The sequence below is a fragment of the Microbacterium mangrovi genome (assembly GCF_000802305.1).
GTDB classification, from domain to species: domain Bacteria; phylum Actinomycetota; class Actinomycetes; order Actinomycetales; family Microbacteriaceae; genus Microbacterium; species Microbacterium mangrovi.
This window is the reverse complement of the sequence record NZ_JTDK01000002.1, coordinates 113,781-171,451: the sequence shown is the minus strand read 5'-3', so window position 1 is coordinate 171,451 and position 57,671 is coordinate 113,781. Positions and strand designations below refer to the sequence as shown.

Annotated in this window: 53 protein-coding genes, 1 pseudogene and 1 riboswitch (2 of these 55 cut by a window edge); of the genes and pseudogenes, 32 read left to right on the top strand and 22 right to left on the bottom strand. The window is 69.3% G+C overall.

Annotated features, from left to right (window positions below; genetic code table 11):
• From fusA to LK09_RS02525, 3 genes are all read left to right on the top strand, one after another.
• On the top strand, positions 1–831 hold the final stretch of the coding sequence (gene fusA / locus LK09_RS02535; RefSeq protein WP_039395419.1) for an elongation factor G. It extends 1,284 nt beyond the left edge of the window; only the last 831 of its 2,115 coding nucleotides appear in the window; the start codon falls outside the window, past its left edge; its stop codon occupies positions 829–831.
• 165 nt (positions 832–996) lie between these two features.
• A complete protein-coding gene (gene tuf, locus LK09_RS02530) occupies positions 997–2,190 on the top strand; it encodes an elongation factor Tu (RefSeq protein WP_039395416.1) in 1,194 nt (397 codons plus the stop codon).
• Between the two features lie 112 nt (positions 2,191–2,302).
• Positions 2,303–3,103 carry an HNH endonuclease family protein gene (locus LK09_RS02525; protein ID WP_407939138.1) on the top strand — a complete coding sequence of 267 codons (801 nt, stop codon included), beginning with the start codon at positions 2,303–2,305 and terminating at the stop codon, positions 3,101–3,103.
• Positions 3,104–3,113: 10 nt separating this feature from the next.
• On the opposite strand, the gene LK09_RS02520 is transcribed toward LK09_RS02525, so the two are convergent.
• Positions 3,114–3,800 (bottom strand): esterase/lipase family protein, encoded by a 687-nt coding sequence (locus tag LK09_RS02520; RefSeq protein WP_231562932.1) that lies wholly within the window; start codon positions 3,798–3,800, stop codon positions 3,114–3,116.
• Positions 3,801–3,920: 120 nt separating this feature from the next.
• Here LK09_RS02520 and LK09_RS02515 point away from each other — a divergent pair, with 120 nt between their 5' ends.
• The 13 genes from LK09_RS02515 to LK09_RS02465 all read left to right on the top strand — a co-directional run bounded on the left by LK09_RS02515 (position 3,921) and on the right by LK09_RS02465 (position 15,184).
• Positions 3,921–5,561, top strand: coding sequence for an amidohydrolase (locus tag LK09_RS02515; protein WP_039395413.1), 1,641 nt, complete (start codon positions 3,921–3,923; stop codon positions 5,559–5,561).
• 103 nt (positions 5,562–5,664) lie between these two features.
• Positions 5,665–6,699 (top strand): LacI family DNA-binding transcriptional regulator, encoded by a 1,035-nt coding sequence (locus tag LK09_RS02510; protein ID WP_039395410.1) that lies wholly within the window; start codon positions 5,665–5,667, stop codon positions 6,697–6,699.
• Positions 6,700–6,752: 53 nt separating this feature from the next.
• Positions 6,753–8,126: an APC family permease gene (locus LK09_RS02505; protein WP_052226327.1), complete on the top strand. Its 1,374-nt coding sequence runs from the start codon at positions 6,753–6,755 to the stop codon at positions 8,124–8,126.
• A 119-nt stretch (positions 8,127–8,245) separates the two neighbouring features.
• Positions 8,246–9,382, top strand: coding sequence for a hypothetical protein (locus LK09_RS20510; RefSeq protein WP_156138623.1), 1,137 nt, complete (start codon positions 8,246–8,248; stop codon positions 9,380–9,382).
• 1 nt (position 9,383) lies between these two features.
• Positions 9,384–9,554 (top strand): hypothetical protein, encoded by a 171-nt coding sequence (locus tag LK09_RS21360; protein ID WP_197060951.1) that lies wholly within the window; start codon positions 9,384–9,386, stop codon positions 9,552–9,554.
• A gap of 461 nt (positions 9,555–10,015) precedes the next feature.
• Entirely contained in the window at positions 10,016–10,318 is a 303-nt protein-coding gene (locus LK09_RS02495) for a YrhB domain-containing protein (protein ID WP_231562938.1), read from the top strand.
• 115 nt (positions 10,319–10,433) lie between these two features.
• The gene (locus LK09_RS02490) at positions 10,434–11,027 is read left to right on the top strand and encodes a hypothetical protein (protein ID WP_156138621.1); all 594 of its coding nucleotides are present in this window, start codon (positions 10,434–10,436) and stop codon (positions 11,025–11,027) included.
• A gap of 42 nt (positions 11,028–11,069) precedes the next feature.
• On the top strand, positions 11,070–11,657 hold the full coding sequence (locus tag LK09_RS02485) for a hypothetical protein (protein ID WP_039395401.1): 588 nt from the start codon (positions 11,070–11,072) through the stop codon (positions 11,655–11,657).
• A 46-nt stretch (positions 11,658–11,703) separates the two neighbouring features.
• A complete protein-coding gene (locus tag LK09_RS02480) occupies positions 11,704–12,153 on the top strand; it encodes a DUF2269 family protein (protein WP_039395398.1) in 450 nt (149 codons plus the stop codon).
• A 185-nt stretch (positions 12,154–12,338) separates the two neighbouring features.
• The gene (locus LK09_RS21355; protein WP_156138620.1) at positions 12,339–12,938 is read left to right on the top strand and encodes a hypothetical protein; all 600 of its coding nucleotides are present in this window, start codon (positions 12,339–12,341) and stop codon (positions 12,936–12,938) included.
• A 133-nt stretch (positions 12,939–13,071) separates the two neighbouring features.
• Positions 13,072–13,431, top strand: coding sequence for a hypothetical protein (locus LK09_RS02475; protein WP_039395395.1), 360 nt, complete (start codon positions 13,072–13,074; stop codon positions 13,429–13,431).
• Positions 13,432–13,475: 44 nt separating this feature from the next.
• A complete protein-coding gene (locus tag LK09_RS02470) occupies positions 13,476–14,150 on the top strand; it encodes a response regulator transcription factor (protein ID WP_039395391.1) in 675 nt (224 codons plus the stop codon).
• Complete coding sequence (locus LK09_RS02465; protein ID WP_052226325.1) at positions 14,147–15,184, top strand: sensor histidine kinase; 1,038 nt, start codon at positions 14,147–14,149, stop codon at positions 15,182–15,184. Before LK09_RS02470 ends, LK09_RS02465 begins: the two co-directional genes overlap by 4 nt.
• Here LK09_RS02465 and ribH read toward each other — a convergent pair whose 3' ends face one another.
• The 5 genes from ribH to LK09_RS02440 all read right to left on the bottom strand — a co-directional run bounded on the left by ribH (position 15,185) and on the right by LK09_RS02440 (position 19,790).
• Complete coding sequence (ribH, locus tag LK09_RS02460; protein ID WP_039395388.1) at positions 15,185–15,661, bottom strand: 6,7-dimethyl-8-ribityllumazine synthase; 477 nt, start codon at positions 15,659–15,661, stop codon at positions 15,185–15,187.
• On the bottom strand, positions 15,658–16,917 hold the full coding sequence (locus tag LK09_RS02455; RefSeq protein ID WP_039395385.1) for a bifunctional 3,4-dihydroxy-2-butanone-4-phosphate synthase/GTP cyclohydrolase II: 1,260 nt from the start codon (positions 16,915–16,917) through the stop codon (positions 15,658–15,660). The genes ribH and LK09_RS02455 overlap by 4 nt, the downstream gene beginning before the upstream one ends.
• Positions 16,914–17,564, bottom strand: a complete 651-nt coding sequence (locus LK09_RS02450; protein WP_039395382.1) for a riboflavin synthase — start codon at positions 17,562–17,564, stop codon at positions 16,914–16,916. Before LK09_RS02450 ends, LK09_RS02455 begins: the two co-directional genes overlap by 4 nt.
• Positions 17,564–18,634: a bifunctional diaminohydroxyphosphoribosylaminopyrimidine deaminase/5-amino-6-(5-phosphoribosylamino)uracil reductase RibD gene (gene ribD / locus LK09_RS02445; protein ID WP_039395375.1), complete on the bottom strand. Its 1,071-nt coding sequence runs from the start codon at positions 18,632–18,634 to the stop codon at positions 17,564–17,566. Before ribD ends, LK09_RS02450 begins: the two co-directional genes overlap by 1 nt.
• 85 nt (positions 18,635–18,719) lie before the next feature.
• A riboswitch (FMN riboswitch) is annotated at positions 18,720–18,858 on the bottom strand.
• Between the two features lie 68 nt (positions 18,859–18,926).
• Positions 18,927–19,790 (bottom strand): Fpg/Nei family DNA glycosylase, encoded by an 864-nt coding sequence (locus LK09_RS02440; protein WP_039395372.1) that lies wholly within the window; start codon positions 19,788–19,790, stop codon positions 18,927–18,929.
• A gap of 226 nt (positions 19,791–20,016) precedes the next feature.
• Between LK09_RS02440 and LK09_RS02435 the strand changes: the two genes are divergently transcribed.
• A complete protein-coding gene (locus LK09_RS02435; protein WP_052226324.1) occupies positions 20,017–20,877 on the top strand; it encodes a type IV toxin-antitoxin system AbiEi family antitoxin domain-containing protein in 861 nt (286 codons plus the stop codon).
• Positions 20,878–20,999: 122 nt separating this feature from the next.
• Here the strand turns inward: LK09_RS02435 and LK09_RS02430 are convergent, their stop codons facing one another.
• Entirely contained in the window at positions 21,000–21,962 is a 963-nt protein-coding gene (locus LK09_RS02430) for a helix-turn-helix transcriptional regulator (protein WP_197060950.1), read from the bottom strand.
• 162 nt (positions 21,963–22,124) lie between these two features.
• On the opposite strand from LK09_RS02430, the gene LK09_RS20505 reads away from it, so the two are divergent.
• Entirely contained in the window at positions 22,125–26,252 is a 4,128-nt protein-coding gene (locus LK09_RS20505) for a hypothetical protein (protein WP_052226322.1), read from the top strand.
• A 92-nt stretch (positions 26,253–26,344) separates the two neighbouring features.
• Here LK09_RS20505 and trpS read toward each other — a convergent pair whose 3' ends face one another.
• The 9 genes from trpS to sdhC all read right to left on the bottom strand — a co-directional run bounded on the left by trpS (position 26,345) and on the right by sdhC (position 36,078).
• Entirely contained in the window at positions 26,345–27,355 is a 1,011-nt protein-coding gene (trpS, locus tag LK09_RS02420) for a tryptophan--tRNA ligase (protein ID WP_082008003.1), read from the bottom strand.
• 43 nt (positions 27,356–27,398) lie between these two features.
• Positions 27,399–28,238, bottom strand: a complete 840-nt coding sequence (locus tag LK09_RS02415; RefSeq protein ID WP_082008002.1) for an exodeoxyribonuclease III — start codon at positions 28,236–28,238, stop codon at positions 27,399–27,401.
• A gap of 71 nt (positions 28,239–28,309) precedes the next feature.
• Positions 28,310–29,791: an HNH endonuclease signature motif containing protein gene (locus LK09_RS20500; RefSeq protein WP_052226321.1), complete on the bottom strand. Its 1,482-nt coding sequence runs from the start codon at positions 29,789–29,791 to the stop codon at positions 28,310–28,312.
• Positions 29,792–30,064: 273 nt separating this feature from the next.
• Positions 30,065–31,333 (bottom strand): YihY/virulence factor BrkB family protein, encoded by a 1,269-nt coding sequence (locus LK09_RS02405; RefSeq protein WP_052226320.1) that lies wholly within the window; start codon positions 31,331–31,333, stop codon positions 30,065–30,067.
• Between the two features lie 9 nt (positions 31,334–31,342).
• Complete coding sequence (locus LK09_RS02400) at positions 31,343–32,515, bottom strand: MFS transporter (protein WP_039395362.1); 1,173 nt, start codon at positions 32,513–32,515, stop codon at positions 31,343–31,345.
• 36 nt (positions 32,516–32,551) lie between these two features.
• Positions 32,552–33,334: a succinate dehydrogenase iron-sulfur subunit gene (locus tag LK09_RS02395; RefSeq protein WP_039395358.1), complete on the bottom strand. Its 783-nt coding sequence runs from the start codon at positions 33,332–33,334 to the stop codon at positions 32,552–32,554.
• Positions 33,334–35,157, bottom strand: coding sequence for a succinate dehydrogenase flavoprotein subunit (gene sdhA / locus LK09_RS02390; protein ID WP_039395355.1), 1,824 nt, complete (start codon positions 35,155–35,157; stop codon positions 33,334–33,336). The genes LK09_RS02395 and sdhA overlap by 1 nt, the downstream gene beginning before the upstream one ends.
• 20 nt (positions 35,158–35,177) lie before the next feature.
• Complete coding sequence (locus LK09_RS02385) at positions 35,178–35,630, bottom strand: succinate dehydrogenase hydrophobic membrane anchor subunit (protein WP_039395353.1); 453 nt, start codon at positions 35,628–35,630, stop codon at positions 35,178–35,180.
• Between the two features lie 13 nt (positions 35,631–35,643).
• On the bottom strand, positions 35,644–36,078 hold the full coding sequence (sdhC, locus tag LK09_RS02380) for a succinate dehydrogenase, cytochrome b556 subunit (protein WP_082008001.1): 435 nt from the start codon (positions 36,076–36,078) through the stop codon (positions 35,644–35,646).
• A gap of 231 nt (positions 36,079–36,309) precedes the next feature.
• Here sdhC and LK09_RS02375 point away from each other — a divergent pair, with 231 nt between their 5' ends.
• The 13 genes and pseudogenes from LK09_RS02375 to LK09_RS02320 all read left to right on the top strand — a co-directional run bounded on the left by LK09_RS02375 (position 36,310) and on the right by LK09_RS02320 (position 51,305).
• A complete protein-coding gene (locus tag LK09_RS02375) occupies positions 36,310–37,425 on the top strand; it encodes a mannose-1-phosphate guanylyltransferase (RefSeq protein ID WP_039395347.1) in 1,116 nt (371 codons plus the stop codon).
• Between the two features lie 143 nt (positions 37,426–37,568).
• Positions 37,569–38,687, top strand: a complete 1,119-nt coding sequence (locus tag LK09_RS02370; RefSeq protein ID WP_039395344.1) for a BMP family lipoprotein — start codon at positions 37,569–37,571, stop codon at positions 38,685–38,687.
• A 100-nt stretch (positions 38,688–38,787) separates the two neighbouring features.
• Positions 38,788–40,305: an ABC transporter ATP-binding protein gene (locus LK09_RS02365; RefSeq protein WP_039395340.1), complete on the top strand. Its 1,518-nt coding sequence runs from the start codon at positions 38,788–38,790 to the stop codon at positions 40,303–40,305.
• Positions 40,302–41,675: an ABC transporter permease gene (locus LK09_RS02360; protein WP_082008000.1), complete on the top strand. Its 1,374-nt coding sequence runs from the start codon at positions 40,302–40,304 to the stop codon at positions 41,673–41,675. The genes LK09_RS02365 and LK09_RS02360 overlap by 4 nt, the downstream gene beginning before the upstream one ends.
• Positions 41,672–42,964, top strand: coding sequence for an ABC transporter permease (locus tag LK09_RS02355; RefSeq protein ID WP_039395338.1), 1,293 nt, complete (start codon positions 41,672–41,674; stop codon positions 42,962–42,964). The genes LK09_RS02360 and LK09_RS02355 overlap by 4 nt, the downstream gene beginning before the upstream one ends.
• A gap of 1 nt (position 42,965) precedes the next feature.
• The gene (locus LK09_RS02350) at positions 42,966–43,364 is read left to right on the top strand and encodes a cytidine deaminase (protein ID WP_039395334.1); all 399 of its coding nucleotides are present in this window, start codon (positions 42,966–42,968) and stop codon (positions 43,362–43,364) included.
• Positions 43,361–44,665 carry a thymidine phosphorylase gene (locus tag LK09_RS02345; protein WP_039395331.1) on the top strand — a complete coding sequence of 435 codons (1,305 nt, stop codon included), beginning with the start codon at positions 43,361–43,363 and terminating at the stop codon, positions 44,663–44,665. Before LK09_RS02350 ends, LK09_RS02345 begins: the two co-directional genes overlap by 4 nt.
• A 57-nt stretch (positions 44,666–44,722) precedes the next feature.
• Positions 44,723–45,838, top strand: a complete 1,116-nt coding sequence (locus LK09_RS02340; protein ID WP_039395328.1) for an adenosine deaminase — start codon at positions 44,723–44,725, stop codon at positions 45,836–45,838.
• A 149-nt stretch (positions 45,839–45,987) separates the two neighbouring features.
• Complete coding sequence (locus LK09_RS02335; protein ID WP_039395325.1) at positions 45,988–47,646, top strand: ABC transporter substrate-binding protein; 1,659 nt, start codon at positions 45,988–45,990, stop codon at positions 47,644–47,646.
• Positions 47,643–49,376 (top strand): dipeptide ABC transporter ATP-binding protein, encoded by a 1,734-nt coding sequence (locus LK09_RS02330; protein WP_082007999.1) that lies wholly within the window; start codon positions 47,643–47,645, stop codon positions 49,374–49,376. The genes LK09_RS02335 and LK09_RS02330 overlap by 4 nt, the downstream gene beginning before the upstream one ends.
• A pseudogene (locus LK09_RS02325) lies at positions 49,373–50,074 on the top strand (ABC transporter permease); the annotation flags it as partial. The gene LK09_RS02330 and the pseudogene LK09_RS02325, both read left to right, overlap by 4 nt.
• Positions 50,075–50,133: 59 nt before the next feature.
• On the top strand, positions 50,134–50,310 hold the full coding sequence (locus LK09_RS21885; RefSeq protein ID WP_231562931.1) for a hypothetical protein: 177 nt from the start codon (positions 50,134–50,136) through the stop codon (positions 50,308–50,310).
• Positions 50,307–51,305 carry an ABC transporter permease gene (locus LK09_RS02320; RefSeq protein WP_039395322.1) on the top strand — a complete coding sequence of 333 codons (999 nt, stop codon included), beginning with the start codon at positions 50,307–50,309 and terminating at the stop codon, positions 51,303–51,305. The genes LK09_RS21885 and LK09_RS02320 overlap by 4 nt, the downstream gene beginning before the upstream one ends.
• Positions 51,306–51,374: 69 nt before the next feature.
• Here LK09_RS02320 and LK09_RS02315 read toward each other — a convergent pair whose 3' ends face one another.
• Genes LK09_RS02315 through LK09_RS02290 form a run of 6 tightly spaced genes read right to left on the bottom strand, consistent with a single transcriptional unit; the run spans position 51,375 to position 57,009 of the window.
• On the bottom strand, positions 51,375–52,520 hold the full coding sequence (locus LK09_RS02315; protein ID WP_039395319.1) for a mannitol-1-phosphate 5-dehydrogenase: 1,146 nt from the start codon (positions 52,518–52,520) through the stop codon (positions 51,375–51,377).
• 7 nt (positions 52,521–52,527) lie between these two features.
• Positions 52,528–52,968, bottom strand: a complete 441-nt coding sequence (locus tag LK09_RS02310) for a PTS sugar transporter subunit IIA (RefSeq protein ID WP_039395316.1) — start codon at positions 52,966–52,968, stop codon at positions 52,528–52,530.
• A 31-nt stretch (positions 52,969–52,999) separates the two neighbouring features.
• Positions 53,000–54,673, bottom strand: a complete 1,674-nt coding sequence (locus LK09_RS02305) for a PTS mannitol transporter subunit IICB (RefSeq protein WP_039395313.1) — start codon at positions 54,671–54,673, stop codon at positions 53,000–53,002.
• Positions 54,670–56,373 (bottom strand): phosphoenolpyruvate--protein phosphotransferase, encoded by a 1,704-nt coding sequence (ptsP, locus tag LK09_RS02300; RefSeq protein WP_082007998.1) that lies wholly within the window; start codon positions 56,371–56,373, stop codon positions 54,670–54,672. Before ptsP ends, LK09_RS02305 begins: the two co-directional genes overlap by 4 nt.
• Positions 56,374–56,383: 10 nt before the next feature.
• Positions 56,384–56,656, bottom strand: a complete 273-nt coding sequence (locus LK09_RS02295; protein WP_039395310.1) for an HPr family phosphocarrier protein — start codon at positions 56,654–56,656, stop codon at positions 56,384–56,386.
• Positions 56,653–57,009, bottom strand: a complete 357-nt coding sequence (locus LK09_RS02290; RefSeq protein WP_039395308.1) for a PTS sugar transporter subunit IIB — start codon at positions 57,007–57,009, stop codon at positions 56,653–56,655. Before LK09_RS02290 ends, LK09_RS02295 begins: the two co-directional genes overlap by 4 nt.
• Before the next feature lie 177 nt (positions 57,010–57,186).
• Between LK09_RS02290 and LK09_RS02285 the strand changes: the two genes are divergently transcribed.
• Positions 57,187–57,671, top strand: partial view of a BglG family transcription antiterminator gene (locus LK09_RS02285; RefSeq protein WP_052226319.1) — the 5' portion only. The gene runs 1,432 nt beyond the window's last position; the window shows 485 of its 1,917 coding nt (coding positions 1–485); its start codon is at positions 57,187–57,189; its stop codon lies off the right edge, out of view.

Below are 57,671 nucleotides of genomic sequence, written 5' to 3'. Positions count from 1 at the left end.
GAGAAGCTGGGTCTCGCGATCCAGAAGCTGGCCGAAGAGGACCCGACGTTCCGCGTGGAGCAGAACGCCGAGACCGGCCAGACGGTCATCAAGGGCATGGGCGAGCTGCACCTCGACATCCTCGTGGACCGCATGAAGCGCGAGTTCAAGGTCGAGGCCAACGTCGGCAAGCCGCAGGTGGCGTACCGCGAGACGATCCGCAAGACCGTCGAGCGTCACGACTACACGCACAAGAAGCAGACCGGTGGCTCGGGTCAGTTCGCGAAGATCCAGTTCGCGCTGGAGCCCCTCGAGGTCACGGCCGAGAAGATCTACGAGTTCGAGAACAAGGTCACCGGTGGCCGCATCCCGCGCGAGTACATCAGCCCGACCGACCAGGGCTTCCAGGACGCCATGAACGTCGGCGTGCTCGCGGGCTACCCGATGGTGGGCGTCAAGGCGATCCTGCTCGACGGCGCGTCGCACGACGTCGACTCGTCCGAGATGGCGTTCAAGATCGCGGGCTCCATGGGCTTCAAGGAGGCTGTCCGCAAGGCCAGCCCGGTCATCCTCGAGCCGCTCATGGCGGTCGAGGTCCGTACTCCCGAGGAGTACATGGGCGACGTCATCGGCGACCTGAACAGCCGCCGTGGCCAGATCCAGTCGATGGAGGATGCCGCCGGCGTCAAGGTCGTGCGTGCCCTCGTGCCGCTGTCCGAGATGTTCGGCTACATCGGCGACCTGCGCTCGAAGACCTCGGGCCGTGCGGTCTACTCGATGGAGTTCGACTCCTACGCCGAGGTCCCCAAGGCCGTGGCCGACGAGATCGTCCAGAAGACCAAGGGCGAGTAACACCGCCCTGCTGCTCCGGATGCCGCCCACGCGGCGGCATCCGGGGCGTCCACAACTTCACAGAATCACAACTGCTCAGTCACCTAGACTGATTTCAAACCCCGTAGTGTGACGGGCGCGAACCAGCGTCCGAAACTGCTGCATGACCGTCCTGAGGAGGACCCAGTGGCTAAGGCCAAGTTCGAGCGCACCAAGCCGCACGTGAACATCGGAACGATCGGTCACGTCGACCACGGCAAGACGACGCTCACCGCGGCGATCTCGAAGGTGCTCGCCGACAAGTACCCGTCGGATGTCAACGTCGTGCGCGACTTCTCGTCGATCGACTCGGCTCCTGAGGAGCGCCAGCGCGGCATCACGATCAACATCTCGCACGTCGAGTACGAGACCCCGAAGCGTCACTACGCACACGTGGACGCCCCGGGTCACGCCGACTACATCAAGAACATGATCACCGGTGCGGCTCAGATGGACGGCGCGATCCTCGTGGTCGCCGCCACCGACGGCCCGATGGCTCAGACCCGCGAGCACGTGCTGCTCGCCAAGCAGGTCGGCGTGCCCTACCTGCTCGTCGCGCTGAACAAGTCCGACATGGTCGACGACGAGGAGATCCTGGAGCTCGTCGAGCTCGAGGTCCGCGAGCTGCTCTCGTCGCAGGGCTTCCCCGGCGACGACGCTCCGGTCGTCCGCGTCTCGGGCCTGAAGGCTCTCGAGGGCGACGCCGAGTGGGCTGAGAAGATCGTCGAGCTCATGGACGCCGTCGACGAGTCGATCCCCGACCCGGTGCGTGACCGTGACAAGCCGTTCCTGATGCCGATCGAGGACGTCTTCACGATCACCGGTCGTGGCACCGTCGTCACGGGCCGCGCCGAGCGTGGCACCCTGGCCATCAACTCCGAGGTCGAGATCGTCGGCATCCGCCCGACGCAGAAGACCACGGTCACGGGTATCGAGATGTTCCACAAGCAGCTCGACGAGGCCTGGGCCGGCGAGAACTGTGGTCTGCTTCTCCGTGGCCTCAAGCGCGACGAGGTCGAGCGCGGCCAGGTCGTCGTGAAGCCGGGTTCGGTCACGCCGCACACCAACTTCGAGGGCACCGCGTACATCCTGTCCAAGGACGAGGGTGGCCGCCACAACCCCTTCTACACGAACTACCGCCCGCAGTTCTACTTCCGTACCACGGACGTGACCGGCGTCATCTCGCTGCCCGAGGGCACCGAGATGGTCATGCCCGGTGACACCACCGACATGTCGGTCGAGCTCATCCAGCCGATCGCCATGGAAGAGGGCCTCGGGTTCGCGATCCGTGAGGGTGGCCGCACCGTCGGCGCCGGCACGGTCACGAAGATCGTCAAGTAAGTCATCTGACTTCCCGAGAGGGGGTCGGGCCTTCGGGCCCGGCCCCCTTTCTCGTTGTCCGCGGCCCCGCCCGTAGACTGGCTCGGTTCAGGAAGACGCCGAGAGGATCAGGGTGCGCAAGGGCAACGGAAGATGGATCTGGGGCGGGGTCGTCCTCGCGCTGTGCGTCGTGATCGGGCTCACCGCACACGGGGCGACGCGCCCGATCGGCGATCCGCCTGCGTCGGATGCCGCATCCACCGCGAGCCCGACCGTCTCCACCGCAGGCCGGACTCCGTCTGCTCCGAGCACGAACCCGCGAGCCACGTCCGCGGTGCCGTCTCAGACCACCGCGCCAAAAGCCGCACCCGCGACCGGCACGGCGCTCGCGCTGCTGCAGACCATCCCGGTCAAGGGCCGCGCCCCGAAGACCGGGTACTCTCGAACCCAGTTCGGTCAGGCGTGGGCGGACGTCGACCACAACGGCTGCGACACCCGCAACGACATCCTCCGCCGCGATCTGCGGCACATCACGCTCTCCGGGTCGTGCAAGGTGCTCTCCGGCATCCTGAACGACCCGTACACCACGACCGTCATCCACTTCACGCGGGGTGTGAACACGTCCACCGCGGTGCAGATCGATCACGTCGTGGCGCTCAGCAACGCGTGGCAGACCGGCGCGCAGCAGCTGTCGGCATCCCGGCGCGAACAGCTCGCCAACGATCCGCGGAACCTCCTCGCGGTCGACGGTCCCACCAACCAGGCGAAGGGCGACGGGGATGCCGCCACCTGGCTGCCGCCGAACAAGGCGTTCCGCTGCCGGTACGTCGCCACCCAGATCTCCGTGAAGGCGGCCTACCACCTGTGGGTCACCGCCGCCGAGAAGTCCGCGATGACCCGGGTCCTGTCGACCTGCCCGCGCCAGCCCGCGTAGTCGGCGGGACTCAGCCGCCGGGGCGGGGCCGGTCCGCGGCATCCACGACGATCTCGTGGACGTCGGGACGCGCGAGCAGCCGGAAGTGCCCGCCGTCGGGCAGCACGATGTTGGTGGCGCCGGGCAGGTCGGCGATCGCCGGGATGTGCGGATCGAACACGCCCGTGATCGTCGTGATGCGCTCGTTCGCGTGCAGCTGCTCCTGCAGCGCCAGCGTGACCGGGTCGCTGGGCGAGAAGGCGCGCAGCGACGCGAGCGCCATGAAGCGGGCGTATTCCGACCCGGCGAACGGGGTGCAGATGGCGACCATCCGCGTGACGCGCTCATCCGGATCGCACTCGGTCATCACGTACTTGCCGATCAGGCCGCCCTTGCTGTGCGCGACGATGACGACGTCGCGCAGGTCGTGTGCGGCCAGGTGCGCGGCCACCACCTGCGCGGTCGCGGGCACCGGGCGGCTGTTGCGGCCGAGCGCCGGCAGGACGTGCACGGGATGCCCGGCCGCGTGCGCGGCGTCGATCACCGGACGCATGAATCCCCACGGCTCCCACACGCCGGGGATCACCACGACCGGTCGTCCGTCGCCGGGCAGCAGGTCGGCGGGACGCCCCGGACGCAGCGTCCCCTTCACCTGCCAGACGACGGCGTAGACGTAGTCCGCGGCCCACCACTTCAGCATCTGACCGAGCCGTGCCACACCACGGAGACTACCGGCATCCGGGGCGCCACGAGTCCGTCGCTTGGCGTCTCCGGTATACCGCCCGATAGCATGAGTGCCGCACGTGCACGGCGCGTACCGCGAACCCGAGGAGACCCGATGACCCAGACCCTCCTGTCCGACGGCGTGATCTGGCGCGGACCAGGCGTCCCCGTCGCCCGATCGATCCTGATCGACGACGACCGGATCGCCGCGCTCGACGACGCGGCCGACGCCGCCGCCGATGACGAGACCCGGCGCATCGACCTGCAGGGCGCCTTCGTGATGGCGTCGTGGGGCGACGGACACGCGCATCCGCTGTTCGGCGGCCTCGAAGCCGAGGGCCCGAACGTGCGGGCGTGCACGTCGGTCGACGAGATCGTCGCCGAGGTGGGCCGGTATGCCGCGGAGAACCCGACCGATCCGGACGATCCGGACTCGGAGTGGATCTTCGGGGCGTCGTACGACGGAAGCCTCGCCGAGGCCGGCCTGTTCGACGCCCGCTGGCTGGACCGCGCCGTCGCCGACCGCCCGGTCGTGCTGCGGGCCTGGGACTACCACACGGTGTGGGTGAACTCGGAGGCGCTCCGCCGGGCCGGCATCACCCGCGACACCCCGGACCCCGAGCTCGGCGAGATCCCGCACCGCGACGACGGCGAGCCGCTCGGAACCCTGCGCGAGTGGGGTGCGGTCGACCTGGTGCTCAACGTGGCGCCCATCCGGCCCGACGAGGTACGGATGCGGGCGCTGCAGACCGCGGGCCGCTACTACCTGGAGCGCGGCGTCACCTGGGTGCAGGATGCCTGGGTCGAACCGCGCGACGTGGACACGTACCTGGAGGCCGCCGACCGCGGCATCCTGCCGATCCGCTTCAACCTCGCGCACTACGCGGACCCGCGCGCGTTCGACGCCCAGCTGCCGAAGATGATCAAGGCCCGGCAGCGCGTCGAGGAGGCCGCGGACCCGCTCCTCACCGCCCACACGGTGAAGTTCTTCGCCGACGGCGTGGTCGAGAACGAGACCGGCGCGCTTCTGGAGCCGTACTGCTCGGGGCTGCACGACCACGGCATGCACGTGTGGGGTGACGGCGACGCGCTCGCGAACGCGGTCAAGGCGGTGGATGCCGCGGGCTTCCAGATCCACATCCACGCGATCGGGGATGCCGCCGTCCGCCAGGCGCTCGATGCGATCCAGGGCGCGGTGGAGGCGAACGGCCCGCGTGACCGGCGTCCGGTGATCGCGCACGCGCAGCTGATCGCCGAGGAGGACCTCGGCCGGTTCGCGGAGCTCGGCGTCATCGCGTGCATGCAGCCGCTGTGGGCGCAGCAGGACGCGCTCATGACGGTGCTGACGGTGCCGCGGCTGGGGGAGGAGCGCGCCGACCGGCAGTACCAGCTGCACTCCCTGGAGGAGAGCGGCGCGACCCTGTCGTTCGGATCGGACTGGCCGGTGTCGTCGGGCGACCCGCGCGACGGCATCGCGATCGCGGTGTCCCGCCAGACCGCCGAGGGCGAGCCGGCCGACGGCTGGACCCCGCACGAGCGGGTGTCGATCGAGGACGCCCTGCACAGCTACTCGGCGCAGGTCGCCCGGCAGGCGTTCGCCGACCAGACGGACGCGCCGTGGGGTGTCGTCGAGCCGGGTGCGAGCGCCGACCTGGTGATCCTCGAAAGCGACCCGCGGGATGCCGCGGCATCCGACCTCCCCGGCATCCGGGTCGTCGCGACCTTCCTGCGCGGGACCGCCCGCTACGAGTCCTGACCCGGCCGGTAATCTTGCGGAATCGATCCCGCACCGCTACAGTGAAGCGTGCGGGATCGATTCCGCACCCGAAACGATGGTCCCGCCGCAAAGGAGCGCGAACATGGGCACGTCCCGCGACCGGCAACCGGGCCGAGTGACGCTCATGCACGTCGCCCGTGCCGCGGGAGTCTCGCGGACCGCCGCCTCTTCGGCGCTGACCCAGACCGGACGCGTGTCCGCCGAGACGGCCGAGCGGGTGCGCCGCGTCGCACGCGAACTCAACTACCGCCCGAACGTGACCGCACAGAACCTCCGTCGTGCTCGGAGCGGAGCGATCGGGCTCGTGCTGCCCGACGACGTGACCGGCCTCAGCTACTACATGGACTTCACCTTCGGGATCGTCGACGTGGCGAACGAGAGCGGCCTGTCGCTCGTCATGCTTCCGCATGACGCGAGCACGAGGGCGGTGTCCTACAACGTCGACGGATTCATCGTCATCGACGCACAGGACGGGGACGAGCACCTCCGGCAGCTGTTCTCCCTCGGCCTCCCGATCGTCAGCGGCGAGAGGGTGGACGCCGGTCTCGGCATCCCGACCGGGATCGTCGAATCCGACCACGTCGGAGCGATGGTCGAGCTGCTCGACCACCTGAAGACGAACGGATCGAGGCATCCCGCCTTCCTCGGACCCGGTGACGACACCGCGTGGGGGCGAGCGCTGCGCGCGGGCTACGACACGTGGTGCCGTGCGAACGGGGTCCGTCCCCGCCTTTCGGACGTTCCGTTCAGTCCCGCTGCCGCGGAAGCCGCGACCGCATGTCGCCGCGTTCTCCAGCAGAACCCCGACACGGACGCCCTCGTGTGCGGCTCCGATCACACCGCCGCCGTGGCGGTGGACGTCGCGACGACACTGGGGAGGACGATCGGGGTGGATCTGCTCCTCGCCTCGTGCGTGGACAGTGCCGTGGTCCAGCTCTCCACACCCCCCATCACCGCACTCGACCTCGATCCCCGCGAATTCGGGGCTCACTGCGCGCGGCTCTTCGTCCGACTGCTCGCCGAGGAGGAGCCGCCTGCCTCGACCGTCATCGAGACGAGTCCTACGCGGCTCCGCATCCGAGCATCGACCGCGGGCGCACCCCCAACCGGAAAGTAGAACCCATGTCCAACCCCCAGGCTCCGGCCGACAAACCCCGAAGGAGGCCCACGATGTCCGATGGCGAACATCTCGTGAACCCCACCCAGCTGACCGCGCAAGTGACCGAAGGCCGGTTCAAGCGCGTGCTCGGCACCCCGTCCCTGGTGCTGTTCGGCCTCGTCTACATGGTGCCGCTCACCGTGTTCACGACGTACGGCATCGTCACCGAGCTCACCGGCGGCCGCCTGGTCGACGCGTACCTGATCACCCTGGTGGTGATGCTGTTCACCGCGCGGTCGTACGCGCGGATGTCGGGGGCGATGCCGTACTCCGGCTCCGCCTACGTGTACACGCAGCAGAGCTTCGGCGGGGCCATCGGGTTCCTCGTGGGCTGGGCGCTGCTGCTGGACTACCTGTTCCTGCCGATGATCAACTACCTGGTGCTCGGGCTGTACATGAACGCGTACTTCCCGGCGATCCCGAACTGGGTGTGGATCGTCGTGTCGATCGCGATCGTCACCGTGCTCAACATCGTCGGCATCATCGAGGTGGCGCGCGCGAACTTCGTGATCATCGCCGTGCAGACGGTCTTCATCGTCCTGTTCCTCGTCTTCTCGATCGCGACGCTGTCGGGTCACCATGTCGACCTTCTCGCCCCGCTCACCGGCGACGGCAGCGCGAATTCCGGCGACACCCCGAAGCTGTTCCAGGGCGCGGCGATCCTCGCGCTGTCGTTCCTCGGGTTCGATGCGGTCTCGACGCTGTCGGAGGAGGCGAAGGACTCCCAGCGCACGGTGCCGCGCGCGATCATGATCGTCACGCTCGGCGCGGGCCTGATCTTCATCATCCTGTCGTACTTCGCGCAGCTGATCTTCCCCTCGAACCACTTCAAGAGCGCCGACACGGCCAGCACCCAGGTGATCGCCGTCGCCGGCGAGTGGCTCGCGGTGCTGTTCATCGCCGGCTATGTCGCGGGCGCCCTGGGTTCGGCGCTCACTTCGCAGGCATCCGTCGCGCGCATCCTGTTCGCGATGGGTCGTGACGGCGTGCTGCCGCGGCCGGTCTTCGGACACCTCAACAAGCGGTTCGGCACGCCGGTCGTGGCGATCTGCATCGTGTCGGCGGTGTCGCTCATCGCGATCTGGATCGACCTCACGACGCTGTCGAACATGATCAGCTTCGGCGCCCTCATCGCGTTCTCGTTCGTGAACCTGTCCGTGTTCGTGCACTTCTACATCCGTGACAAGCAGCGCAGCGGCTGGGCCTGGCTGAACAACCTCGTGCTGCCGCTCGTCGGCTTCGCGCTGACGGTGTGGCTGTGGACGAGCCTCGCTCCGGTGACCTTCCTCATCGGCGGGTCGTGGCTCGTGGTCGGATTGATCATCCTGTTGATCGTGACCCGGTTCTTCCGGCGCCCGACTCCGATGCTCGACCTGACGGAGTGACATCCCCGACGCCCCGGCCGGTGTGATCCGGCCGGGGCGTCGCTGTGCCTGCGGGTAGGGTCGAAAGGGTTCGCGTGTGCAACCGGCCGCAGGGGGTGACGGTGTCGGGGAATCCTTTGGTGGCCTCTGCGGTGGATACTGCGACTCCGTTGTCGGGCACGGGTTTGTTGGATGATGGTGCGCAGCTGGTTCATGCGATCGAGTCGGGGGATTGGCTGGCGGGTGGTTTGTCGGCGTTCGCGGTCGGGGTGGACACGGTCGCGGCGGTGTCGGACCCGCTCGGCTCGCTGATCGCGTCGGGCCTTGGCTGGTTGATCGATCATCTGGAACCGATCAAGGGCTGGTTCGATGACCTGACCGGCAACGCGGGTGAGGTGGAGGCGTTCGCGGCCACGTGGACGAACATCCAGACCCAGTTGCAGGCGTCGGGTGCGGAGTTGACCCGCCGCGTGACGGACCTGGACAGTCTGGCGGGTGAGGCGATCGATGCGTATCGCCGTTTCCAGGCGGATGCCGCCGCGCACCTGGCGGGTGCGGCATCCTGGGCGGGGGCGATGGCGACCGGTCTGCGGGTGGCGTCGCAGGTGGTGCAGTTGGTGCACGACCTGGTCCGGGACGTCCTGTCGCAGCTGGTGGGGTCGGCGATCTCCTGGGCCGCAGAGGCGGTCTTCTCGCTCGGGTTGGCGACCCCGTGGATCATCGAGCAGGTGTCGACCCGGGTGGCGTCGTGGGTGGCGAAGATCGGCACCAAGCTCACCGAACTCCTCACGGCGTGCAAGAAACTCGCCGGTCTGCTGGGGAAACTGCACGGGCTGATCTCGAAGGCGGGGGCGCTGTTCGAGAACGCGCTGCGCAAGACGGCACCGGCAGTGCGCCGCACCGTCGCCGGTGATCAGGGGAAGCTGGATCTTGCTGCGTTGATGGGTGGGCGAGGTACTGGTGCCGAAGCACCAGAGGCCGCAGAAGCGGCGAACACGGTCGCTACTGAGCTGCTACGCAACATCCCCGGGATCGCGGTGACCGGCGATGTGGTCAGCATCAACGGCGTCGAGAAGATGACGGTGGTCGAGTGGGCGCAGATTCGTACCGCGAGCGTGCACAATGTAGACGCACCTGAAGTTACACTCGGCAAGTGGGAAGGGCCTACCAGCCCTAAGAGCTATACCAATCAAGCCAAGTCTGTTGGACGCGAGTATTTCGATCTCGGGAATGAATGGGATACGCATCAGCGTGCGATACGCGCTGGGGGGAGATGATATGTTCAACCTCTTCAATATTCCATTCCTTGATGATGCGATCCGCGAGGGAAAGACCTTTCATTTCACCCATGATCCTGAGGGGGATATTGGAGCTTTGGGTGATGAACTCAAGTATCTGCGCGACCAAGGCTATATTTATGATCCCGCAACAAGAACTGCATGGAAGTAACTATGAATGAGCTCGTCAATGCTAAAGATCTCGCTCGACTCGTGCGAGACGAGATCGGGGTCCGCGGCCAAGTGCACTCAGCTGACAGTGCCTCGGGAGAAGTGTCGTTTTCCATGTACGAGGCTTTCGGGTTCCGGTGCGGACTGGATGCGCGATATGGCACATTTAGTCTCGTGTTTCCCGTAGAAGGCGGAGTGGTAGTCCGTTCCTTTCTCGGGCAGAGTATTTCGAAGAATGCCGACGCCGACTCCATCAGGCGCGGTTTGCGTCTCGTCGATGCGTATTGTCGACTCCGTCTTCCCGACAAGTACTTAGAGGTCTATGACACGGCTCATACCGCATGATTCTTGTCAATTCAGGACGAGTGCTGCATGATGAAGAATTGATGCGCAGTCGGGGATGTTCGCGCTTCTCGAGCACGTGCAGATAATGGGCTTGCTGGTGACGAAGGGGGCGTGACGATGATCGACGCAGACGCAGCAAAGCGCATCGTGGCGGAAATGCTTGAGGAAGCTGAGACCAGGGGCGGTCCAGCATGTGTCGTCGTGGGCGAGCCGATCGACTTCGACCGTTGGTGGGTTCAGGGATACCAGAGTCGCGCGTTCGTCGAGGATGGGGACTTCCTTTCAGCACTCGCCGGGAACGGGCCCATTGCTGTGCCGAAGGACGGATCTCCCCCATTCGCGCTATCTGCGGCCGAGCCTGCGGACGTACACATCGCCCGCCTCCTCGCAGAGGTCGAACAGAGCAGTCCTGAGAGTTAGGCGGGTTCGAGGGCCTCAGTCGGAATCCTCGGCCAGCGCGGGATGGTGTTCGACGTCGTGTCAAAGGAATACACCGCCACGGGTGGGTGGCATCTGGTGCTGCGGGAGGTGACCGGTGAGTGAGTGGCTGATGATCCCGGCTGAGGTCGCCGACGACTTCTTCCATGTGGCAGCGGACTCCCTGGTGCGCCGGCGCGGGAATGTGAGCTTCGTCAAGTACGTCGGCGCGACGACCGACGAAGATGCGCGTCAGATCTGGCTCGACGCCGTGGATCGATTCCTGAGCGCCTTCCCGGCTGGTGCGTTCACGGGCTTCGATATCTCGTCAGGTGGGCCTGTGCTGCAGTTCGCAGGGGGTTTGGACGTACGGATCGAGGTCTGGCGACTGCATGAGGTGGAGCCTGCGGACGGCGCGTGGGAAGTGATCATGAACCCCCACTATGTGTCGGTCATCATCGAGGCGATCGGGTGCGCGATGTGGGGAGAAGAGTGGGTTGCCACAGTTCGCCGTGCGTCGCAGGGAGCGTCCGTCCCGGTCGTCTACGCCGTCGAGGAGGACCGATGGATCGCCCAATCGCGGCCTCAGCCGGGATTCTGGCCGTCGTTCGCCCATGAATCGCGAGCACGGCGCGCCGCCGTCGCGCTCGCGATCGGCGCTGCGGGCATGAGCGAGCTGTTCGACGATTGGCGGTCCCGCGCCAGTGCATGACCGACGACCCACGCGCACACGAGAGGCACTGCAAAGGATCCGATGACCCCTCTTGAACAATATCGGCGCGCGGCCGAACGCGCGCTCGCTCTCATCGAGGCGCTCTCCGATCAGCCAAGCACGGACGGCGAGAATGCATCCGCTGTCGCGAAACGGACGCTCAAGGACCTCATTGCCCAGTCCGTCGTGAGGGCGGAGCGAGGCGATGCGGCCGATGGTGCTGCAGCGGCGGCGAGCCTGTCGCGCACCCTCGTCGACGGCAACGGTCCCCGAGACCCCGCGCATCCGCTGTTCGCTGCTTTTGCGGAGTTGGATTCGGCACGCGCCGCTCTTCGCGATACCAGGGGGTCATCCACGGACAGCGATCTCAGCGCGGCCCTCGTCCGCTGCGTCTGGCGAGAGCGGGCGGCGATCCCGGGACGGCATCCGGAGAACATCTCGGATCCGGATCTGGCCGAACGCGTTCGAGTCGTCATCGCCGACCTCGACGCCATCCGTCCGGGCGACGATGCCGAGGATCTCTTCGCCTGGTCCGATCGAGAAGCACGAGCCGTCGCGGCGAAGCACGCGATCCTCGACGAAGAGGCGATCGTGGCTCTGCGGGCCCTGCTGAGTTGGCAGTGGCGCTGAGGCGTGGGACGCCACCGGGACCTTCAGTATCGCGTAAGCTGATCGCATGGACACAGTGATCACCATCCTGCACGTCGGCACCGCCGTCTTCATCGTCGGGCCGATGGCGATCATCCCGATGACGGGCCTGCGCGCACTCCGCAGCGGCAACGCGGCCCAGGTCAAGACGCTCGCGAAGTCGACCATGATCTTCTCGTGGCTGTCTCTGCTGACCTTCATCTTCGGCTTCGGCGCCATGTCGATGGCCGACCCCAAGTACGGCCTGTCGATCACCACCCCGTGGATCCTGTGGTCGATCATCGCGTACGCGGTCGCCTTCGTGCTGAACGCATTCGTCGTGGTGCCCCAGATGAACAAGGCCGCCGACGCGATCGAGGCCGCGGGTCCGGATGCCGCGGGCACCAAGCCGGCCGGCTACGGCGCCATCGCCGCGAGCAACGGCATCGCCTCGCTGCTGCTGGTCGTCGTCGTGATCCTCATGATCTGGAAGCCCTGACAGCGGCTTCCCTCCACCGCGAAACGTGGGACGTGGACGCCCCGGCTGGTGATCCGGCCGGGGCGTCGCCGTGTCTCCGGGTAGGGTCGGAAGGGTTCGCGTGATGTGAGGGGCCGGCCGGAGGGTGACAAGACCTACGATGACGTCGAGCAGGTCTGGCGGATCGTACTCCACGAGGTGACGCGATGACCGGTCAAGCCCCACTCAATGGCCGTGCCGCGGATGACTTCTTCGACGCGGCCGTACAATCGCTTACTCGCCGGATGGGGAACGTGAGTTTCGCCAAGTTCCTCGGGGAAGCGAGTCTTGGTGACGCGAAGAGCAGCTGGCTCACAGGTGTGAATTCCTTCGTATCCGCACTTCCCGACGGTGTATTCCTCGGTTTCGATACGGCTTCCGGCGATCCGATTCTCCAGTTCGCCGGAGGTATGGTCGTTCGGATCCATCTGTGGCGCGTGACTGCGGATCTGCCGGTGGAAGATGCCTGGCAAGCCAACATGACGGTTACGCACCTTCCGATCGTGGTCGAGGCGGTGGGCTACAGACTATGGGGCGAGCCGTGGGCCGAAGCCGTGCGGGGAAGGGCGACAGACCTCTCGGCGTCGAGCGGATACGCCTGGTCGGAGCGGAGCGGACGATGGTTCATTCAGGTTGCCCCGAACCATGGACCAGGTGCATCTTTCGTCTGCGAGTCCCATGCTCAGCGTGCCGCATCGGCATACGCAATCGGGATCGACGAAGTCGTGCATCTGTTCGAGACTTGGCGAGCCCGAGAACAGGCATGACAACCGAGGCACGGCTGAAGCCGCGGCAGGGTTTCTCCGTGCTCTCCAGAAGCTTCCGCCGTTCACCGGCATGGTGTTCCACGGACTTCCCGGACTCCCCGAGCTGAACCGTTCACGTTGGACCAACGGCGTCATGGCGACAAGCCTCGATCCGCGGATCGGAACGGAGAACTTCTCCACGCCTGTCATCGCCGCAATACTCAGCCGAACCGGACGGGACATCAGCGCGTTCTCAGCCCATCCGACGGAGCTCGAGGTCGTCATTCCGCCCGAGGTCATCCTGCACACTCTTGCCGTCGACGTTGCTCCGGACGGTGTAACGCCGCTCATCGTCATCGAGCAACTCGCCGAACTCGACCCGGACGTTTCGCTCCCGCCGACACTCGAGGGGCTTGTGGCTCTCGTCAAGGAGCGGATCGCGATGTCGATGGCGCAGCCGCCCGTCGACATCACTACTCCGGGGAAATTCATCGAACCGCTCTACTTCCTCTGATCTCCCCAGAGGATCCGGATGACGAGCCCGGGCATACTGTGCGTATGCCCGGGCTCTCCGACTCTCTGCCGCGACTCCTCTACGTCGAGGACGACGCGACGATCGCCGCGATCGCGGTCGAGGTGCTCGGGGAGGACTACGACGTCACGCACGCCTCGACCGGCGAACAGGGTCTGGAGCTGGCGCTCGGGCACCGGTTCGACGTCTTGGTGATCGACCGGCGCCTGCCCGGGATGTCGGGCATCGATCTCGTGCGGGCGGTGCGGACGGCATCCATCGAGACCCCGGTGCTGATGCTCACCGCACTCGGCTCGGTCGACGACCGCGTGCAGGGGCTCGACGGGGGAGCCGACGACTACCTCGTGAAGCCGTTCGACTTCGCCGAGCTGCAGGCCCGGCTGCGGGCGCTGCGGCGCGGGTCGCGCGGGGTGTCGTCCCGCCGTGAGCTCGGCGACTGGGTCTTCGCCCCCGAGACGCAGGCGGTGTTCTCGCCGTACGGCGATCGGGTGGCGCTCACCGGTGCCGAGACCGAGTTGCTCGAGCTTCTCAGCTCCAGCCCCGACCACGTGTTCACGCGCGACGAGATCCTCCGCGCCGTCTTTCCGGGGAGCACCGTCACGACGGTCGAGACCTACGTGCACTACATCCGGCGCAAGACCACCCCGGAGATCATCGAGACGGTCCGGGCGCGCGGGTATCGCTGCGGGCGGCCGCGATGACCGCACGCGATCCGGGGAGCCTGACAGCCGGCGACCGCCGCCGGGTGCAGCGCTCGGCGGTGCGGGTCGGGCTGTGGGTGGGGCTGGCCTCCGCCGCGGTCGTCGGCCTCATCGTCGCGATCATCGTCGCCGTCAGCGTCGCGGGGTCGCGTCCGGATCCGGATCACGACCACGACGGCTTCGCCGGACCCTCCGGCCCCGGCGGCCCGCCCGATGCCCGGGTCATCGACCTCGGCACCACGATCGTCCTCGCCGTGACCCTGGGCGCGCTCGGGGTCGTCGCGCTCGGGGTGCTCGCCTGGTGGATGTCGCGCCGGGCCACCCGGCCACTCACCGAGGCGCTGCAGGCACAGCGCGCGTTCGTCGCCGACGCCAGCCACGAGCTGCGCACGCCCCTGACCGCGCTCGTCAGCCGCATCCAGCTCGCCCAGCACCGTGCCGCGCGGGGCGGCGACGTCTCCGGCGCCCTGGCCGATCTGCGCCGGGACGCCGAGGTGATGAACGCGGTGCTCACCGACCTCCTGGTCGCGGCCGAGGCCGCCGGTCCGCAGCCGGGCGACGAGAAGGCTCAGGCATCCGTCGCCGCCGTCGCGCGGGATGCCGTGGCGGTCATCCAGCCGCGGGCGGATGCCGCCCGGGTGCCGGTCACGATCGACGTCGCCGACGGGACGCTGGCCGGGGTGGATGCCACCGCGCTGACGCGCGCGCTCATCGCCCTGCTCGACAACGCGGTGCGGCACAGTGCGCCCGGCGCGGCGGTCGTCGTCACCGGCCGTACCGTCGGCGCGCACGTCGAGGTGCGGGTGCACGACCGGGGGAGCGGCATCCCCGGAGACCCGGACCGCCTCTTCGAGCGCTTCGCCCGCGGCGAGACCGGATCCGACGCACCCGCCGGATTCGGTCTGGGCCTCGCCCTGGTGCGCGACATCGTCGCCCGGTTCGGCGGACAGGTGACCGTGGAGAGCACCTCCACCGGGGCATCCGACCACGGCACGACGTTCCTGCTGACGCTCCCGGCGGCAGCTCGCTCGTGACTAGCCGCGCAGCTGTGCGACGACGAGCGCGGTGCGCAGAGCGGCATCCGCCGCCTCCGCGCCCTTGTCTTCGTCGGAGTCGGGAAGACCCGCGCGGTTCAGGCCCTGCTGCTCGTTGTCGAGGGTCAGCAGGCCGAAGCCGACGGGCTTGCCGGCATCCAGCGAAACGCGCGTGAGGCCGTCGGTCGCCGCCGCCGACACGTACTCGAAGTGCGGGGTGCCGCCGCGGATGATCACGCCGAGGGCGACGACGGCATCCGCGCCGCCCGCGAACGCGGCCTGCGCGGCGACGGCCAGCTCGAACGATCCGGGCACGCGCACCAGCGACCAGTCGGCGCCGGCGGCATCCAGCACCCGGGCGGATCCGGCGACGAGCCCGTCCATGATCACCTCGTGCCAGGACGCCGCGACCACCACCACCCGCAGGCCGCGGCCGTCGATGTCGGTCGCCGGGGTCGGCGCACCCTTTCCGCTCACTTGGCGTCTCCTTCCGTGCCGAGGCGCAGCGCGCCGTCGGCGATCACGTGTCCCATCCGGTCGCGCTTGGTCGCCAGGTAGCCCTGGTTGATCGGACCGACGCCGACGATCAGCGGCACCTGCTCGACGACGTCTACGCCGAACGTGCGCAGCTGCTTCACCTTGTCGGTGTTGTTGGTGAGCAGGCGGACGCGGCTCACGCCGAGGTCGGTCAGGATGCCGGCCGCGGCCGCGTAGTCGCGGGCGTCCGCCGGAAGCCCGAGCGCCAGGTTGGCGTCGACCGTGTCCAGGCCCTGCTCCTGTAGGCTGTACGCGCGCAGCTTGTTGATGAGCCCGATGCCGCGGCCTTCGTGTCCGCGCATGTAGATGACGATGCCGCCCTCCTTCTCGATCTCGTCGAGCGCGGCATCCAGCTGGGGTCCGCACTCGCACTTGAGCGAGCCGAACGCTTCGCCGGTGAGGCACTCCGAGTGCACGCGCACGAGGGCCTCGGGGCCGAGCTCGCCCTTGACGACCGCGATGTGGTCGGTGCCGGTCGCGCGGTCCTTGTAGGCGAGGAACTTGAACTCGCCGTGGTCGGTGGGAACCGTCGCCTCGGCGCGCAGGCTCACCGTGCGGCGGTTGTGGTGGGCGTCCTCCGCGATCGGATCGACCTCGTCGAGGTACGCGATGAGCTGCTCGATGGTGATGACGGGCAGGTTCTCCTGCTCGCCGAGCTCGATGAGGCCGGGCATCCGCATCATGCTGCCGTCGTCGGCGACGACCTCGCCGATGGCGCCCACCGGCGACAGGCCGGCGAGCTTCATGAGCTCCACGGCCGCTTCGGTGTGGCCGGCGCGTTCGCGGACGCCGCCGTCGACGGCGCGCAGCGGCAGCACGTGCCCCGGCCGGATGACGGATGCCGGCGTCGCGTCGGGATCGGCGAGCACGTTGAGGGTGCGGGCGCGGTCGCCGGCGCTGATGCCGGTGGTGACGCCGGAGGAGGCATCCACGCTGACCGTGTACGCGGTGTGCTTGGAGTCCTGGTTGTTGGCCACCATCGGCGGCAGGTCGAGGCGGTCCGCCCAGTCGGCCGGCATCGGCGCGCACAGGAACCCGCTGGAGCGGCGGATGGTCCAGGCGAGCCACTCGGGGGTGGCGAGCTCGGCGGACAGGATGACGTCGCCCTCGTTCTCGCGGTTCTCATCGTCGGCGACGATGACCGGCTTGCCCGCGCGCAGGGCATCCAGCGCCTCGGGGATCGTGGACAGGCTCATCGGGAGCCCCCTTCTGTCGGAAGCGCCCGGAAGGCGAGCAGACGCTCGACGTGCCGGGCGAGGATGTCGGTTTCGAGATTGACGCGGTCGCCCACGCGGAGGGCGCCGAGGGTCGTTGCGGCGAGGGTCTCGGGGATGAGGGACACCTCGAACCAGTGCTGAAAGTCGGTCCCTGAGCCTGCCGAAGGGGCGGGGGATGTCGCGCTCACCGTCAGCGAGGTGCCGTCGAGCGTGATGGACCCCTTGTCGACGACGAGCGGGGCGAGGTCGGCCGGCATCGCGATGCGCAGCACCTGCCACTCGGCTCCGGGGCGGACCTCGAGCACCTCGCCGGTGCCGTCGACGTGCCCCTGCACGATGTGGCCGCCCAGGCGCCCGTGCGCCGCCATGGCCCGTTCCAGGTTGACCCTGCGTCCGGGGGCGATGCCTTCGAGGGTGGTCATGTCGAGGCTCTGCTTCATGACGTCGGCGGTGAACCAGTCGTCCCCCTGGTCGACGACCGTCAGGCACACGCCCGAGACGGCGATCGAGTCGCCGTGACCGGCATCCGACACGGCCTTCGGCGCATGCACCGTCAGCCGGATGCCATCGCCCGAGGGCTCGGTGGCCGTGATCTCGCCGACCTCTTCGACGATTCCCGTGAACATCAGTGGTTCTCCTCTGTCTTCTCGGTCGCTGCCTGTGCCTCCGCGACGATCAGCAGGTCGTCGCCGAGCCGCTCGACCGACGTCGTCCGCAGCGGCCGCACGTCGCTCATCGTCCGGACGCCGATGTCGCCGACGACGTTGTAGTCGTGCCCGTCGGCGCCGCGCCCGATGAGCTTCGGCGCGATGTACACGAGCACTTCGTCGGCGAGGCCTTCGCGCAGGAACGCGGTCGCCAGCGTCGGCCCGCCCTCGACGAACACGCGCTGGATGCCGCGCTCGCGCAGATCCTCGAGCACGGCGGGCAGGCCGCCGCCGAGTTGCAGCAGCGGATGCGGATGCCGCCGCACCTGCGCGTCGGCGGGCACGTCGCGGGTGCCGACGACCACGGGGACCGGCTGGTCCGGGAGCAGTTCGCCGTCGGCATCCCGGGCGGTCAGGGCCGGGTCGTCGGCGAGCACGGTGCCGGTGCCCACGAGGATCGCGTCGGCCTGCGCGCGGCGGCGTCCGACGTCGGCCCGCGCCTCGGCTCCGGTGATCCACTTGCTGGTGCCGTCGGCCGCGGCAGCGCGCCCGTCGAGCGACTGCGCCCACTTCACGGTGACGTACGGCCGGTGGAGTCGCTGCACGGCGACCCAGTCGCGGAGCAGGGATGCCGCGGCATCCTGCTCGGCACCGCCGATCTCGGCGGGGCCGTCGACGTCGACGCCGGCGGTGCGCAGCCGTTCGGCTCCGCCCGCGGCCCGGGGATTCGGGTCGGAGAGCGCGTACACGACCCGGGCGACGCCGGCGTCGATGAGCGCCTGGGAGCAGGGGCCGGTGCGGCCGGTGTGGTTGCACGGCTCGAGGGTGACGACCGCGGTCGCACCGCGCGCCTGGCCCGGCTGCAGCTGCGAGAGCGCGTCGACCTCGGCGTGCGGGGTGCCGGCGCCGCGGTGCCAGCCTTCGGCGATGACGTCTCCGGCGGGGGAGAGGATGACCGCGCCGACCTGCGGGTTGACGCCGCGCGGGCCGCGCCGGGCGGCATCCAGCGCGCGCCGCAATGCTGCACGCTCGGTCTCGCTCACCGTCATCCGGACTCCTCGTTGGGGCTCCGGGGCGTGGGAAAGCCGCGATCATCGGCCCGGATGCCCGCCAGGGGCGCCCGGATTCGTTTCGCGCGTGCTGCCTTCCATCCGGACTCGCGACTCGCGTCGCATCACCGTCGGTCCCGGAGTTCCACCGGGTCGGCCCGCACGGATGCGGGTTCGCGGACTGTCACCGCCGGTTCGGATTCTCACCGACCCCGGAGCACGTTGATGCTCTCGAGTGTACTCAACGCGCCTGTGGGCGAATCATTCCCGTGTCCCCAGGAGACGCGGGATGTCACTTCAGCAGCCGCGACAGCCGCCGGTCGGCGAGGATCTTCCCTCCGGTCTGGCAGGTCGGGCAATACTCCAAGGAGTTGTCGGCGAAGAACACCGAGCGCACCGTGTCGCCGCACACCGGGCAGGTCTCGCCGCGGCGGCCGTGCACCTGCATTCCGCGGCGCTTGGCATCCTTCAGCTCGGCGGGCGGCTTGCCGGACGCGGCGGCGACCGCCTCGCTGAGCGTGGTCTGCATCGCGTCGTAGAGGGTGGTGACATCCTCGTCGCTCAGCGTCGCGGCCAGCGCGTAGGGGGACATCTTCGCGGCGTGCAGGATCTCGTCCGAGTAGGCGTTCCCGACTCCGGCGATGATCGACTGGTCGCGCAGCACGCCCTTGATCTGGGTGCGGCGGCCGGCGAGCAGATCGGCGAGGGTCTCGCGGGTGAAGGCCGGATCGAGCGGGTCCGGGCCGAGCCGGGCGATGCCGGGCACGTCCGCGGGGTCGCGCGCTGCGTACACGGCCAGGGACTTCTTGGTGCCGGCCTCGGTGAGGTCGAATCCGGCGCCGTCGGACAGAGCCACCCGCAGCGCGATCGGCGTGCGGCCGGGCTTGATGATGGTGGTGGGCAGCTGGTCGTACCAGCGCAGCCAGCCGGCCTTGGCGAGGTGGAAGATCAGGTGGATGCCGGCATCCGTCGCGAGGTCCACGAACTTGCCGTGGCGCGAGGCGCCGGTCACGGTCGCGCCGACGAGCCCGTCGATCGGCGGATCGTACGTCTTCAGCGCGGCGATGTTCGCGACCGAGACGCGGGAGAACTGCAGCCCCGGCAGCCGCTCGCCCAGGAAGTCGACGAGCCCCTGCACCTCCGGCATCTCGGGCATGCGCCCATCCTGCCACGGCGTCGGGCAACGCGGGCCGACCCGGCCGCAACGTACCGAACGCAGGATCACTTGTCTTCGCACCCGAAGCCGGCCGCGGAAAGCCGCGGCGCGCAGGGCGGCCATGGGTCGTTCATCCTGCATTCGGTACCAGCGGCGGGCTCGAGTTATCCACAGGCTCGCTTTCCGGGTGGCGCGGCGGATGCCGGAGGGCGCAGATTGAGTGGCGATGTCCGCCTTCCCCGTCTACACCACCGCCGACCTTCATCGGCAGGGGATGACCCGGCGGAAGATCGCGGACGCGGTTGCCGCCGGAACACTCATTCGCGCACGCCGGGGGCACTTCGTCCTGCCCGGCACCCCGGAGGACATCATCCAGGCGACGCGGGTGGGCGGGCGATTGACGTGCCTGTCCCTCCTGCAGCAGCGGGAGATCTTCGTCCACACCAATGCCGCACTCCATGTGCAGGTGCCGTCGACCGGAAGCCGGCTGCGTGCGCCGAGCGACGCCCGCCGCCCCCTCGCAGCCCGCCGCGATCGGGACACGGTGGTGCACTGGGCCGAGCCGAGTTCGGACGTTCACGGAGACACCTGCGTCCCGATCGTGGATGCGCTCGCACACAGCGTCCGCTGCCAGTCACCCCGCCGCGCGATCGCAACGCTCGACAGCGCGCTGAACGGCGGCCACCTCATGGACGAACAGCTCACTGAGGTCTTCGCGCTGCTTCCGCGCCGCTTCCAGGCCTTGCGAGGCTGGGTGGATGGACGGGCGCAGTCAGGCACCGAGAGTCTCGTTCGGCTCATCGCCCGCAGCCTCGGTTGTCGGGTCGACCTCCAGGTCGCCTTTCCCGGAGTGGGGTTCGTCGACCTCGTCATCGACGACTGGCTGGTGATCGAGTGCGACAGCCGCGCATTCCACGGCGACTGGGCAGCGCACGCGAACGACCGGCGGCGGGATGCCGCCCTGGCAGCGCTCGGGTTCCACACCTTGCGGCTGGCGGCCACGACCATCCTCAACGATCCCGAGGTGGTGGTGCGGGCGATTCGGGGACTTCGCACAGCTCGCGACGCCCCGCGGCGGCTGGTCTGAGGTACCGAATGCAGGACGAACGCCCCGGAACCGGCTTCTCTCCCGCCCGCTCACGCAGGAGAGGCGGAGTCCGCCGCGGATTGGTCCTGCGTTCGGCCCGCTCGGGCGCCGCGGACCGGTCCCTAGATCCAGCCGCGGGCGGCGGCCTTGGCGCCGGCCTGGAACCGGCTGGTCGCGCCGAGCCGGGAGAGCAGGTCTGCGACCCGGCGACGGACGGTGCGCTCGGACAGTCCGAGCTGCCGGGCGATCGTCTCGTCCTTGAGGCCTGCGTTCAGCAGCGACAGCAGCTCGCGGTCGACGGCCTCCATGTCGGGCACCGCCGAGGCCAGAGCGAACACGGGAGTGGCGCGCTCCCACGTCGCTTCGAACAGTTCGATGAGCGCGTCGCACAGCCGCGACTGCCACACCACCACGGCGGTGGTGCGCACGCTCTCCGCCCGCGCTGTGAGCGGGATCACGGCGGCACGGCGGTCGACGAGCACCATCTTCAGGGGGACGTGCGGCACCACGCGCGCCTGCTCGCCGCGCTCGACGAGGTCACGGATGTCGTCGGCCTTGCCGTCGATCGACAGCGCCTCGGCGGCATACACCGCCCGCACCGCGACGCCCCGGGCCAGCAGGTCGTACTCGTCGGTGTTCGCCGACGGGGTGCCGCCCACGTACGGGGGCTCGTCGAAGGCGAGCACCTCCTCTTCGGCGGATCGCAGCAGCGTCGAGACCCGTTCGGTGATGGCTCCCGGTCCGTCGAGCACCTCGACGAGGCGCTGCGGCTCGGTGCGCAGCATCCGCTCCTGGTATTCGGCGGCGTAGCTCGGCAGTGCCGCGGAGGTGCGCGCCAACTCCGCCTGTCGCATTCGCACCAGGGCCGGAATCGCGATGCGCGGGTCGATCGCCGTGTATCTGGCCGGGGTCGCATCGTCGGCGTTCGCGAGCCCGATCTCGACCAGCGCGTCGGCCGCGCGCCGTGAGATGCCGGGCGGCGTCTCCATGTGCGTCGCGATCTCACGCGCGGTCAGACTCGGCACGCGCAACAGCAGCCGGTAGGCGCGTTCCTCTGCCTCGCCGAGGCCCACTCCATCGAGCACCCTGGTTCTCCTCACCATAGAAGTGTCCCTCGATCATAGCGGCCGAAACAGGCCAATGACCGGTAGTTGTCCGTTTTAGGCATGAATCAGCTGGGAGGATGACTAGGCCGTCGGCGCAACCGTTGCAGACGGCATCCGCACACCCCAGGTGAAGGAAGCCCTATGAAACCCCGCACAACTCGCCTCCGGGCGACGTGTCTCGCGGCCTCGGCCGCCGCCGTGGTCGCGCTGGTGGCCGCGCCCGCCGCGCAGGCCGCGCCCGCCGACGGCAAGCCCCACGGGCCGAAATTCTCGGCCACGCAGCTGAACAAGGCCAGCAAGACGGTCACGCCCCGCATCGACGGAACGCCGGGCCAGGTCGCCGATGCTCAGGGCGACTCGGCGCCCTCGGTCTCGCTCCAGGGCGTCGGCGCCGCTCCGAAATCCTCCCCGTCGGCCAATGACGAGAACGTCAAGGGCTTCGTGTCCAAGGGCAGCATCGAGACCATGCAGGGGGCCACCGAGACGATGGCGCTCGCCGGCACCGGCGACTGGATCGCGATGACCTCCGCCGGCAACGTCGCCCGCTACGACAAGAACGGCGACGCGGTCTGGAGCATCGGCGCACACGATCTCGACGCGGCGTGGCAGGCGACCTACGACCTGCCGTACACCGGCAACGATTTCACCCCGGCCCTGTACGAGGGATTCAACCCGTACCAGATGAGCTCCACGGGGACCCACCCGTACGCCCAGCTCGACGTGAACCACGATGGCACGCCGGATGTCGCGGTCGCCTACAACCTCGGAAGCTCGACCGACATCCCGTTCCACGTCCCCGACTCCGACCTGTCGACCGGAACCTTCATCAACGTGCTCGACGGCAAGACCGGCCGGATGCTGTGGCACACCCTGGTCCCGGGTACCGTGGGCTCCCTGCTGGCACAGGACGGCCAGCTGATCGCCGCCGAGACGACGGGGCCCAATTGGGACCTCGACCCGGTGACGCACCAGGGGAACAGTCGCAGCTCCCTCCTGTCGTACACGTTCAGCGGCTCCGGCGGCGCGGTCACCGGCAGGCAGAAGTGGGTGTACGACACGCACGTCCCGGACGCGGACTGGAGCGACCTCACCTCCATGGGCGCCGGCAGGCTCACCGTCGGCTGGTCGGACACTCCCATGGGACTCGGCGACCCGCGGCCCGCCGCCGGGCACGTGCTGGTCGTCGACACGTCCACCGGCAAGGCGGACCTCGACGTGAAGACCCCGGGCTATCCCCGCATCGTCCAGCCGGATGCCGCGGGCACGGGCGTGCTCGTCGCCGAGCAGAACGACCCGTTGTCGGCGGTGTACTGGCAGCTCACCGACATCGATGCGAAGACCGGCTCCCGCAGCGTCATCGCGACGCGCGACAGTGCCATCCCGACGTCGCTTCAGGTGAACCGCGACGCCAGGAATGGCCGGCCCGCCTACATCGCGTCCGAACTCGGCATCAACGCCGACCTCACCGACGGCGCGTCGAGGGTGTTCGGGCTGGATGCCGCCGGCGGCCAGGAATGGTCGTACGCGACGGCATCCGCGACCGGTGCAGACGAGACGAGCGTTCTCGACGTCGCACTCGATCCGCGCGGTCAGGGCCAGGTGCTCGTCACCACTGCGGACGGTGTGGCACCGTCGAAGACCCGGCCGGAAGGCCCGTACCAGACGCAGTTCCTCGCGCTGGGGGCGACCGACGGCCGGGTGAAGTGGCAGCGGAACGGTGCGGTCGCGAGCGACACGATCACGCCCTACGACGGGGGATACCTGACGGTCGGCTACAGCCTCACGGCCTTCCAGACCAACATCCAGGGCAAGACCACGGCTCAGCAGCCGCTGCTCAGTGACCAGTACGCCACCGACGCCGTCGACGTCAACGGCGACGGCACGCTCGACATCGTCAGCGGCGGCATGAGCCACGGGGTGTTCGCGATCGACGGCAAGGCGCTCGCCGCCGGCAGGACCGTCGTGCTGTGGAAGGCCCCGGTCGACTCGTCGGTGCACGACGTCACGGTCGCTCCGGTCCTGGATGCCACGGGCGTGAAGCACACCCGGGTCGTCGCCGCCACGTCGAACGGCTTCGCCGTGATCGACCCGGCGACGGGCAAGGTCGTGTCCGACGTGGACACCGGTGCCTTCCAGTACAAGGTCGTCGTGTCGAACGGGCGCATCCTCGCGTCGTCGAAGACCGCGTTCGGCTCGTACGACGAGACCGGTCGCACCGCGTGGACGTACCGCCCGGCCGGTGCCGGTTCGGCGCAGGTGGCCTACTCGACCCCCGCGGTGGATGCCAACGGCCACGTGTTCCTCGAGACCGGTGGTGTCCGCTCAGCCCTCAGGACCGGCGCATCCAGCCCGGTGCCCACGGCGGTGGGCCTGGACGCTGCGACCGGAAAGCACCTGTGGAGCGTGGACATCACGACGCAGACGTCCGCCGACCAGGCAGCCTGGATCGAGCAGCAGTCCGGCGTGTACGCGTCGAGCGACATCCCCGGCGCCGGCGGCGACGGCGTGGCGTTCGGCTTCGGCGGTGACAAGCCGGGATCGTCCCACACCGTGATGATCGTCCGGGGCTCGACGGGTGACGTCCTGAAGACCATGGACTCCGACGGCGCGCAGACCTTCTCCGGCTACGCGTCGTCTCCGGATCAGGGTCTCTTCTGGCTGCACTGGTTCGAGATCAGCAAGATCCAGGGGGCGTCGGCGACTCAGCAGGACCAGCAGACGATGGCGACCAATTCGCAGGGCGTGTTCGGCTTCGCCCAGGACGGCACCGAGATGTTCTTCGGCACCGACAGCGGTGTGCTCTCGTACGCGCTCCCATTGACGAGCCCGGCCGACGACGCCTACGCGTACTCCGCAGGGTCCGCATTCGCGTATGACGCGGGCCACATCACCCCGGCTCCGCTCTACCCGGGCAAGACGACGACCCTCGTCGCCGTCCAGAAGGACTACGCCGCGTACAACCAGAACGAGCTGACCAGCGGCGGCTTCGACGTCGACTCGCGCGCCACCGACCCGTTCCCGCACGGCATCACGGTGCTGCAGGCAACGGGTGCGAAGCCCGCGACGGGGGCGGATGCCGCAGCGCCGGCGCCGGCGGCGTCCGCCGTCGCGAAGGCCATGACTCCGACCGCACTGAAGCAGAACTTCATGCCGATCGGCGTCGCCAGTGCCCCGCACGTGATCCAGTCGAAGAGCGTCGCCACTCGGGCGGGCTTCGGCCCTCCGGCCGGCCCGCGCGGCTACACCCCGCAGCAGATCCAGAAGCGCCTGGGACTCACCGGGGACGGCACCGGGCAGACCGTCGCGATCTCGATCGCGTACGACTACCCGAACGCCGCGAGCGACGTCGACGCGTTCTCGACCCAGTTCGGCCTGCCGCTCACCTGCGGTTCGACCGGGGCGGATGCCGCGGACTGCTTCGACTTCCGGACCGTCTACGCGGAGGGCACCAAGCCCGCGCAGAACGACGGGTGGAACGAGGAGGCCGCCCTCGACATCGAGACGATCCACTCGATCGTCCCGAAGGCGAAGGTGGTCCTCGTCGAGGCGAAGGATGCCTCCGCCGCCGGGCTGTACCAGGCCGTCGACGTCGCGGCGAGCCTGCACCCGGATGCCGTCAACAACAGCTGGGGCATGGGCGAGTTCTCGGAGGAGTCGTTCTACGACCAGCACTGCAAGCTGAGCGACACGCTGTGCACGCAGTCGACGGGCGATGACGGATGGCCCTCGGGGTACTCGAGCACCAACCCGTACGCGCTCGCCGTGGGCGGCACCCGGATGACGCTGGCGGCCGACGGCAGCACGTCGAGCGAGGTCGCGTGGGCGAACGGAGGCGGCGGCTTCAGCTTCTTCGAGAAGCAGCCCGCCTATCAGCACGGCGTCGTGACCTCGGACCACCGGGCCACCCCGGATGTCAGCTTCAACGCCGACCCGGCCACCGGCGTGGCCGTGTACGTCACCGTGGCGGACGGCACGCACTACTGGATGCAGGTCGGCGGCACGAGCCTCTCGTCACCGTCGTGGGCCGCCATCGTCACCGCGGCCGACCAGCTGCGCGAGGCGAACGGCAAGGCGAAGCTCGCGTCCGACGCCGCCGACGGCGACACGATGCACAAGGCGATCTACTCGCTGGGTTCGGCGCTGAGCGACATCACCGCCGGAACGAACGGTCTCTGCGAGCAGGAGTGCACCGCCGGTCCCGGCTTCGACACCGTGACCGGTCTCGGTTCGCCCCTCGCGGGGATCGACCAGGCGCTCGCCGCCAAGTAGCCGGGCAGATGACGAACCGCCCGTCCCCCAGGAGGGGCGGGCGGTTCGTCATGGGCAGGCGTGGGTCGGGATGCCGTGGCATCCTGCCCCGGTCAGAGGTGCACGCGACGCAGCAGCCCGATCTTGTCGTACACGTCGGCCAGGGTGCGGTCGGCGACCTCGTCGGCGCGGGCGGCGTTCGCGGCCAGCACGCGGTCGAGTTCCGCCGGGTCGGCGAGCAGGTCGAGGGCGCGCTGGCGCACCGGCCCGAACTCCTCCACGACGACCTCGGCGAGGCCCTTCTTGAAGTCTCCGTAGCCGCGACCGGCGTACTCGTCCTCGATCGCGGGGATCTGCGTGCCGGTGAGGGCTGCGTAGATCACGAGCAGGTTCGAGACGCCGGGCTTGTTCTCGCGGTCGAATCGCACCGAGCCGTCGGAGTCGGTCACGGCGCGCATGATCTTCTTCGCGGACTTCGCGGGGTCGTCGAGCAGCCACAGCACGCCGGCATCCGACTCCGCCGACTTCGACATCTTCGCCGTCGGGTTCTGCAGGTCGTAGATGCGCGCGGTCTCCTTCTGGATGACCGGGGTCGGCACCGTGAACGCCGTGCCGTAGCGCGCGTTGAAGCGCTCGGCCAGATCGCGGGTGAGTTCGACGTGCTGCTTCTGGTCGTCGCCGACCGGCACGATGTCGGCCTGGTACAGCAGGATGTCGGCGGCCATCAGCACCGGGTAGGTGAACAGGCCCACGTTGGTGTTGTCGGCGCCGTAGCGCTGCGACTTGTCCTTGAACTGGGTCATGCGGCCGGCCTCACCGAAGCCGGTGATGGTCGACAGCACCCAGGCGAGCTCGGCGTGGGCGCGCACGTGCGACTGCACGTACAGCGTCGAACGCGACGGCTCGATGCCGGCGGCGATGTACTGCGCGGCGGTGCGTCGGGTCTTCTCGCGCAGCTCTGCCGGGTCGTTCGGCTGGGTGAGTGCGTGCAGGTCGACGACCGAGAAGAAGGCGTCGTAGGCGTCCTGGAGGTTGCGCCACTGCATGAGCGCCCCGATGTAGTTGCCGATCTGCAGCGAGTCGGCGGAGGGCTGCATTCCAGAGTAGAGGCGCGGTTTCGTCACCCGCCCAGTCTACGGGCGCCGCGTCGCCCGCCCCGGCGCGGGGTCAGAGGTCGTAGTCGACGATGACGGGGGCGTGGTCGCTCCAGCGGGTGTCCCACGCGGATGCCCGGAACACGCTGTAGCTCTGTGCCTTCGCGGCCAGCTCGGGGGTGGCGAGCTGGTAGTCGATGCGCCACCCGGTGTCGTTGTCGAACGCGCGCCCGCGCATCGACCACCACGTGTACGGACCGTCGACCTCGCCGGCGAAGCGGCGGCCCAGGTCGACCCAGCCCATGCCGGTGCCGGTGGTGCCGTCGACGCACTCGACGGTCTCGCCGTCCGGGCCCAGCCAGCAGTCGAAGTAGGCCCGCTCGCGCGGGAGGAACCCGGCCTTGCCGCGGTTGCCCTTCCAGTTGCGGATGTCGAGCTCGCGGTGGCCCACGTTGAGATCGCCCATGATGACCGACAGCGGCGAGGCGGCACGGAGGATCGGCATCCGCGCGGTCATCGCGTCGAGGAAGCCCCACTTGAGGTCTTGACGGGGCGTCTCCGCCTCGCCGGTGTGCACGTACGCGCTCACCACCGTGACCGTGGACCCGCCGATGGTGAAGTCGGCTTCGATCCACCGGCCCGCGGCATCCGTCTCATCGCCCGGCAGCGTCGTGCGGACGGCATCCGGGGCGACGCGGGCCGCCACGGCCACCCCGGCACGGCCCTTGAGCAGCGCCTCCGAGTTCACCAGCTCCCACCCCGGCAGGCTGGTCGCGAGCTCGGTCGCGGTGGCCCGGACCTCTTGCAGGCACAGGATGTCGACGTTCGCGGCATCCAGCCACTCGGTCATTCCCTTGCGGACGGCGGCGCGGATGCCGTTGACGTTCACGGAGACGATACGGGTGGCAGGCACGCCCGACAGCTTAACCGCGACCTCCGACAGTGAGACCGGCGGTGTGCCGGGTCAGGGGCCGACGGGAGGCGTCAGAAGGGTACCGGGCCGTCTGGCGCCAGGGTCGTGTGACCGATCGGTGCCTCGGAATCACGCCCGGGCCGGCCAGGTGGTCGGTCGGGTGGCCGGTCGGGGGTGAATCGGACGGCGGCCGGGGGGCGGGTGCGGTAGCCGCGGCGTGTGGGTGAGGTGAAGTGGAGGATGCCGCCGGGGAGTTGCTGCACGGTCCAGTCGGTGTGGTGTTTGACGGTGTGGTGGCGTTCGCAGAGGCAGGCGAGGTTGCACAGGGCGGTGGGTCCGCCGTCAGCGTGTGCGGTGGTGTGGTCGATGTCGCATTTTCGGGCGGGGCGGCGGCAGCCGGGGAATCGGCAGGTCTCATCCCTGGCTTGGAGGAGACGTCGCATGGCGGTGCAGGGTCGGCGTTTGTCGACGGTGACCGGGGTTCCGGTGGCCGGGTCGGTGAAGATCCGGTACCAGTCGTCGGATCCGCCGGCGAGGTGTCGGGCGGTGTCGTCATCCACGAGTCCGGCGCCGGGGATCTGCGCACCCCCGGTGGTGGTGCCGGCCAGGGTGGAGGCGGGGATGGTCAGGTGCACGGTGGCTTGGATGGCGCCGAGTGCATCGCGGTGTTCGGTGGTGGTGCCGTGTGCGTCGGGGACGTTGGTGAGCATCAGGTCCAGGGCGACATCGGCCATGATCTGCGCCCGGGTGCGCTCATCCGGAACGAAGGGAGTCGCGGCGTCGGCGTCGTCGCCGGCTTCCGAGTTGACTGCATCGACCTCGGTTGCACCCGCGGCTACTGCAGCTTCGGTCGCCTCGGCCGCGGCGGCGGTGTCTTTCTGGTTTTGGGTGTGGAGTTCGGTGGCGATGTCGGTGAGCCGGTTGTAGGTGCCTTCGATGTGGGCGGTGGGACCGGTGATGATCAACTGCCCCACCCCGGGCTCCACGCTGCGTTTGCGTACTGAGCGGCGTTGCACGGCTTCTTTGATCCGGGCCTGGGTGCCGTCCGGGTCGAGCCGGTCCACCAGCACCCCGAGAGCGTCCTTCAACTGGGCGGGGGTGAGCTCTGCGGCCAGATCGATCGCGTACCGCTCATACTCGGCGCGGATGTCGGGGTCGTCGATGACGCCGCCGACATCCGCGATCGTGGTCGCATGCTGCGGGGACACGTTGCCGTCGCTGACCTCGTACATGGTCTCGGTGAACCGGGTCATCAGCACGTGTGCCTGGTTCACCCGGGACGCCACCTGGTACTCGGACAGGCGCAGCGCTGCGGCGATCTCGGCGTAGATCTCCCGCATCGCCAACTGCGAGGCGGACACCACCGCGCCGGTGTCGGCCTGCTGGGCGCGCTCGTGTTCCCGCCGTCGTACCAGGGCGGCGACCCCGGCGAAGAAGTGCATCTCCACTGCGAACGCGGACGCGGCGCGGGCCCGCGCCGCCCCCAGATCGTCGACCAGCATGTCCAGGTCAGACAGCACCGGGGAGAGCCCACCGTGTGACGTGTCGGCCATGATGCCCCCTCCGATCCGTTGGAATGTTCGAACTGATACCTCCACACTATCGAACACGCGTTCGTATTGCAAGCGGGTTGCAGCACATCTTGGATGACACGTTCGGGGCGAGCGTTTCGTCTCGCTTCGCTCGCTCAGGAACCGCGAAGCGAGACGAAGGGCGCTCAACGACCGGACGGATCGCGGCGACCTGAACGCCGGACGGCATCCCCGCGGCGTGTCGTCCCGCCATCCGGACGACCCACCGCCATCCGTCCCGCGACAGCCACCGCCTCAGCCGCGGGGGGATGCCTCGCCCTTGGCACCGGCCGTGGTCGAGACCCCGACGGAGGACGCCGCGGTCTCGACCTTCAGCAGTTCGTCCTCGGCGGCACGCACCTCGCGCGTCGCGCGCATCCGCCGGAACCACGGGGTGTTCTTCTCCACTTCCTGGGCCGTGCGGAGGCGCTCGCGGGCGGCCGACAGCAGCGCCTCATGCTCGGCGCGCAGCCGCTGCTGCTCGGTGAGGGCCTGGAGCGGGAGGTCCTTGTCCTCCGCGGCGATCGCGATCCAGGCGGCCGCCACGAGCACCACGATGCTCGTCAGGCGGAACCACAGCAGCAGTGCGATGAAGATCGTGAACGACGCGAGCAGCACGTTCGACGGCGTGTACTTGGCGAGCAGGCCCACCGACAGCTGCAGCACGGTGAGGCCGGCCGCACCGATCATCGATCCAGGCCAGATGCGGCGCCACTTGAGCGAGACGCCGGCGAGGAACCGGAACAGCGCCGCGAGTGCCGCGGTGTTCAGTGCGAACGAGATCGCGACGGCGACGACGGCGAGGATGTCGGCGAACCCGTCCGCCGTGGTGCTTCGACCGAGGAGCTCCCAGATGAAGTTGAGCGCCCACGTGGCGAGGTTGTTGATCACGCCGCCGGCGATCATCGCGAGGCCGAAGGCGAGCGCGGCCAGCAGGTCGCGGGCCTTCAGCAGCAGGTAGGCGCGCTTGTCGATCGGCAGGCCGAGGATCTCGCGCACGGAGCGCCGAATGTACGTCACCCAGCCGATGGCGGTCCAGATCAGGGTGCCGATGGCGATGATGCCCGCGACGGTGAGGGCGCCGGTGTTGTTCTCGACGATTTGGTGGACGGTCGTGGGGCTGACGAGCGCGTCGTTCTGGTCGCTGATGACGCCGGGCAGGTACTGGTTGATGAGCGCGATCAGCCAGTCGATCGCGTTCGCGTCGGCCCCGAGCCACAGCCCGACGACGGCGAACACGACGTAGATCGCGGCGAAGAACGCGAACAGCGCCTGGTAGCTGATTCCCGCCGCCAGCAGGAAGCCGTTCGGAGCGAGGAACCGCCGCCACACCCGCACCGGGAAGAGTGCGAGAGTCTTCTGCGTGATCTCGGTGGCGCGGGCGATGGGCTTCGCGAAGCGCTCACGGAGCTCCTCCTGCCGCTCCTCGAACTCGCGGTGCAGGCGCTCCTCTTCGTGCTTGGCGGCATCGGCGACCGCCTGGCGGCTCGACGCGTCCTGCGCGTTCCCGGATCCGGCGCTCACCGTCTCAGATTAGTCGCGTGCGGCGACGCGTCCACGTGCGAACCAGGGGAGGAGAAGGAGGGATGCCGCCAGCACCGCCGCCGGAAGCAGGAACCCGAGTCCGAGGCCCGGCCCGCCTGCCAGAAGACCGAGGATGACCGCACCCACGATGACGCCGGCGTAGTTGAAGATGTTGACCCGTGCGATGATCTGGTCGCTGTGCGGGGGGTCGAGTTCGCCGGCCGCGCTGAACGTGATCGGCACCATGACGCCGACCGCGACGCCGGCGAGGGCGAAGCCGACGACCGCGGCGGCCGCCGAGGGCAGCACGGCCACGAGCACGCACCCGACCACCGAGACGACCGTCGCGATCAGCACCAGCCGCACCCGGCCCAGGGTCGGAACCAGCCTGTCGGTGGCGAGACGGGTGAGCAGGATGCATGCCTGGTAGGCGGCGTAGCCGAGCGGCGCGACCCAGGCGATGGCGGCGAGGTTGTCGTGCAGATACACGGTGCTCCACGTGCTCACCGACGAGTCGACGACGAAGACGGCGAGGATGACGAGTCCGAACGCCCAGATGCCGGCGCGGGGGAGCCGGCGCCGCTCCGCCTTGTCGCTGAACTCCACGTCGACGGGCACGTCGCGCGCGAACAGCCGCAGGCCCACGAGTGCCACGATCAGGGCGATGACGGCCGCCGTGGCGATCGCGACGCCGGCGCCCACCGCGGAGGCGGCGACGCCCGACACCAGCAGGGCCCCGGCGATGGCCGCCGCGGTGTACCCGGCGAAGAACCCGCCCATCAAGGACCGGCCGTACCGGCGCTGCACGGCGACGCCCTGCATCGAGGACGCGGCATCCACGCAGCCGAGCCCGATTCCGTAGACGGCGAGGGATGCCACGAACACCGCGAACGGGGTCTGGACGGCCACCACCGGAAGAGCGGCCGCCTCCACGATGAGCCCGACGGCGAGGGCGACGCGGCTTCCCCAGCGCACCGCGACGAGGTCCGCCAGCACCGATCCGAGCGCCGCGGCGATGGAGACCCCGAGCAGGATCAGGGAGATGACGGTGTCATCGACATCCTGCCGGGCCTTCAGAGCGGGCAGCGACGTGACCAGCACGGCGTAGCCGAGGGCCTGGGCGGCGTAGGAAGCAGTCACCGCCACGCGCGCGGCGCGTGGCGGTGCAGCGGTGATCGTCATTGATCGGTGCTCCGAAGGGGAAGGGATGTGATGGAATCAGGCGCGTCCGCGCAGGACCGCCTGCTTGACCTCGGCGATCGCCTTGGTGACCTCGATGCCGCGCGGGCAGGCCTCGGTGCAGTTGAAGGTGGTGCGGCAGCGCCACACGCCTTCCTTGTCGTTGAGGATGTCCAGTCGCACGTCGCCCGCGTCGTCGCGCGAGTCGAAGATGAACCGGTGCGCGTTCACGATCGCCGCCGGCCCGAAGTACTGGCCGTCGGTCCAGAACACGGGGCACGACGAGGTGCACGCGGCGCACAGGATGCACTTGGTGGTGTCGTCGAAGATCGCGCGGTCCTTGATCGACTGGATGCGCTCCTTGCCGGGCTCCGGCTTCGAGTTCGCGATCAGGAACGGCTGCACCTCGCGGTAGGACGCGAAGAACGGGTCCATGTCGACGATGAGGTCCTTCTCCAGCGGCAGGCCCTTGATGGCTTCCACGTAGATGGGCTTCGAGATGTCGAGGTCCTTGATCAGCGTCTTGCAGGCCAGTCGGTTGCGGCCGTTGATCCGCATGGCGTCCGACCCGCAGATGCCGTGCGCGCAGGAGCGGCGGAAGGCCAGCGAGCCGTCCACCTCCCACTTGATCTTGTGCAGGGCATCCAGCACACGGTCGGTCGAGTACACCTCGACGTCGTAGTCGACCCAGTGCGGCTCGGAGTCCGTCTCGGGGTTGAAGCGGCGGACGTTGAAAGTCACCAGGAACGACTGGATGCCGGTGTCGCCGGCCGCCTCGTCGATCTCGTGCACGGCGTCGGGGTCCACGATCGCAGCCGACATCAGTACTTCCTCTCCAACGGCGGGTACCGCAGCTCGCCCTGTTCGTTCTTCGTGAACACGACGGGCTTCCAGTCCAGGTTGATGTGGTCGTCCGCATCCGACGAGTGCGGGTCGCCGGTGAGGTACGCCATGGTGTGCTTCATGTAGTTCTCGTCGTCGCGCGTCGGGTAGTCGTCGCGCATGTGGCCGCCGCGGCTCTCCTTGCGGTTGCGGGCGGCGTAGACGACGACCTCGGCGAGGTCGAGGAGGAATCCGAGCTCGACGGCCTCGAGCAGGTCGGTGTTGTACCGCTTGCCCTTGTCGTCGACGTGGATGTTCTTGTACCGGGCGCGCAGCTCCTCGATGGTGCCGAGCACCTCGCCGAGCGACTCGTCGGTGCGGAACACCTGGGCCTTGCGGTCCATCTCGTCCTGCAGCGTCTTGCGCAGCACGGCGATGCGCTCGGTGCCGGGGTTGTTGCGCACGCTCTCGATCATGTCGCGCACGGCGCCGGCCGGGTCTTCGGGCAGCGGCACGAAGTCGGCGGTCTGGACGTACTCGACCGCGTTGCGTCCGGCGCGCTTGCCGAACACGTTGATGTCCAGCAGCGAGTTGGTGCCCAGACGGTTGGAGCCGTGCACCGACACGCAGGCGCACTCGCCCGCGGCGTACAGGCCCGGCACGACGGTCGTGTTGTCCGCGAGCACCTCGGCCTTGATGTTGGTCGGGATGCCGCCCATCGCGTAGTGCGCGGTCGGCATGACCGGCACCGGCTCCACGACCGGGTCGACGCCCAGGTAGGTGCGGGCGAACTCGGTGATGTCGGGGAGCTTGGTCTCGAGGACCTCGGCGCCCAGGTGGGTGCAGTCCAGCAGCACATAGTCGCGGTGCGGGCCGGCGCCGCGGCCCTCCGCGACCTCCTGCACCATGCAGCGGCTGACGATGTCACGCGGGGCGAGGTCCTTGATCGTCGGGGCGTAGCGCTCCATGAAGCGCTCACCCGACGCGTTGCGCAGGATGGCTCCCTCACCGCGGGCGCCCTCGGTGAGGAGGATGCCGAGGCCGGCGAGGCCGGTCGGGTGGAACTGGAAGAACTCCATGTCCTCCAGCGGGAGGCCCTTGCGCCAGATCACGCCGACGCCGTCACCGGTGAGGGTGTGCGCGTTCGAGGTGGTCTTGAAGATCTTGCCGAAGCCGCCGGTCGCGAAGATCACGGCCTTGGACTGGAACACGTGCAGGTCGCCGGTGGCGAGCTCGTACGCGACGACGCCCGCGATCTGCTTGTCCTTGCCCTCGCCGACGGTGATCAGGTCGAGCACGTAGAACTCGTTGAAGAAGTTGATGCCGAGCTTGACGCAGTTCTGGAACAGCGTCTGCAGGATCATGTGGCCGGTGCGGTCGGCGGCGTAGCAGGCCCGGCGGACCGGGGTTTTGCCGTGGTCGGCGGTGTGCCCGCCGAAGCGCCGCTGGTCGATCTTGCCGTCGGGCGTGCGGTTGAACGGCAGGCCCATGTTCTCGAGGTCGATGACCGCGTCGATGGCCTCTTTCGCGAGGATCTCCGCGGCATCCTGATCGACGAGGTAGTCGCCGCCCTTGACGGTGTCGAAGGTGTGCCACTCCCACGAGTCCTCTTCGACGTTGGCCAGCGCCGCCGCCATGCCGCCCTGCGCCGCACCGGTGTGCGAGCGGGTCGGGTACAGCTTGGTGATGACCGCCGTCTTCGCGCCCGGGCCCGCCTCGATGGCGGCCCGCATGCCGGCGCCGCCGGCGCCCACGATCACGATGTCGAACTGGTGGTAGTGCACGCCGTCCTTGATGACGACGTCTTCCGTGTCGGTGCTCACGAGACTCCTAGGACGTGTGCTTACGAAGCAGGGCAGAAGCTGGGCAGCAGGTCTTTCGCAGCGCCTGCCGGGCACGGGTCGAACGTGAAGACGACCAGGGTGCCGAGGATGATGAGGATGCCGGCCGCGACCCACACGAGGGCGGTCAGGGTCTTGCGCACCGAGGCGCGCGTGACGTAGTCGGCGATGATCGTGCGCATGCCGTTGGCGCCGTGGATGAAGGCCAGCCACAGCATCAGGACGTCCCACCACTGCCAGAACGGCGTGGCGTACTTGCCGGCGACGAAGGCGAAGTCGATCTGACGCACGCCCTGGCCGAGCACGAGGTTCACGAGCAGGTGCCCGAAGATGAGCACCACGAGCAGCACGCCGGAGATGCGCATGTACATCCAGCCCCACTTCTCGAGGTTGGAGCCCTTCTTGCGCGGCGCGTTCGCGGGGGTGCGGGGGGCGGCGATGGTCTCAGCAGTCATGTCCGTGCCCCTCTCAGTGCGTTCCGGTGATCTCGGCGGCGATGACCATCAGCTGGCGCGGCACGAAGCCGACCATCAGGATGGCCCAGATGGTCCAGACCGCCCAGGTGAGCTGACGCTGGTAGCGCGTGCCCTTCGACCAGAAGTCGACGACGATGATGCGCAGGCCGTTGAACGCGTGGTACGCGATCGCCGCGACCAGCACGATCTCGCCGAGTCCCATGATCGGGTTCTTGTATGTGCCGATGACGGCGTTGTACGCCGCCGGCGAGACCCGCACCAGTGCCGTGTCGAGCACGTGCACCAGCAGGAAGAAGAAGATGGCGACACCGGTGATGCGGTGGAAGACCCAGGACCACATGCCGGTGTGTCCGCGGTACAGGGTGCCGCGGGGGGTCCGGGAGGTCGTCTGAGAGATTTGCGGTGTGAGGCGTGTGGAAGCCGACACGACCGTCCTCCTTACGAATGCGCGCGGCCACGGAACGGGCCGCAAGGATGGGGGAAGAATCCCTGGCGTCGCACGGGCGCCGTTCACATCCTATTCCCAGCGCTCGGGGTGTGCCGGACAGGGCACCCTTACCTTCGGACGTCCGAGCATCGCCCGGGCGGATGCCCGCGCACCGGCTCTCGCGGCGTCGGCACAGCGTCTGCAAAGCCGGGACTGGCTACCCTCGGACGCATGAGTGACCGGATCTCCGACTTCCACGCCATCATCCCGGCGGGAGGCATCGGATCGCGGCTGTGGCCGCTGTCGCGGGCAGACGCCCCCAAGTTCCTGCACGACCTCACCGGGTCGGGGCAGTCACTCCTGCGTGACACGTGGGATCGCCTCGAGCCGCTCACCGGCCCCGATCGCATCGCGGTCGTCACCGGTCGCGCCCATCGTGCCGCGGTCGAGGCGCAGCTTCCCGGCATCCCGGACCGCAACGTCGTCCTCGAGTCCGAGCCGCGCGATTCGACCGCCGCGATCGGCCTGGCCGCGGCGATCCTGCACCGCCGCGAACCGGACGTCATCGTCGGCTCGTTCGCCGCCGACCACGTCATCCGCGTCCCGCACCTGTTCGAGTGGGCGGTGCGCCAGGCGGTGGCCGTCGCGCGCGAGGGCTACATCTCGACGATCGGCATCCCGCCCACCGAGCCGTCGGTCGGCTTCGGCTACATCCGCAAGTCGGACGAGCTCATCATCGAGGGTGCGCCGGAAGCCGCGAAGGTGGAGCGCTTCATCGAGAAGCCCGACCTCGAAACGGCACGCATGTACTTCGCGGACCGGTCGTATCTGTGGAACGCGGGCATGTTCATCTCCCGCGCGGACGTGCTGCTGGACGCCATCGCGGCGACCGAGCCCGAACTGCACGCCGGGCTCCTCGAGCTCGCCGAGGCATGGGACGACCGGGACCAGCGCGGCCCCGCGGTCGACCGCATCTGGCCGCAGCTGAAGAAGATCGCCATCGACTACTCGGTGGCCGAGCCGGTGGCGGCGGCCGGACGCCTCGCCGTCATCCCGGGCCACTTCGACTGGGACGACGTGGGGGACTTCGCGAGCCTCGCCAAGCTCAATTCGTCGGGCCGCAAGAACGATCTCGCCATCCTCGGCGAGAACGCGCGGATCCTGTCGGATGCCGCCAGCGGCATCGTCGTCAGCCAGACCAGCCGGGTGATCAGCCTGATCGGCGTCAAGGACATCGTGGTCGTCGACACCCCCGACGCGCTGCTGGTGACCACGAGCGAGAACGCCCAGCGGGTGAAGGGCGTCGTGGATGCGCTCAAGCTCACCGGACGGGGCGACGTCCTGTAGGCCGGGACGGGCCCGACGGTCTCGGGTTGGTAACCATTTCGCACACCTTCCGTGGAATCGGGTGCGAACGGTCGTGAGACTGGGTACCTTCATATGATCCCGCCGCGAAATTCGCGGTCATCATTCGTCATGTGGAGGCATGCGTGACCATCTCTACCACCCGAAAGCTCGTCGGCGTCTCCGCCGCGGCGGGCCTCATCCTCGCTCTCGCCGGCTGCGGATCCGCACCCACGGCGACCCCGAGCAGCAACGGCCCGACGGCCGTCGCGGGCTTCAAGCCCTGCATCGTCTCCGACAGCGGCGGGTTCAACGACCACTCCTTCAACGAGTCGGCCCTGAACGGCATGAAGGAAGCCGCCGACTCCCTCGGCATCAAGTTCACGCAGGTGACGTCGAAGTCGGCCAGCGACTACACGCCGAACATGCAGGCCCTCGTCTCGGGCGGCTGCACGTACATCGTCTCGGTCGGCTTCAACCTGTCGGCGGCGACGATCGCCTCCGCCAAGGCCAACCCGAAGATCGACTACGCGATCGTCGACGACCCGGCCGACGCGAACGGCGACGGCAAGACCGACGCCCCGAACATCAAGCCGCTGCTGTTCGACACCGCTCAGGCCGCGTACCTCGGCGGTTACGCCGCGGCCGCCTGGAGCAACGCGAAGGGCACCGACAAGGTGGGCACCTTCGGCGGCATGCAGATCCCGCCGGTGACGATCTACATGGACGGCTTCGTCGACGGCGTTGCGAAGTTCAACACCGACAAGAAGAAGAACGTTCAGACCTACGGCTGGAACAAGTCCACCCAGAAGGGCTCCTTCACGGGCGGCTTCCAGGCGAACGACACGGCGAAGCAGTCGGCGCAGGGTCTTCTCGACCAGGGTGCCGACGTCGTTCTGCCCGTCGGCGGTCCGATCTACCTGAGCGCGGCCGCGGCCATGCGCGACAGCGGCAAGGACACCGTCATGCTGGGTGTGGACAGCGACCTCGCCGTCGCCGACCCGAGCGTCAAGGACGTGGTGCTCGTCTCGATCCTCAAGCGCATCGACGTCGCCGTGCACGACGCCGTGATGGCGGGCGCGACCGGCAAGTTCGACGCGACCACCTACGTCGGCACGCTGAAGAACGGCGGCGTCGGCCTCAGCAGCTTCCACGACTTCGAGTCGAAGCTGCCGGCCGGTCTCACCGACGAGCTGAAGACCCTGCAGCAGCAGATCATCGACGGCAAGATCGTCGTTCAGTCCCCGGCGACCCCCAAGGGCTGACACCATCGGCTGACGACACGAAGCGGCGACCACGGTCGTCGCTTCGTGTCGTTCAATCGATCCCACGCGCAGGTCCCACGTACCGGATAAGGTGCACACTATGAAGCTTGAGCTCCGTGGAATCACGAAGCGTTTCGGGTCCTTCACGGCGAACGATCACATCGATGTGACCGTCGAGCCGGGAGAGATCCACGCCCTCCTGGGCGAGAACGGCGCGGGCAAATCCACCCTCATGAACGTCCTCTACGGCCTCTACCAGGCCGAAGAGGGCGAGATCCTCCTCGACGGCGTTCCGCACCACTTCCGCGGACCGGGCGACGCGATGGCGGCCGGCATCGGCATGGTGCACCAGCACTTCATGCTGGTGCCCGTCTTCACGGTCGCCGAGAACGTCATGCTCGGCCACGAGCAGACGAAGGCCCTCGGATCGCTCGACCTGGCCGCCGCGCGCAAGCACGTGCGCGACGTGGCCACCCGCTTCGGGTTCGAGGTCGACCCCGACGCGATCGTCGGCGACCTGCCGGTGGGCGTGCAGCAGCGCGTGGAGATCATCAAGGCGCTCTCGCGCGACGCGAAGGTGCTCGTGTTCGACGAGCCGACCGCGGTGCTCACCCCGCAGGAGACCGACGAGCTGATGGGCATCATGCGCCAGCTGCGCGATGAGGGCACGTCGATCGTGTTCATCACGCACAAGCTGCGCGAGGTGCGCGAGGTCGCCGACCGCATCACCGTCATCCGGCTCGGCAAGGTCGTCGGCCAGGCCGAGCCCACCGCCTCCAACACCGAGCTCGCCTCGCTGATGGTCGGCCGCGCGGTGGAGCTGACCGTGCACAAGGACCCGCCGAAGATCAAGCCCTCCGGCGGCCTCGAGGTGCGCGACCTCCGCGTGATCTCCCCGAACGGCACGGTCCTGGTCGACACGATCTCGTTCGACGTGCACCCCGGCGAGGTCCTCGCCGTCGCCGGAGTCCAGGGCAACGGCCAGACCGAGCTCACCGAGGCGATCATGGGCCTGCACGGCGGGGTCACCGGAACCATCACGCTCGACGGCACCGAGCTCGTCGGCCGGAGCGTGCGCGGCGTCCTGGACGCCGGCGTCGGCTTCGTCCCGGAGGACCGCAACGAGGACGGCCTCGTCGGGGCCTTCTCGGTCGCCGAGAACCTCATCCTCGACCGCTCCAGCGACAAGGCGTTCAGCTCGGCCGGCACGATCAACCGCAGCACCCTCGACGACTTCGCCAAGGCCCGCATCACGGAGTTCGACATCCGCACGCAGGGGCCGCAGACCCCCGCCGGTGCGCTCTCCGGCGGCAACCAGCAGAAGGTCGTCATCGCCCGCGAGCTCAACCGCGACCTGAAGATGCTGCTCGCGTCGCAGCCGACCCGCGGCGTGGACGTCGGATCGATCGAGTTCATCCACAAGCGCATCATCGAGACGCGCGACGCCGGCATCCCCGTGCTCGTCGTCTCGACCGAGCTCGACGAGGTCGCCGCCCTCGCCGACCGCATCGCCGTCATGTACCGCGGAGCGATCGTCGGGATCGTGCCCGGCGACACCCCGCGCGACGTGCTCGGCCTCATGATGGCCGGAGAACACCCCGAAGAGGATGCCGCATGAGCACTGACACCCCGTCCGGCGCACCCGACGCCGGAGCCGAGAGCCTCGCGCTCCAGTCCGAGGCCGCGGCGCAGACGGCCGCCGCGAAGACCGCGGCATCCGGCCTGCACGGCACCCCGACCCAGGGCGACGTCCCGCCGCCGCCGCGCCAGAACCTCGTCATCCGCGACATCATGCGCGGCAGCGTCGTCACCACGATCCTGGCGATCGTGCTGGCGATGATCGTCGGCGGCATCCTGATCGCGATCACCGACCCGGCCGTGCAGAAGGCGGCGGGCTACTTCTTCGCCCGCCCCAGCGACACGATCGTGGCCGCCTGGAACGCCGTCGTCGGCGCCTACGTCGCCCTCTTCCAGGGGTCGATCATCAACTTCGGGGCCTCGTCGTTCCAGCAGGCGATCCTGCCGTTCACGAGCACCCTCGGGTTCGCGGCGCCGCTGACGGCCGCCGCCCTCGGCGTCGCCCTCGCGTTCCGCGTGGGTCTGTTCAACATCGGTGCCCAGGGCCAGATGCTGATCGCCTGCGCGGCCTCGGCGCTGTTCACGTTCAACCTCGGCCTGCCGATGTGGCTGCAGCTGCCGATCACCCTCGTCGTCGGCATCATCGGCGGTGCGGTGTGGGGCGGCATCGTCGGTCTCCTGAAGGCGCGCACCGGCGCGCACGAGGTGATCCTGACGATCATGCTCAACTACATCGCCTTCTACCTGGTGTCGTGGATGGTGCGCACCCCGAGCATGCTGCAGAAGCCGGGCACCAACCAGCCGATCTCGGCGCCGACGCCCGCCAACGCGGTCTTCCCGCCGCTGTTCGGACCGCAGTACCCGCAGCTGACGTGGGCGTTCCCGGTCGTGCTGCTGGCGACTCTGATCGTGTGGTGGCTCATCGAGCGCTCGAGCCTCGGCTTCCGCATGCGCGCGGTGGGCGAGAACCCGAACGCGGCACGGGCGGCCGGCATCAGCGTGCCGCGCATGTTCGTCTACGCGATGCTCTTCGCCGGTGGCCTGGCGGGTCTGGCCGGCATGATCCAGATCCAGAGCACCATCACCAGCGGGTTCGACGCCGGCATCCACGCGGGCATCGGCTTCGACGCGATCACCGTCGCGCTCCTCGGCCGCAGCCGCGCGTGGGGCACGCTCTTCGCCGGTCTGCTGTTCGGCGCGCTTAAGGCCGGATCCTTCACGATGCAGGCCATGCAGGGGATCCCGGTCGACATCGTGCTGGTCGTGCAGTCGCTGATCGTGCTGTTCATCGCCGCGCCGCCGCTCGTCCGGGCGATCTTCTTCCTGCCCAAGACGGATGCCGAGAAGAAGGCGATCGCCGTGCGCAAAGCGACCAAGAAGGCGGCCAAGAAGGAGGCGGCGGCAGCATGACCATCGCAGAGGCGCAGACCGCCGAAGACGGCACCATCCAGCACGCCGTCGTCCGGGTCCGCAAGCTCAAGGTCCCGATCACCCTGCTCGCGATCGTGGCCCTGCTCGGACTCCTCTTCCTCCTCGCCCCGGCCCACGGCGACACGTCCTACCGGCTCGCCGAGAGCGGCGCGGCCATCAAGCTCGGCTCCATCGAGGTGCCGGCGCAGCCGGCCATCTGGATCTCGTGGACCATCGCGCTGCTGCTGGCCCTGTACTCGCTGCTGCGGGCCTTCAGCTACCGGCCGACGCCGATCTGGCTGTCGATCGTGTACTCGATCCTCGCCATGTTCGCGTTCCTCACCTGGTCGGGTGCCGGTTCGCAGGCCGCCGTGCCGGTGGTGGGACTCCTCGCCGGCTCGCTGTCGCTGGCCGTGCCGCTGATCTTCGGTGCGCTCGGCGGCGTCATCGGCGAACGCGCGGGCGTCGTGAACGTCGCGATCGAAGGGCAGTTCCTGCTCGGCGCGTTCACGGCCACGGTGCTCGGCAGCCTCACCAAGAACCCGTTCGTCGGCCTCGTCGGCGCGATGATCGGCGGCATCCTGGTGGCCTCCGTGCTCGCCGTGTTCGCGATCAAGTACATCGTCGAGCAGGTCATCGTCGGTGTCGTGCTGAACGTGCTGGTGTCCGGTCTCACCGGCTTCCTGTACACGGCCGTGCTGGCCGACAACGCCGGGGCGCTGAACTCCCCGACGCCGTTCAAGCCGTTCGCCATTCCGATCCTGTCCGAGATCCCGATCATCGGGCCGGTGCTTTTCGACCAGACCTTCCTCGTCTACCTGATGTACGTCGTGGTCGCGGTCGTGTCGTGGGCGCTGTACCGCACCCGCTGGGGCCTGCGCCTGCGCGCGGTCGGCGAGCACCCGAAGGCCGCCGACACCGTGGGCATCAAGGTCAACCCGACCCGGTTCTGGAACCTGCTGCTCGCCGGTGCGATCGCCGGCATCGGCGGCGCGTACTTCACGCTCGTGTCGGTGCCGAACTTCACCAAGGACATGACCGCCGGGCTCGGCTTCATCGCCCTGGCCGCGGTCATCTTCGGCCGGTGGGACCCGATCCGGGCGACGCTGGCGGCGCTGCTGTTCGGCTTCGCGCAGAACCTGCAGAACCTGCTCAACGTGCTCGGCACGCCGATCCCGTCCGAGTTCATGCTGATGCTGCCGTACGTCGTGACGATCCTCGCGGTCGTCGGGTTCGCCGGCCAGATCCGCGCACCCGCCGCCGACGGCAAGCCGTACATCAAGGGATGAGATGACAGACATCGACTGGGACGAGCTGCGCGCCGCAGCCGCCGAGGCCATGCAGAACGCGTACGTGCCGTACTCGCGATACAAGGTGGGCGCGGCCGCGCTCGTGTCGGACGGCCGCGTCATCCGCGGCTGCAACGTCGAGAACGCGTCGTACGGACTGACCCTGTGCGCGGAGTGCGGGCTCGTCTCGGAGCTGCACATGTCCGGCGGCGGTCAGCTCGTCGCGTTCGCCTGCGTCAACTCGGACGGCGAGATCATCATGCCCTGCGGCCGCTGCCGGCAGCTGCTGTTCGAGCACGCCGTGCCGGGGATGCTCCTGTGGACGGTGTCCGGCATCCGCACCATCGAAGAGGTGCTGCCGGACGCCTTCGGCCCCCGCGACCTGGAGACGGCCCGATGACTGAGAAGTTCGACGCCGTCGACGTCATCCGCACCAAGCGCGACGGCGGGCAGGTGCCCGAAGACGCCCTGCGGTGGATGGTCGACGCATACACCCGCGGCTACGTTTCCGACGCGCAGATGGCGTCGTTCGCGATGGCGGTGCTGCTGCGCGGCATGGCGCGCGACGAGATCCGGGTGATGACCGACGCGATGATCCGCTCGGGCGAGCGGATGTCGTTCGCGGGCCTCGGCAAGACCACCGTCGACAAGCACTCCACGGGCGGAGTCGGCGACAAGATCACCCTGCCGCTCGCGCCGCTGGTGGCATCCTTCGGCGTCGCCGTCCCGCAGCTGTCCGGGCGCGGACTCGGGCACACCGGCGGAACGCTCGACAAGCTCGAGTCGATCCCCGGGTGGCGCGCGGCGCTCAGCAACGACGAGATGACCGCGCAGCTGCGCGACGTCGGCGCCGTGATCTGCGCCGCCGGGTCGGGTCTTGCCCCCGCCGACAAGAAGCTCTACGCACTGCGCGACGTCACCGGCACGGTGGAGGCGATCCCGCTCATCGCGTCGAGCATCATGTCGAAGAAGATCGCCGAGGGGACGGCATCCCTCGTGCTCGACGTGAAGTTCGGCTCGGGCGCGTTCATGAAAGATCTCGATCGTGCCCGCGAACTCGCCCGCACGATGGTCGAGCTCGGCACCGACTCCGGGGTGGCGACCACGGCGCTGCTGACCGACATGAACACTCCGCTCGGCCTCGCGATCGGCAACGCGAACGAGGTCCGCGAATCCGTCGAGGTGCTCGCCGGCGGCGGACCGGCCGACATCGTGGCCCTGACCACCGCCCTCGCCCGCGAGATGCTCGCCCTCGCCGGGCAGCCGGACGCGGATGTCGAGGCAGCCCTGGCCGACGGACGCGCGATGGATGCCTGGCGCCGCATGATCCGCGCCCAGGACGGCGATCCGGATGCCGCCCTGCCCGTGCCGCGCGAGACGCACACGGTGACCGCTCCCGCCGCGGGCGTCGTGACCCGCATGGACGCCCTCCCGTTCGGCGTCGCCGCCTGGCGACTCGGCGCCGGACGAGCCCGTGCGCAGGACCCGGTCATCCACGCCGCCGGGATCGACCTGCTCGTCAAGCCCGGCGACCGCGTCGCGGCGGGCCAGCCCGTCTTCACGCTGTCGGCCGACGACCCGGCCCGGTTCGAGCGCGCCCTCGACGCCCTGGACGACGCGTGGGAGATCGATCCGGCGGGGAACCCGGTTCCCGAAGCGGAGCGCGCGGGCGCCCTGGTCCGGGAACGCATCACCGCGTAGGCCCGTCTCCGCGTAGGCTTTTGCAGCACCCTCCACCCGAACACCCGAGGAGTCGTCATGCCCATCGATCAGAACGGCGACGCACACGTCGACGGCGTCTCGCTGCGAAGCCTGCCCAAGGTGTCGCTGCACGACCACCTCGACGGCGCGGTCCGGCCGCAGACCGTCATCGAGCTCGCCGACGAAGCCGGCATCGAGGTGGCGTCGCAGGATGCCGGGGAGCTGGCCGACTGGTTCGCCGAGAAGAGTGACTCGGGTTCCCTGGTGGAGTACCTGAAGACGTTCGACCTCACCACGGGCGTGATGCAGACCGCGGAGGCGCTGACCCGCATCGCCCGCGAGTTCGTCGAGGACCTCGTCGCCGACGGCGTCGTGTACGGCGAGGTGCGCTGGGCGCCCGAGCAGCACCTGACCCGTGGGATGAGCCTGGACGAGGCCGTCGAGGCGGTGCAGGAGGGCATCGAGCAGGGCGAGGACGCCGCGGATGATGCCGGGCACGACATCCGGGTCGGTCAGCTCATCTCCGCGATGCGTCACACCGACCGCTCGCTGGAGATCGCCCGCCTCGCGGTGGACTGGCGCGGCCGCGGAGCGGTCGGATTCGACATCGCCGGCCCCGAGGACGGCTTCCCGCCGTCGCGTCTGCGTCCCGCGTTCGACTATCTCGCCGAGAGCTTCTTCCCCACGACGGTCCACGCCGGCGAGGCCGCCGGCCTCGACTCGATCCGCTCCGCCCTCCTCGACGGCCGCGCGCTGCGGCTCGGGCACGGCGTGCGCATCGCGCAGGACCTGCAGATCGTGTCGCGCGAGGGCGAGGAGGTCTTCGTCGAGTTCGGCGACCTGGCCCGCTGGGTGCGCGACCGCGAGATCCCGCTGGAACTGTCGCCGTCGTCGAACCTGCAGACCGGTGCCATCGCGGCGTGGGGCACCGAGATGGCCGACCACCCGTTCGACCTGCTCTACCAGCTCGGGTTCGCCGTCACCGTGAACGTGGACAACCGCACCATGAGCCGCACCTCGCTCACTCGCGAGCTCGCGCTGCTGGTCGAGGCGTTCGACTACGGCCTCGACGACCTCGAGACCTTCCAGATCAACGCCGCCGCCGCATCCTTCCTGCCCGTCGAGGAGCGCGAGGAGCTCATCGACATCATCACCGAGGGCTTCGGGGACTGACGCCGCCGGCGACGCGCCGCCCGACCGGGCGGAATAACGCCGCATGACGACGCGGTTGGGTCTGTTGGTCGCACTGAGCGACCATGGATCCACCCCATCCCCGTTCCACAGCGCCCGCCACAGCACCCCGGGCGCGAGAGAGGCAGACCATGAGAAATCGAGTGACGGGCGCGATCGCGTTCGCCGCCGCGGCAGCACTCCTGCTGACCGGATGCACCGGCACCTCGAACGGGGGTGGATCGGCGTCCCCGACCTCCGCGAAGGGCGGGACGCTGACGATCCTGACGCAGCAGACGCAGATCAACCTCGACCCGGCCAAGAGCCAGAACCTGGCCATCACGACCCTCGGCCTGCTGGTGCGGCGCCTGACCACGTGGGACATCCAGGCCGGCAAGGACCCGAAGGTCGTCCCGGACCTCGCCACCAACACGGGCGTGCCCAGCGACGGCGGCAAGACGTGGACCTACACGCTCAAGTCGGGCCTGAAGTTCCAGGACGGAACCCCGATCACGACCGCCGACATCAAGTACGGCATCGAGCGCTCGTTCGCCCCCGAACTGTCGGGCGGCCTGAGCTACCACAAGTCGCTGCTGGTCGGCGGCGACACCTACCAGGGCCCGTACTCCGGCAAGCAGCTCGCGTCGATCGAGACGCCGAACGCGACCACGATCGTGTTCCACCTGAAGGCGCCGTACGGCAACTGGCCGTGGATCGCCTCGATGCCGGCGTTCGCCCCGGTCCCCAAGGCCAAGGACAACCCCAACACGTACACCAACAACCCGGTGGCGTCCGGCCCGTACGAGGTCAAGAGCAACCAGCAGGGCACCCAGCTGACGCTCGTGCGCAACAAGTACTGGAACCAGGACGCCGTCCGCACCGGCGGCCCCGACCAGATCATCTACAAGGAGAGCCAGGACGTCTCCACGAGCGCCCAGTCGCTCATCTCGAACGCCGGGAGCGCGCAGGACTCCTTCATGGCCGACTACCTCGGCGCCGCCCAGCTGAACCTGGTCAACCAGAACGCCGACGCCAAGTCGCGCCTGGTCACCTCGAAGGCCGGTCCGATCAACTACCTCGCGATCAACACGACCCGCGGCGACCTGAAGAACCTCAAGGTCCGTCAGGCCATCAACTACGCCGTCGACCCGAAGGCGTTCATCATCGCCCAGGGCGGCAACCAGGCCGCGATCCGCGCCACCACGCTGATCACCCCCGGCATCCCCGGACGCGTGCAGTACGACCTGTACCCGGCCGGTGAGGACGGCAACGTCGCCAAGGCGAAGGCGCTGCTGAGCGAGGCCGGCGTCTCGTCGCTGAACCTCACGCTGTGGACCCAGAACGACGCCTCCAGCCAGGCGCAGGCCGAAGCCATCCAGCAGGGCCTGAAGCGTGCGGGCATCACCGTGACCATCAAGCCGATGGACTCGAACACGTTCTACACGGAGGTCACCACGACGAACGCGTCGTACGACCTCGCCCTGTCGAGCTGGCAGCCGGACTTCCCGTCGGCGGCGGGCAACATCCAGCCCCTGTTCGCGTCCGACCAGATCGGCAACGGCGGCTTCAACCTGTCGCACTACAACAACCCGAACGTCGACAAGCTGATCGATGCGGCTCAGGCCACCATCGACCAGTCCGCGGCCGACACGCAGTGGGCCAACATCGACAAGAAGATCATGGAGGATGCCCCGATCGTGCCGCTCACCTACGCGCGGCAGTCGTTCCTGCGGGGCGGCAACGTGCAGAACTTCTTCGTGGCGTCGTTCCCGGCCTACCCGAACTACCTGAAGGTCACGCTCGCCCAGTGAGCGACCCTCGCACAGACGTCGTGCTGTCGGTGGACGCGGTCTCGATCGCGTTCACCGGCGGCACCGGCGACAACACCCCGGCCCGCACCGTCGTCGACGGCGTGGGCTTCGATCTGCGCGCCGGGCGCGTGCTCGCGCTCGTCGGCGAATCGGGTTCCGGCAAGTCCGTGACCGCGATGTCGGTGCTCGGCCTCCTCCCGTCGACCGCGCACGTGACCGGCAGCATCCGCCTGCAGGGCGACGAACTCGTCGGTGCGTCGCCGCAGGCCCTGCGGCGCGTGCGCGGCGGACTCATCGGCACGATCTTCCAGGAGCCGATGAATGCCTTCGATCCGGTGCACCGGATCGGCGACCAGATCGGCGAGGCGATCACCGCGCACACCCGCGTGCCGTCGGCGCGCGTCACTGAGCGCGTGCACGATCTGCTCTCGTCGGTCGGGCTGCGGGACGTCGCGCGGATCGCGAAGTCGTACCCGCATGAGCTGTCCGGCGGGCAGCTGCAGCGCGCCATGATCGCGCAGGCGATCTCCTGCGATCCGATCGCGCTGATCGCCGACGAGCCGACGACGGCGCTCGACGTCACCGTGCAGGCCGGCATCCTGGACCTCCTCCGCCGGCTCCGCGACGAGCGGGGCGTGGCGATCCTCCTCATCACCCACGACATGGGCGTGGTCGCCGACCTCGCCGACGACGTCGTGGTGATGCGCCGCGGCGAGGTCGTGCAGCAGGCCGACGTCACGACCCTCTTCCGCGCCCCCGAGGCCGAGTACACGCAGGAGCTCCTCCGCGCCGTGCCGCGCCTGAAGAAGCTCGGCGACGCGACCGAGCAGGACGCGGATGCCGGAGCCCCCTTCCGCGAGGCGCCGGTGAAGGATGCCGCCGTCCGCGTACAGGACGTCTCGATCGTCTACGGCTCGTCCGGCTGGGGGAGCCGTGAGGTGCGCGCCGTCGACCGGGCGTCGTTCGAGGTCCCCGCGGGCGAGACGTTCGGACTCGTCGGCGAGTCCGGGTCGGGCAAGTCGACCCTCGGCCGGGCCCTCGCCGGCCTCGTGCCGGTGGCATCCGGAACCGTCGAGGTCGCCGGAACCGACCTGAGCAAAGCCTCCCGCGGGGCGCTCCGGCGTGTGCGCACCAAGATCGGGTACGTCTTCCAGGATCCGGCGTCGTCGCTGAATCCCCGCAACACGATCGGCCACTCGATCTCCGAGCCGTTGCGGCTGCACACGGCACAGGGCAAGGCGCAGCGCGCGGCGCGCGTCGCCGAGCTGCTGGATGCTGTGCAGCTTCCGGCCGCCTATGCCGAGCGGTATCCGCACGAGCTCTCCGGCGGCCAGCGCCAGCGCGTGGCGATCGCCCGCGCCGTCGCGCTGTCGCCGACCCTGCTCATCGCCGACGAGCCCACGAGCGCCCTGGACGTCTCGGTGCAGGCCCGCGTGCTGGAGCTGCTCACGTCGCTGCAGCGCGACCTCGGCTTCGCGTGCCTGTTCGTCAGCCACGACCTCGCCGTCGTACAGCAGATCGCCCACCAGGTCGCGGTGCTGCACAGCGGGCGGATCGTGGAATCCGGGGCGGCGACGGCGCTGCTCACCGACCCGCGCGACCCGTACACTCGGCGCCTGCTCGCCGCGGCGCCGGTGGCCGATCCCGCCGAGCAGACCGTGCGCCGCGAGGCCTGGCGGCGCCTGATGGCGGATGCCGCCGCCGAGCCGGCAGCGGGGGAGGCCGCATGAGCAGCGCGAACACCGTCGAGGGCGAACCGATCGTCGCGCCCCCGCGCCGCGGCTTCCGGCAGGTCGTACGCCACATCCGTCGCGACCGCTGGGCGTTCGCCGGCGCGATCATCATCGCCGTCTACCTGCTGGCCGCGGTCTTCGCGCCCCTCATCACCGGCATCAACGGGCAGAACCCGTACACCTACCATCTGGATCTGCTCACCGACACCGGCGCCCCGAAGGGCTGGGGCGGCGGCATCAGCTGGGAGCACTGGTTCGGCGTCGAGCCGCTCAACGGCCGCGACCTGTTCTCGGTCGTCGTCTACGGGGCGCGGCTCTCGCTCGGCGTCGGCATCACCGCCACGATCATCGCCGTGCTGATCGGTGTGCTCGTCGGCGTGACGACCGGCTTCTTCGGCGGCTGGTACGACCGCGTGATGAGCCGAGTGGTCGACGTCATGTTCGGATTCCCGGTGCTCGTCTTCCTCATCGCACTGACCGCCATCGTGCCGCCGAACATCCCCAAGCCCGTGTTCATGACCCTCGTGATCGGGTTCTTCGGCTGGCCGCCGATCGCCCGCGTCATCCGCGGGCAGTCGCTGTCGCTGCGGGAGCGCTCCTTCGTCACGGCATCCACCGCGATGGGCGCGGGCCCGTGGCGGGTGGCGTTCACCCAGGTGCTGCCCAACGTCACCGCCACGATCATCGTGTACACGACGATCCTGGTGCCGTCGATGATCGGCTTCGAGGCCGCCCTGTCGTTCCTCGGCGTCGGGTGCCGCCGCCGACGCCCAGCTGGGGCCGCACGATCAGCAACGCGATCGGCTGGGTGCAGACCGACCCGATGTACCTCGTCTTCCCGGGTGCCGCCCTGTTCTTCATCACCCTGGCGTTCAACGTGCTCGGCGACGGGCTGCGCGACGCACTCGACCCGAAGGGAGCCCGCCGATGACGATGCTCCGCTTCATCTCGACGCGTCTGCTGGGCATGCTCCTCGTGCTGCTCGTGGTCGCCACCGTCACGTACGCGATCTTCTACCTGCTGCCCACCAACCCGGCGCAGCTGGCCTGCGGCAAGCCGTGCACCCCCGACAACCTCGCCCGCGCCGAGGAGTTCATGGGCACGAACCTGCCCTGGTACCAGCAGCTGTGGGAGTTCCTGTCCGGCATCGTCACCGGTCGTACGTTCGGGCACGGCGCTGCGGCGGTCGTGTGCTCGGCGCCGTGCTTCGGCTACTCCTTCCAGCAGAACGCGTCGGTGACCGAGCTGATCGTGTCCCGCTTCCCCGTGACCGCATCGATCGCGGTGGGCGCCGCGATCCTGTGGCTCGTGACCGGCGTCTCGGGCGGGGTGGCATCCGCTCTGAAGCGGGGCACCTGGATGGATCGCACGGTCATGACCGTGGCGATCGCCGGCGTCTCGGCGCCGAGCTACCTCGTCGGCCTTCTCGCGATCCTGGTGTTCGGGTTCACGCTCGGCTGGTTGCCCACCGGCGGCTACGTGCCCCTCACCGAAGACCCGGTGCAGTGGTTCACGCACCTCGTGCTGCCGTGGTGCACCCTCGCGTTCATCAGCGCGGCCATCTACGCCCGTCTGACCCGCGGCCAGATGATCGAGCAGATGGGCGAGGACTACGTGCGCACCGCGCGCGCCAAGGGCCTGGCCGAGCGCCAGGTGATCTCGCGGCACGCCCTGCGCAACGCGATCATCCCCGTGGTGACGATCTTCGGCCTCGACCTCGGCGCGCTGCTGGGCGGCACGGTCATCACCGAGAAGGTGTTCTCGATGCAGGGCATCGGGGCGCTGCTCATCGACGCCGTGCACTCGGTCGACCTGCAGCTGGTGGTGGGGTTCACGCTGTTCGCCGCGTTCCTCATCGTGTTCGCGAACTTCGTGGTCGACATCCTGTACGTGTTCGTCGACCCCCGCGTGAAAGCCGTCGCGTAGCCTCGGGGCATCCGTCCGGGATGCCCTGACACGACCGGATGCCGGGACCCCGTGGGGCCCCGGCATCGGTCAGGCGAGGGTCGCCTGGCGGGCGGCGACCTGGGCCTGCACGAGCGGGAACAGGGGATGCTCCGAGTCCAGGCTCGTGAGGGTGCCCGTCAGCTCGGCAGCATCCGTCGTGTGCAGCAGGCGCTGCAGCTCGACGGACTGGGCGTCGGCGGGGTCGTCGAACGACAGCGCGGCCCCCACCGCGCCGACGAGCGCGTCGACCTCGAGGCCGAGCTCGGCGGCCGCCGCTGCGGGGCCGATGAACCGTTCGTGCCGGGACAGCTTGCGCATCGGCTGCCGCCCGACCCGCCAGACCGTGTCGGCGAGCGCCGGGTTGCGGAACCGCTCCAGGATCGTCGCCCGGTACTCGGCGAGCTCGGCCGGGTCCAGCCCGTGCCGCTGCGCGAGCAGCTCGGAGGTCTCCTCGAGCGCGGCCGCGACCCGCGCGTGGATCGCCGGGTCGCCCAGGGCGTCGGAGATCTCGTCGAACCCGGCGAGCGCTCCGAAGTACGCGGTGGCGGCGTGGCCGGTGTTGACCGTGTACAGCTTCCGCTCGATGTACGGGGCCAGGTCGTCGACGAAGTGCGCGCCGGGGATCACCGGCGGATGCTCCCCGAAGGGCCGCCGTTCGATCGCCCACTCGAAGAACGGCTCCACCGTGACGTCGACGCCCGCGTCGGCCGGCTGCGCCGGAACGATGCGGTCGACGGCGGTGTTGGCGAACACCGCGCGGGAGGCATCCCACTCCTCGCCGGCGAGCCCGACGATCTCCACCCGCAGCAGGTCGGTGGCGCCGATCGCGTTCTCGCACGCCATGATCTGCAGCGGGGGCAGGGCCGGATCACGACGGCGGAGCCCGGCCAGGACCAGGGGCGCGACGAACTTCAGCACGGTCGGGCCGACCGCGGTCGTGACGACATCGGCCGTCGCGACCTCGGCGGCCACGGCATCCGGATCCGCGGCGCTGTTGAGCGCCCGGAACCCGGTGACGACCGTGTCGACGCCCCCCGGGCCGACCTCGTGCACTGTGTAGCTCTCGACCGCGTTGATCGCATCGACGAGGGCCCCGGCGACATCCGAGAACACCACCTCGTACCCGCCGCGGTGCAGCAGCAGCCCGACGAACCCGCGGCCGATGTTGCCGGCGCCGAAATGAACCGCCTTCACGACGCCGTCACCCCTCGTTGACCGACCCGAGGAGCTCGAAGAGCTCCTCGGGGGTGGATGCCTGCTTGAGCGCCGCGACCTCGTCCTCGTCGGAGAAGAGGATCGCGATGCGCGACAGGATCTCCAGGTGCTCGTCGCCCTTGCCGGCGATGCCCACCACGAAGGTGACGTCCCCGCCCGACCAGTCCACTCCGCCGTCGTAGCGGACGAACGACAGCGCCGAATCCAGGATCGCCCGCTTCATCTCGTTGGTGCCGTGCGGGATGGCGAGCTCGTTGCCCATGTAGGTGGACACCGTCTCCTCCCGGCTCTGCATCGCCTCGAAGTACTCCGAGGTGACCGCGCCGGTGGCCTGCAGGATGTCTGCGGCCTCCCGCATGGCTTCGAGCTGCGTCGCCGACCCCTCGTGGATCCGGATGTTCCCGATCGCCAGGACCTGATCTGCCATGGTCTGTCTCCTTCGTCTGGATTCGCGCCGTCTACTGATCTTCGTGCTGTCGACGCACCAAGTCCACGACCTCGTCGTACTGGGGTGCGTTCATGAAGTTGTCGACGGACACGTGGATCGACTCCGGGGACTTGTCGCGGGCGCGTTCGGTGAGCTGGTTCTGCGTGATCACGAGGTCGGCGGTCCCGTCGAGGTTCGCGATCGCCTGGTTGACGACGGTGACCCCTTCGACGCCGGCCTTCTTGATCTTGTTGCGCAGGACGCTGGCGCCCATCGCGGACGAGCCCATGCCCGCATCGCACGCGAACACGATGTGATCGACCCGCTTCTCGGTGACCACCCCGCCGGCGATGGCGGCGTCGGCCGCCTGGGCGCCGACCAGCGACGTCGGCTCCGCGGCGCCCGCGTTCGCGGCCGCACGGGTGCGCAGACCCGACAGGGCTGCCGAGTCCTTGCCCTTGTTGGCCTGGGTCGCCGCGATCGCGGCATCCAGGTCCCCGCCGCCGGCGGCGAGATCCCGCTTGCGGCTGGCGCGCAGGAAGATCGAGGCCACGACGCACGACACGGTCGCCGCGAGGGCTACCGAGAGCAGCACGCCGACATAGCCCCACGGGCGGCCGAAGTTGCTGTCACCGGACGTCTGCAGGACGACGGCGATGATCGAGCCCGGCGCTGCCGGGGCCCGAAGACCGCTGCCGAACAGGGCGTTGGTCGCCACGCCGGTCATCCCGCCGAGGATCGCCGCCACGACGAGGATCGGCTTCATCAGCACGTACGGGAAGTAGATCTCGTGGATGCCGCCGAAGAACTGGATGATGATCGCGCCCGGGGCGCTGGCACGGGCCGCGCCGATCCCGAAGAAGGTGTAGGCGAGCAGGATGCCCAGGCCCGGGCCGGGGTTCGCCTCGACGAGGAACAGGATCGAGCGTCCGGTGGCCAGTGCCTGCTGCGTGCCGATCGGGGTGAACACGCCGTGGTTGACGGCGTTGTTGAGGAACAGCACCTTCGCCGGTTCGACGATGATCGACAGCGCCGGCAGCAGGTGTGCGGCGGTGAGCCAGTGCACGATCGCGCCCAGACCGTCGCTGATGTACGTCATCACGGGCCCGAACACGAAGAATCCGACGATGGCGAGGATCATGCCGAGGATGCCGGCCGAGAAGTTGTTGACCAGCATCTCGAATCCGGGCCTGATCTTGCCGTCCCAGAGCCGGTCCATCCACTTGGTCACGAGCGCCGCGAACGGACCCATGACCATGGCGCCGAGGAACATCGGGATGGTCGTTCCCACGATCACGCCGAGCGTCGCGATCGAGGCGACCACGCCGCCGCGCTCGCCGTAGACCATCCGGCCGCCGGTGTTCGCGATGAGCAGCGGCAGCAGGTAGGTGATCATCGGCACGACGAGACCCACGTACTGCGGGAACGTGGCACCGTTGGCGCTCGCCTGCGCGAGCTGGGTCATGGCGTGCTGCCAGCCGATGTCGTTCGCGTTGCCGAAGCCGCCGAGCACGGGGGCGATCGGGTGCCACCAGCCGAGCCAGCCGGTCGCGATGAACAGGGCCGTGATGAAGCCCCACGCGATGAACGCCGCGATGTTGGGCATGATCATGCCGGAGAGGAACGTGCCGAAGCGCTGGATATGCACCGTGGCTCGGCGACCGCCGCTCACCGGAGCGGCGGCTGGGGGTGACGTCGTCGTCATTGTTCTGCCTCTTTCTTGGTGGGGGATGCGGCACGGGCGGCCGCACGGGCGGATGCCGCGTCGTCCGCGGCGAGGGCCGCGTCGGCGAGCCTGCGGGCATCGTCGAGCGTGTGGGCCAGCAGGGATGCCCGGACGTCCGCGAGCGCGGTGGGGGCCATCGACAGGCTGGTCGCGCCGAGGCCCACGAGGACCACGGCCAGGAGGGGATCGGCGGCCGCTTCGCCGCAGATCCCGACGGGTTTTCCGAGCGCGCGGCCGGCCGCGCCGACCTCGCGCACGAGGCGCAGCACGGCGGGGTGCCAGGCATCCTGGAACGACGCCACCGAGCCGAGGAGCCGGTCGGCGGCCATCGTGTACTGGGTGAGGTCGTTGGTGCCGATGGATGCGAAGTCGGCGCGGGTGAGGATGCGGTCCGCCAGCAGCGCCGACGAGGGCACCTCGACCATCACCCCGGCGGTGCGGATGCCGTAGTCGCGGGCGATCGCGGTGAAGTACGCGGTCTCTTCGACGGTGGACACCATCGGCGCCATGACCCACAGGTCGGCGCCTTCGCCGGAGGCGCGGACTTCGGCATCCGCCTCGGCGAGCGCGGTGAGCTGCTCGCGGAGGATGTCCTCGCTCGCCCGGAGGGCGCGCAGGCCGCGCAGGCCCAGGGCCGGGTTCTCCTCGTGGGCGTCGTTGAGGAAGGCGAGGGGCTTGTCGGCTCCGGCATCCAGCACGCGCACGACGACCTTCTTGCCGCGGAAGGAGCCGAGCAGCCGGGCGTACGCGACGCGCTGCTCGGCGATGGTGGGGGCCGCCGCGGCGGAGAGGAAGAGGAACTCGGTGCGGAACAGGCCCACGCCTTCGGCGCCGAGCGCGACGGCCTCGTCGGCGCCCTCCGCCTTGCCGAGGTTCGCCAGCAGCGGCACCGGGGTGTCGTCGGCGAGGGCGCCCGGGGTGAGCGGGGCGGATGCCGCGGCCCGGCGCGCGTCCGCGCGGCGCCGTGCGCGTTCGAGCTCGTCGGCGGACGGATCCGCGGTGACGACCCCGGCGGCGGCGTCGACGATGACGGTCTGCCCGTCCGCGAGCGCGCCGGCATCCTGCACGCCGACGATCGCGACGATCGACTTCTCGCGCGCCAGGATCGCGGTGTGGGACGTGGGGCCGCCCTCGGAGGTGACGACGGCGAGCACCTGGCCGAGATCGAGCAGAGCGGTGTCGGCGGGGGCGAGGTCGCGGGCGACGAGCACGAACGGATGCCCCGGATCGGGCACGCCCGGAGTCGGCACGCCGCGGAGGCGGGCGAGCACCCGCTGGGCGACGTCGTCGAGGTCGGCGGCGCGCTCGCCGAGGTAGCCGCCCATGGCGGCGAGCGTGTCGCGGAACGAGCGGAAGGCGTCGTGCACGGCCCATTCGGCGGTGCTTCCGCGGGCGATCCGGTCGTCGATCTCGGTCTCCAGCGTCGGGTCCTCGGCGATCATCGCCTGTGCCTCGAGCACGTCCTGGGCGGCGCCGCCGGCGCGGGCGCCGCGCGCTTCGAGTTCGCGGGCGACGGCGGACACCGCCGCTCGTGCCCGCGCGGTCTCCTCGGCGGGGGTGAGCGCGCTCGGCGCGTCGTCGGGGGCGGGCAGCGGCTCCGACATCCGCGCGACCGGGCCCTGGGCGATTCCCTGCCCGATGCCGACGCCGCGCAGCGTCGTGTTCCCGGTGAGGGTCATGACGTGCCTCCTAGGCGTCGTGGTCGGTGGTGAGCAGTTCGCTCAGCGTGTCGAGCACGCCTTCGGCGTCGTCGCCGTCGGCGGTGAGGGTGACGTAGTCGCCCTGCTCGATGCCGAGCGCGATCACCCCGAGGATGCTGGCCGCGTTGGTGGGCTTCCCGGAGTCCTTGGCGACGGTGACGGGGATGCCGGCATCCTTCGCGGCCTGGGCGAACAGCTTCGCGGGGCGGGCGTGCAGTCCGTGTGACGAGCCGATGCGGACGGTTCTCGTGGCCTGGGTCATGACGGGTCCTCTCTGGAAGCGGGGGTCAGGGGAGGACGCCCGGCTGACTGGTCGTCCGCGGTCGCCCGGACGAGCGACAGCGTGCGGGAGCCGTCGAGGTCGCCGAAGACGTCCGCGGGCAGCCGGGTCGCCCGGGCTCGGTGCGCCGCGGCATCCCGGCTGATCTGGTCGTACCGGGCGTTCAGGTGCGGTCCGACCAGCACGAGGTCGCAGGCTGCGAGCTCGTCGGCCAGCAGCGTCAGGGTCGTCGCGGTGACGGTGCAGTCGAACCCGTCCGCGTCGGCGGCGCGCTGCAGGCGCTGGGCGACGAAGGTGCTCGAGGCTCCCGCGCCGCAGACCACCAGGATCTTCATCGATCGTCCTCCTCGGTCTCATTCTGGGAATCCGGTGGGAGCGTCGGCAACCAGACCTCTTTCCGCCCCGGCGGAAAATCCTCGGAGCGCACACAATGGCCCCCGGCCGGTGCACGCGTGCCACACTGGGAGCGCACGGCAGAGGCGACGGGCGAGGGCGACGGGCGAAGGACCACGGTGACCAGAACGCGACAGGATCGCCTGCTCACGCAGGTGACGCGCGCGGGCGATTGGATCACCGCGGCCGAGCTCGCCGACGCCCTCGGGGTCACCCCGCGGAGCGTGCGCACCTATGTCACGGCGGTGAACGCCCGCGTCCCGGGGGAGACGGCGATCGAATCGGGGCCGCAGGGATACCGGGCCGGGCCCGGCGCGGCGCGGGCACAGCGCACCGGGACGGATGCCGGAACGCCGCGGGACCGCCTGCACACCCTCGTGCGCACCCTGCTGGATGCCCCGGACGGCATCGACGTCTACGACACGGCCGAGCGTCTGCACGTCAGCGACGCCACGCTGGATGCCGACCTCGGACGCGTGCGGGGGCTGCTCGGCGGCACCGCGCTGACCCTGGAACGGTCGGCGTCGCGGGCGCGGCTGCGGGGCACAGAGCTCGCCCAGCGGCGCCTGCTCAGCCGGCTCGCCCATGACGAGGTCGACGCGGG

Bases quoted from the DNA above. Each gene is read 5' to 3' on its own strand.
- LK09_RS02310 (WP_039395316.1), bottom strand. From the start codon at position 52,968: ATGGCAGATCAGGTCCTGGCGATCGGGAACATCCGGATCCACGAGGGG.
- LK09_RS02360 (WP_082008000.1), top strand. From the start codon at position 40,302: ATGAGCACTGACACCCCGTCCGGCGCACCCGACGCCGGAGCCGAGAGC.
- LK09_RS02495 (WP_231562938.1), top strand. From the start codon at position 10,016: ATGATCGACGCAGACGCAGCAAAGCGCATCGTGGCGGAAATGCTTGAG.
- ptsP (WP_082007998.1), bottom strand. From the start codon at position 56,373: ATGACCCTCACCGGGAACACGACGCTGCGCGGCGTCGGCATCGGGCAG.
- LK09_RS02335 (WP_039395325.1), top strand. From the start codon at position 45,988: ATGAGAAATCGAGTGACGGGCGCGATCGCGTTCGCCGCCGCGGCAGCA.
- ribD (WP_039395375.1), bottom strand. From the start codon at position 18,634: ATGACGGTGAGCGAGACCGAGCGTGCAGCATTGCGGCGCGCGCTGGAT.
- LK09_RS02385 (WP_039395353.1), bottom strand. From the start codon at position 35,630: ATGACTGCTGAGACCATCGCCGCCCCCCGCACCCCCGCGAACGCGCCG.
- LK09_RS02465 (WP_052226325.1), top strand. From the start codon at position 14,147: ATGACCGCACGCGATCCGGGGAGCCTGACAGCCGGCGACCGCCGCCGG.
- LK09_RS02395 (WP_039395358.1), bottom strand. From the start codon at position 33,334: ATGTCGGCTGCGATCGTGGACCCCGACGCCGTGCACGAGATCGACGAG.
- LK09_RS02470 (WP_039395391.1), top strand. From the start codon at position 13,476: ATGCCCGGGCTCTCCGACTCTCTGCCGCGACTCCTCTACGTCGAGGAC.
- LK09_RS02295 (WP_039395310.1), bottom strand. From the start codon at position 56,656: ATGACCCAGGCCACGAGAACCGTCCGCATCGGCTCGTCACACGGACTG.
- LK09_RS02515 (WP_039395413.1), top strand. From the start codon at position 3,921: ATGACCCAGACCCTCCTGTCCGACGGCGTGATCTGGCGCGGACCAGGC.
- LK09_RS02290 (WP_039395308.1), bottom strand. From the start codon at position 57,009: ATGAAGATCCTGGTGGTCTGCGGCGCGGGAGCCTCGAGCACCTTCGTC.
- LK09_RS02450 (WP_039395382.1), bottom strand. From the start codon at position 17,564: ATGTTCACGGGAATCGTCGAAGAGGTCGGCGAGATCACGGCCACCGAG.
- LK09_RS02475 (WP_039395395.1), top strand. From the start codon at position 13,072: ATGGCGACAAGCCTCGATCCGCGGATCGGAACGGAGAACTTCTCCACG.
- LK09_RS20505 (WP_052226322.1), top strand. From the start codon at position 22,125: ATGAAACCCCGCACAACTCGCCTCCGGGCGACGTGTCTCGCGGCCTCG.
- LK09_RS02485 (WP_039395401.1), top strand. From the start codon at position 11,070: ATGACCCCTCTTGAACAATATCGGCGCGCGGCCGAACGCGCGCTCGCT.
- LK09_RS02440 (WP_039395372.1), bottom strand. From the start codon at position 19,790: ATGCCCGAGATGCCGGAGGTGCAGGGGCTCGTCGACTTCCTGGGCGAG.
- LK09_RS02400 (WP_039395362.1), bottom strand. From the start codon at position 32,515: ATGACGATCACCGCTGCACCGCCACGCGCCGCGCGCGTGGCGGTGACT.
- LK09_RS02305 (WP_039395313.1), bottom strand. From the start codon at position 54,673: ATGACGACGACGTCACCCCCAGCCGCCGCTCCGGTGAGCGGCGGTCGC.
- LK09_RS02320 (WP_039395322.1), top strand. From the start codon at position 50,307: ATGACGATGCTCCGCTTCATCTCGACGCGTCTGCTGGGCATGCTCCTC.
- LK09_RS02480 (WP_039395398.1), top strand. From the start codon at position 11,704: ATGGACACAGTGATCACCATCCTGCACGTCGGCACCGCCGTCTTCATC.
- LK09_RS21360 (WP_197060951.1), top strand. From the start codon at position 9,384: ATGTTCAACCTCTTCAATATTCCATTCCTTGATGATGCGATCCGCGAG.
- LK09_RS02365 (WP_039395340.1), top strand. From the start codon at position 38,788: ATGAAGCTTGAGCTCCGTGGAATCACGAAGCGTTTCGGGTCCTTCACG.
- LK09_RS02435 (WP_052226324.1), top strand. From the start codon at position 20,017: ATGTCCGCCTTCCCCGTCTACACCACCGCCGACCTTCATCGGCAGGGG.
- LK09_RS02340 (WP_039395328.1), top strand. From the start codon at position 44,723: ATGCCCATCGATCAGAACGGCGACGCACACGTCGACGGCGTCTCGCTG.
- LK09_RS02345 (WP_039395331.1), top strand. From the start codon at position 43,361: ATGACTGAGAAGTTCGACGCCGTCGACGTCATCCGCACCAAGCGCGAC.
- LK09_RS02375 (WP_039395347.1), top strand. From the start codon at position 36,310: ATGAGTGACCGGATCTCCGACTTCCACGCCATCATCCCGGCGGGAGGC.
- LK09_RS02350 (WP_039395334.1), top strand. From the start codon at position 42,966: ATGACAGACATCGACTGGGACGAGCTGCGCGCCGCAGCCGCCGAGGCC.
- LK09_RS02505 (WP_052226327.1), top strand. From the start codon at position 6,753: ATGTCCGATGGCGAACATCTCGTGAACCCCACCCAGCTGACCGCGCAA.
- LK09_RS02355 (WP_039395338.1), top strand. From the start codon at position 41,672: ATGACCATCGCAGAGGCGCAGACCGCCGAAGACGGCACCATCCAGCAC.
- LK09_RS21355 (WP_156138620.1), top strand. From the start codon at position 12,339: ATGACCGGTCAAGCCCCACTCAATGGCCGTGCCGCGGATGACTTCTTC.
- LK09_RS02455 (WP_039395385.1), bottom strand. From the start codon at position 16,917: ATGAGCCTGTCCACGATCCCCGAGGCGCTGGATGCCCTGCGCGCGGGC.
- LK09_RS02510 (WP_039395410.1), top strand. From the start codon at position 5,665: ATGGGCACGTCCCGCGACCGGCAACCGGGCCGAGTGACGCTCATGCAC.
- LK09_RS20500 (WP_052226321.1), bottom strand. From the start codon at position 29,791: ATGGCCGACACGTCACACGGTGGGCTCTCCCCGGTGCTGTCTGACCTG.